62 protein-coding genes, 1 tRNA gene and 1 CRISPR repeat array are annotated in these 56,867 nt (G+C 50.3%); of the genes, 29 read left to right on the top strand and 34 right to left on the bottom strand.

Annotated features, from left to right (window positions below; all coding sequences use genetic code 11):
• Positions 1–312 precede the first annotated feature (312 nt).
• Entirely contained in the window at positions 313–1,356 is a 1,044-nt protein-coding gene (locus IT084_RS04465; protein WP_195711515.1) for a hypothetical protein, read from the bottom strand.
• Between the two features lie 244 nt (positions 1,357–1,600).
• Here IT084_RS04465 and IT084_RS04460 point away from each other — a divergent pair, with 244 nt between their 5' ends.
• A complete protein-coding gene (locus IT084_RS04460) occupies positions 1,601–1,795 on the top strand; it encodes a hypothetical protein (RefSeq protein WP_195711514.1) in 195 nt (64 codons plus the stop codon).
• On the opposite strand, the gene IT084_RS04455 is transcribed toward IT084_RS04460, so the two are convergent.
• The 3 genes from IT084_RS04455 to IT084_RS04445 are packed head-to-tail and all read right to left on the bottom strand — an operon-like array spanning position 1,776 to position 4,653.
• A complete protein-coding gene (locus IT084_RS04455) occupies positions 1,776–2,621 on the bottom strand; it encodes an aminotransferase class IV (RefSeq protein WP_195711513.1) in 846 nt (281 codons plus the stop codon). The genes IT084_RS04460 and IT084_RS04455 overlap by 20 nt on opposite strands.
• Positions 2,622–2,636: 15 nt before the next feature.
• Positions 2,637–4,073, bottom strand: coding sequence for an aminodeoxychorismate synthase component I (gene pabB / locus IT084_RS04450; RefSeq protein ID WP_195711512.1), 1,437 nt, complete (start codon positions 4,071–4,073; stop codon positions 2,637–2,639).
• The gene (locus tag IT084_RS04445; protein ID WP_195711511.1) at positions 4,063–4,653 is read right to left on the bottom strand and encodes an aminodeoxychorismate/anthranilate synthase component II; all 591 of its coding nucleotides are present in this window, start codon (positions 4,651–4,653) and stop codon (positions 4,063–4,065) included. Before IT084_RS04445 ends, pabB begins: the two co-directional genes overlap by 11 nt.
• A gap of 323 nt (positions 4,654–4,976) precedes the next feature.
• Here IT084_RS04445 and IT084_RS04440 point away from each other — a divergent pair, with 323 nt between their 5' ends.
• A complete protein-coding gene (locus IT084_RS04440; RefSeq protein WP_195711510.1) occupies positions 4,977–5,183 on the top strand; it encodes a hypothetical protein in 207 nt (68 codons plus the stop codon).
• Positions 5,184–5,226: 43 nt separating this feature from the next.
• On the opposite strand, the gene IT084_RS04435 is transcribed toward IT084_RS04440, so the two are convergent.
• Both IT084_RS04435 and IT084_RS04430 read right to left on the bottom strand, forming a co-directional pair.
• The gene (locus IT084_RS04435; protein WP_195711509.1) at positions 5,227–5,463 is read right to left on the bottom strand and encodes a hypothetical protein; all 237 of its coding nucleotides are present in this window, start codon (positions 5,461–5,463) and stop codon (positions 5,227–5,229) included.
• Positions 5,464–5,476: 13 nt separating this feature from the next.
• Positions 5,477–5,728 carry a hypothetical protein gene (locus tag IT084_RS04430; RefSeq protein WP_195711507.1) on the bottom strand — a complete coding sequence of 84 codons (252 nt, stop codon included), beginning with the start codon at positions 5,726–5,728 and terminating at the stop codon, positions 5,477–5,479.
• 82 nt (positions 5,729–5,810) lie between these two features.
• Between IT084_RS04430 and IT084_RS04425 the strand changes: the two genes are divergently transcribed.
• The 4 genes from IT084_RS04425 to IT084_RS04410 all read left to right on the top strand — a co-directional run bounded on the left by IT084_RS04425 (position 5,811) and on the right by IT084_RS04410 (position 7,388).
• The gene (locus IT084_RS04425; protein WP_243276770.1) at positions 5,811–6,257 is read left to right on the top strand and encodes an Hsp20/alpha crystallin family protein; all 447 of its coding nucleotides are present in this window, start codon (positions 5,811–5,813) and stop codon (positions 6,255–6,257) included.
• Positions 6,258–6,281: 24 nt separating this feature from the next.
• The gene (locus tag IT084_RS04420) at positions 6,282–6,758 is read left to right on the top strand and encodes a hypothetical protein (RefSeq protein WP_195711504.1); all 477 of its coding nucleotides are present in this window, start codon (positions 6,282–6,284) and stop codon (positions 6,756–6,758) included.
• Between the two features lie 94 nt (positions 6,759–6,852).
• Positions 6,853–7,089, top strand: coding sequence for a hypothetical protein (locus IT084_RS04415; protein WP_195711502.1), 237 nt, complete (start codon positions 6,853–6,855; stop codon positions 7,087–7,089).
• Positions 7,090–7,124: 35 nt separating this feature from the next.
• Positions 7,125–7,388, top strand: a complete 264-nt coding sequence (locus tag IT084_RS04410) for a hypothetical protein (RefSeq protein ID WP_195711499.1) — start codon at positions 7,125–7,127, stop codon at positions 7,386–7,388.
• A gap of 253 nt (positions 7,389–7,641) precedes the next feature.
• Here the strand turns inward: IT084_RS04410 and IT084_RS04405 are convergent, their stop codons facing one another.
• Together IT084_RS04405 and IT084_RS04400 are read right to left on the bottom strand one after the other, a co-directional pair.
• The gene (locus IT084_RS04405) at positions 7,642–7,803 is read right to left on the bottom strand and encodes a hypothetical protein (RefSeq protein ID WP_195711497.1); all 162 of its coding nucleotides are present in this window, start codon (positions 7,801–7,803) and stop codon (positions 7,642–7,644) included.
• A gap of 159 nt (positions 7,804–7,962) precedes the next feature.
• Positions 7,963–8,118 (bottom strand): hypothetical protein, encoded by a 156-nt coding sequence (locus IT084_RS04400; protein WP_195711495.1) that lies wholly within the window; start codon positions 8,116–8,118, stop codon positions 7,963–7,965.
• A 290-nt stretch (positions 8,119–8,408) separates the two neighbouring features.
• Between IT084_RS04400 and IT084_RS04395 the strand changes: the two genes are divergently transcribed.
• The gene (locus IT084_RS04395; RefSeq protein ID WP_195711493.1) at positions 8,409–8,645 is read left to right on the top strand and encodes a hypothetical protein; all 237 of its coding nucleotides are present in this window, start codon (positions 8,409–8,411) and stop codon (positions 8,643–8,645) included.
• Between the two features lie 210 nt (positions 8,646–8,855).
• Here the strand turns inward: IT084_RS04395 and IT084_RS18515 are convergent, their stop codons facing one another.
• From IT084_RS18515 to IT084_RS04380, 5 genes are all read right to left on the bottom strand, one after another.
• A complete protein-coding gene (locus IT084_RS18515) occupies positions 8,856–8,987 on the bottom strand; it encodes a hypothetical protein (protein WP_279327820.1) in 132 nt (43 codons plus the stop codon).
• Positions 8,988–9,156: 169 nt separating this feature from the next.
• Complete coding sequence (locus tag IT084_RS04390) at positions 9,157–9,678, bottom strand: NUDIX domain-containing protein (RefSeq protein WP_195711491.1); 522 nt, start codon at positions 9,676–9,678, stop codon at positions 9,157–9,159.
• Positions 9,679–9,847: 169 nt separating this feature from the next.
• Positions 9,848–10,105, bottom strand: coding sequence for a TM1266 family iron-only hydrogenase system putative regulator (locus IT084_RS04385; protein WP_195711489.1), 258 nt, complete (start codon positions 10,103–10,105; stop codon positions 9,848–9,850).
• A gap of 181 nt (positions 10,106–10,286) precedes the next feature.
• Entirely contained in the window at positions 10,287–10,409 is a 123-nt protein-coding gene (locus tag IT084_RS18510; protein WP_279327819.1) for a hypothetical protein, read from the bottom strand.
• A gap of 209 nt (positions 10,410–10,618) precedes the next feature.
• Positions 10,619–10,951 carry a hypothetical protein gene (locus IT084_RS04380; RefSeq protein WP_195711487.1) on the bottom strand — a complete coding sequence of 111 codons (333 nt, stop codon included), beginning with the start codon at positions 10,949–10,951 and terminating at the stop codon, positions 10,619–10,621.
• A gap of 142 nt (positions 10,952–11,093) precedes the next feature.
• On the opposite strand from IT084_RS04380, the gene IT084_RS18505 reads away from it, so the two are divergent.
• The 3 genes from IT084_RS18505 (at position 11,094) to gap (ending at position 12,641) form a co-directional block, all read left to right on the top strand.
• Positions 11,094–11,216, top strand: coding sequence for a hypothetical protein (locus IT084_RS18505; protein WP_279327818.1), 123 nt, complete (start codon positions 11,094–11,096; stop codon positions 11,214–11,216).
• A 1-nt stretch (position 11,217) separates the two neighbouring features.
• Positions 11,218–11,451, top strand: coding sequence for a TGS domain-containing protein (locus IT084_RS04375; protein ID WP_243276757.1), 234 nt, complete (start codon positions 11,218–11,220; stop codon positions 11,449–11,451).
• A 92-nt stretch (positions 11,452–11,543) separates the two neighbouring features.
• Positions 11,544–12,641, top strand: coding sequence for a type I glyceraldehyde-3-phosphate dehydrogenase (gene gap / locus IT084_RS04370; protein ID WP_195711485.1), 1,098 nt, complete (start codon positions 11,544–11,546; stop codon positions 12,639–12,641).
• Between the two features lie 118 nt (positions 12,642–12,759).
• Here the strand turns inward: gap and IT084_RS04365 are convergent, their stop codons facing one another.
• Positions 12,760–13,545, bottom strand: coding sequence for an isoprenyl transferase (locus IT084_RS04365; RefSeq protein WP_195711483.1), 786 nt, complete (start codon positions 13,543–13,545; stop codon positions 12,760–12,762).
• A 227-nt stretch (positions 13,546–13,772) separates the two neighbouring features.
• Between IT084_RS04365 and IT084_RS04360 the strand changes: the two genes are divergently transcribed.
• Positions 13,773–14,405, top strand: a complete 633-nt coding sequence (locus tag IT084_RS04360) for an HAD-IA family hydrolase (RefSeq protein WP_195711481.1) — start codon at positions 13,773–13,775, stop codon at positions 14,403–14,405.
• A 164-nt stretch (positions 14,406–14,569) separates the two neighbouring features.
• Positions 14,570–15,526 (top strand): TIGR01212 family radical SAM protein, encoded by a 957-nt coding sequence (locus IT084_RS04355; protein ID WP_195711479.1) that lies wholly within the window; start codon positions 14,570–14,572, stop codon positions 15,524–15,526.
• Between the two features lie 18 nt (positions 15,527–15,544).
• Here the strand turns inward: IT084_RS04355 and IT084_RS04350 are convergent, their stop codons facing one another.
• Together IT084_RS04350 and murJ are read right to left on the bottom strand one after the other, a co-directional pair.
• Complete coding sequence (locus IT084_RS04350; protein WP_195711477.1) at positions 15,545–15,838, bottom strand: helix-turn-helix transcriptional regulator; 294 nt, start codon at positions 15,836–15,838, stop codon at positions 15,545–15,547.
• Positions 15,839–15,901: 63 nt separating this feature from the next.
• Positions 15,902–17,428 (bottom strand): murein biosynthesis integral membrane protein MurJ, encoded by a 1,527-nt coding sequence (gene murJ, locus IT084_RS04345; RefSeq protein WP_279327817.1) that lies wholly within the window; start codon positions 17,426–17,428, stop codon positions 15,902–15,904.
• A gap of 28 nt (positions 17,429–17,456) precedes the next feature.
• Here murJ and IT084_RS04340 point away from each other — a divergent pair, with 28 nt between their 5' ends.
• Positions 17,457–18,239, top strand: a complete 783-nt coding sequence (locus tag IT084_RS04340) for a hypothetical protein (RefSeq protein WP_243276756.1) — start codon at positions 17,457–17,459, stop codon at positions 18,237–18,239.
• 7 nt (positions 18,240–18,246) lie between these two features.
• The gene (locus IT084_RS04335) at positions 18,247–19,194 is read left to right on the top strand and encodes a putative PEP-binding protein (protein ID WP_195711472.1); all 948 of its coding nucleotides are present in this window, start codon (positions 18,247–18,249) and stop codon (positions 19,192–19,194) included.
• A 154-nt stretch (positions 19,195–19,348) separates the two neighbouring features.
• On the opposite strand, the gene IT084_RS04330 is transcribed toward IT084_RS04335, so the two are convergent.
• Complete coding sequence (locus IT084_RS04330; protein ID WP_195711471.1) at positions 19,349–19,660, bottom strand: hypothetical protein; 312 nt, start codon at positions 19,658–19,660, stop codon at positions 19,349–19,351.
• Positions 19,661–19,766: 106 nt separating this feature from the next.
• Positions 19,767–20,084 carry a hypothetical protein gene (locus IT084_RS04325; RefSeq protein WP_195711470.1) on the bottom strand — a complete coding sequence of 106 codons (318 nt, stop codon included), beginning with the start codon at positions 20,082–20,084 and terminating at the stop codon, positions 19,767–19,769.
• A 269-nt stretch (positions 20,085–20,353) separates the two neighbouring features.
• Between IT084_RS04325 and IT084_RS04320 the strand changes: the two genes are divergently transcribed.
• Genes IT084_RS04320 through IT084_RS04305 form a run of 4 tightly spaced genes read left to right on the top strand, consistent with a single transcriptional unit; the run spans position 20,354 to position 23,919 of the window.
• Positions 20,354–23,155, top strand: a complete 2,802-nt coding sequence (locus tag IT084_RS04320; RefSeq protein ID WP_195711469.1) for a dynamin family protein — start codon at positions 20,354–20,356, stop codon at positions 23,153–23,155.
• The gene (locus tag IT084_RS04315) at positions 23,130–23,312 is read left to right on the top strand and encodes a hypothetical protein (protein ID WP_195711468.1); all 183 of its coding nucleotides are present in this window, start codon (positions 23,130–23,132) and stop codon (positions 23,310–23,312) included. Before IT084_RS04320 ends, IT084_RS04315 begins: the two co-directional genes overlap by 26 nt.
• Before the next feature lie 15 nt (positions 23,313–23,327).
• The gene (locus IT084_RS04310; protein ID WP_195711467.1) at positions 23,328–23,603 is read left to right on the top strand and encodes a hypothetical protein; all 276 of its coding nucleotides are present in this window, start codon (positions 23,328–23,330) and stop codon (positions 23,601–23,603) included.
• A gap of 4 nt (positions 23,604–23,607) precedes the next feature.
• Positions 23,608–23,919, top strand: a complete 312-nt coding sequence (locus tag IT084_RS04305) for a hypothetical protein (protein ID WP_195711466.1) — start codon at positions 23,608–23,610, stop codon at positions 23,917–23,919.
• 22 nt (positions 23,920–23,941) lie between these two features.
• On the opposite strand, the gene IT084_RS04300 is transcribed toward IT084_RS04305, so the two are convergent.
• Complete coding sequence (locus IT084_RS04300; protein WP_195711465.1) at positions 23,942–24,118, bottom strand: hypothetical protein; 177 nt, start codon at positions 24,116–24,118, stop codon at positions 23,942–23,944.
• Between the two features lie 90 nt (positions 24,119–24,208).
• Between IT084_RS04300 and IT084_RS04295 the strand changes: the two genes are divergently transcribed.
• Together IT084_RS04295 and IT084_RS04290 are read left to right on the top strand one after the other, a co-directional pair.
• Positions 24,209–24,601 (top strand): hypothetical protein, encoded by a 393-nt coding sequence (locus tag IT084_RS04295; RefSeq protein ID WP_195711464.1) that lies wholly within the window; start codon positions 24,209–24,211, stop codon positions 24,599–24,601.
• A 91-nt stretch (positions 24,602–24,692) separates the two neighbouring features.
• Complete coding sequence (locus tag IT084_RS04290) at positions 24,693–26,036, top strand: ATP-binding protein (protein WP_195711463.1); 1,344 nt, start codon at positions 24,693–24,695, stop codon at positions 26,034–26,036.
• On the opposite strand, the gene IT084_RS04285 is transcribed toward IT084_RS04290, so the two are convergent.
• The gene (locus IT084_RS04285; protein ID WP_195711462.1) at positions 26,025–26,768 is read right to left on the bottom strand and encodes an HAD family hydrolase; all 744 of its coding nucleotides are present in this window, start codon (positions 26,766–26,768) and stop codon (positions 26,025–26,027) included. The two genes, IT084_RS04290 and IT084_RS04285, sit on opposite strands and share 12 nt — an antisense overlap.
• Before the next feature lie 185 nt (positions 26,769–26,953).
• Between IT084_RS04285 and IT084_RS04280 the strand changes: the two genes are divergently transcribed.
• A complete protein-coding gene (locus tag IT084_RS04280) occupies positions 26,954–27,193 on the top strand; it encodes a hypothetical protein (RefSeq protein WP_195711461.1) in 240 nt (79 codons plus the stop codon).
• 58 nt (positions 27,194–27,251) lie between these two features.
• Here the strand turns inward: IT084_RS04280 and IT084_RS04275 are convergent, their stop codons facing one another.
• From IT084_RS04275 to hisG, 5 genes are all read right to left on the bottom strand, one after another.
• Complete coding sequence (locus IT084_RS04275; protein ID WP_195711460.1) at positions 27,252–28,310, bottom strand: phosphotransacetylase family protein; 1,059 nt, start codon at positions 28,308–28,310, stop codon at positions 27,252–27,254.
• An 11-nt stretch (positions 28,311–28,321) separates the two neighbouring features.
• On the bottom strand, positions 28,322–30,424 hold the full coding sequence (gene acs, locus IT084_RS04270) for an acetate--CoA ligase alpha subunit (protein WP_195711842.1): 2,103 nt from the start codon (positions 30,422–30,424) through the stop codon (positions 28,322–28,324).
• A 172-nt stretch (positions 30,425–30,596) separates the two neighbouring features.
• Positions 30,597–30,803: a PspC domain-containing protein gene (locus IT084_RS04265; protein WP_195711459.1), complete on the bottom strand. Its 207-nt coding sequence runs from the start codon at positions 30,801–30,803 to the stop codon at positions 30,597–30,599.
• 101 nt (positions 30,804–30,904) lie between these two features.
• Positions 30,905–31,591: a rhomboid family intramembrane serine protease gene (locus IT084_RS04260; RefSeq protein ID WP_195711458.1), complete on the bottom strand. Its 687-nt coding sequence runs from the start codon at positions 31,589–31,591 to the stop codon at positions 30,905–30,907.
• Positions 31,592–31,817: 226 nt separating this feature from the next.
• Entirely contained in the window at positions 31,818–32,696 is an 879-nt protein-coding gene (gene hisG, locus IT084_RS04255) for an ATP phosphoribosyltransferase (protein WP_195711457.1), read from the bottom strand.
• A 211-nt stretch (positions 32,697–32,907) separates the two neighbouring features.
• Here hisG and IT084_RS04250 point away from each other — a divergent pair, with 211 nt between their 5' ends.
• Both IT084_RS04250 and IT084_RS04245 read left to right on the top strand, forming a co-directional pair.
• Positions 32,908–33,135, top strand: coding sequence for a hypothetical protein (locus tag IT084_RS04250; RefSeq protein WP_195711456.1), 228 nt, complete (start codon positions 32,908–32,910; stop codon positions 33,133–33,135).
• Positions 33,136–33,297: 162 nt separating this feature from the next.
• Positions 33,298–34,020 (top strand): hypothetical protein, encoded by a 723-nt coding sequence (locus IT084_RS04245; protein WP_195711455.1) that lies wholly within the window; start codon positions 33,298–33,300, stop codon positions 34,018–34,020.
• 76 nt (positions 34,021–34,096) lie between these two features.
• On the opposite strand, the gene leuS is transcribed toward IT084_RS04245, so the two are convergent.
• The 7 genes from leuS to IT084_RS04210 form a co-directional block, all read right to left on the bottom strand.
• Complete coding sequence (leuS, locus tag IT084_RS04240; RefSeq protein WP_195711454.1) at positions 34,097–36,580, bottom strand: leucine--tRNA ligase; 2,484 nt, start codon at positions 36,578–36,580, stop codon at positions 34,097–34,099.
• A gap of 240 nt (positions 36,581–36,820) precedes the next feature.
• Positions 36,821–38,482, bottom strand: coding sequence for an AMP-binding protein (locus tag IT084_RS04235; RefSeq protein ID WP_243276755.1), 1,662 nt, complete (start codon positions 38,480–38,482; stop codon positions 36,821–36,823).
• A 133-nt stretch (positions 38,483–38,615) separates the two neighbouring features.
• Positions 38,616–38,690 (bottom strand) — tRNA-Ala (locus IT084_RS04230).
• Between the two features lie 228 nt (positions 38,691–38,918).
• Positions 38,919–39,275, bottom strand: coding sequence for a ribosome silencing factor (gene rsfS / locus IT084_RS04225; RefSeq protein ID WP_195711452.1), 357 nt, complete (start codon positions 39,273–39,275; stop codon positions 38,919–38,921).
• A gap of 130 nt (positions 39,276–39,405) precedes the next feature.
• Positions 39,406–39,972 carry a bis(5'-nucleosyl)-tetraphosphatase (symmetrical) YqeK gene (gene yqeK, locus IT084_RS04220; RefSeq protein WP_195711841.1) on the bottom strand — a complete coding sequence of 189 codons (567 nt, stop codon included), beginning with the start codon at positions 39,970–39,972 and terminating at the stop codon, positions 39,406–39,408.
• Between the two features lie 55 nt (positions 39,973–40,027).
• Entirely contained in the window at positions 40,028–40,366 is a 339-nt protein-coding gene (locus IT084_RS04215) for a UPF0175 family protein (RefSeq protein ID WP_195711451.1), read from the bottom strand.
• Positions 40,351–40,575, bottom strand: coding sequence for a hypothetical protein (locus IT084_RS04210; RefSeq protein WP_195711450.1), 225 nt, complete (start codon positions 40,573–40,575; stop codon positions 40,351–40,353). Before IT084_RS04210 ends, IT084_RS04215 begins: the two co-directional genes overlap by 16 nt.
• An 835-nt stretch (positions 40,576–41,410) precedes the next feature.
• Between IT084_RS04210 and IT084_RS04205 the strand changes: the two genes are divergently transcribed.
• Genes IT084_RS04205 through cas6 form a run of 6 tightly spaced genes read left to right on the top strand, consistent with a single transcriptional unit; the run spans position 41,411 to position 47,978 of the window.
• Entirely contained in the window at positions 41,411–42,892 is a 1,482-nt protein-coding gene (locus tag IT084_RS04205; protein WP_195711449.1) for a TM1802 family CRISPR-associated protein, read from the top strand.
• A complete protein-coding gene (locus tag IT084_RS18500; protein WP_195711447.1) occupies positions 42,867–43,280 on the top strand; it encodes a TM1802 family CRISPR-associated protein in 414 nt (137 codons plus the stop codon). Before IT084_RS04205 ends, IT084_RS18500 begins: the two co-directional genes overlap by 26 nt.
• A 14-nt stretch (positions 43,281–43,294) precedes the next feature.
• Positions 43,295–44,212 carry a type I-B CRISPR-associated protein Cas7/Csh2 gene (gene cas7b, locus IT084_RS04195; RefSeq protein ID WP_195711445.1) on the top strand — a complete coding sequence of 306 codons (918 nt, stop codon included), beginning with the start codon at positions 43,295–43,297 and terminating at the stop codon, positions 44,210–44,212.
• Between the two features lie 4 nt (positions 44,213–44,216).
• Positions 44,217–44,948 (top strand): type I-B CRISPR-associated protein Cas5b, encoded by a 732-nt coding sequence (gene cas5b, locus IT084_RS04190; protein ID WP_195711443.1) that lies wholly within the window; start codon positions 44,217–44,219, stop codon positions 44,946–44,948.
• A complete protein-coding gene (gene cas3, locus IT084_RS04185) occupies positions 44,926–47,193 on the top strand; it encodes a CRISPR-associated helicase Cas3' (RefSeq protein WP_195711441.1) in 2,268 nt (755 codons plus the stop codon). Before cas5b ends, cas3 begins: the two co-directional genes overlap by 23 nt.
• 11 nt (positions 47,194–47,204) lie before the next feature.
• On the top strand, positions 47,205–47,978 hold the full coding sequence (gene cas6, locus IT084_RS04180) for a CRISPR-associated endoribonuclease Cas6 (RefSeq protein ID WP_195711840.1): 774 nt from the start codon (positions 47,205–47,207) through the stop codon (positions 47,976–47,978).
• 385 nt (positions 47,979–48,363) lie between these two features.
• Positions 48,364–54,903: direct repeats of the CRISPR family, unit length 30 nt; unit sequence GTTTTTAGCCTGCCTATAAGGAATTGAAAC.
• Between the two features lie 306 nt (positions 54,904–55,209).
• On the opposite strand, the gene IT084_RS04175 is transcribed toward cas6, so the two are convergent.
• Positions 55,210–56,031, bottom strand: a complete 822-nt coding sequence (locus tag IT084_RS04175) for a DUF1670 domain-containing protein (protein WP_195711439.1) — start codon at positions 56,029–56,031, stop codon at positions 55,210–55,212.
• Entirely contained in the window at positions 56,028–56,651 is a 624-nt protein-coding gene (locus IT084_RS04170) for a DUF1670 domain-containing protein (protein ID WP_313885424.1), read from the bottom strand. Before IT084_RS04170 ends, IT084_RS04175 begins: the two co-directional genes overlap by 4 nt.
• Positions 56,652–56,867: the final 216 nt, after the last annotated feature.

Here is a 56,867-nt window from a genome sequence, read left to right as displayed (position 1 = left end):
AAACAAAGGGGGGATTAAAATGGGTTATGGTTTCGGTCCCGCGCCCGCTCACGGGCCGGCTAAAAAAGGTTTCACACCCAAAAAGGACGCCGCACCCGGTTCCGGGTCGCCAAAAAAAGGCGCCTCACCTAAAAAGGGAGTCGCACCCGGCAAAAGTGGCAAGAAAGGGGCTTAACATTTAACAAAACAACTCGCTTGTAACATCCACCGGCGTTGACAACAAAACTGTAAATACCCCGTGCACTAAATCCACGGGGTATTTATATATAAAGATACCCGGGGAAAAACCCTGGTATCTTTATAGAATCCGTTTTAAGTAAGGTCACGCCGGTACACCCGGTAGATTTTTGTAACATCGCCACCAAATATGGGTTTTATGATCACCCTTTTGACAGTGTCATTGCTTTCGGCGACCTGGGAAGCCTCTCCCTCAGTGTAGCCCAGTCTCCGGCATATTTTATAAAATACTCCCAACCCTTGCCTGTGCAAGCCTTTTTTTCTGAATTCGGGCACAATTCCGGCGACAGCCAGCCTAACTTTTCCACCAGTGCCATCTTTCTTGGGCTTTTTATAAGGAATAGATAAAAACATGGCTGCCGGTTTTCGGTCAACTTCAATAATAAGAAATAAACTGCGCGGAATATGCTGCCCCGCTCCCATCATTAATCCCTGGACATCACCAAGGGACATGGGGATAAAACCCCACATTTCCGAAAAAGCCTTATTATAAATTTCCTGGATTAACCTGGCGTCCCTCAACCCGGGATTCACCGGCCGTATAACTACATTTTCCAACCGTCCTTTTTTTTCAAACGCATGGGGAATTGTTTCAGGCAGCTTCCAGCTAAAACATTCCAGATCCTGTATTTTAACCAACCCCGCTTCTTCCAACAAGTTTTGATAATAGGGGGGGTTATAAGGAAGCTCATTTTGCATTTCCTTGTCAAAACCTTCAATTAATATTCCCACTTGCTGGTTGGTATTTAAAGTTGCGGGACCCACCATGACGGTTTTATTTTGCTTTTTCAGCCACCCGGCCGCCGCGTCTAGAAGAGATCCCGCCACCTCCGGGCTGTCAACACATTCGAAAGAGCCGAAAAAACCTTCTTCCGGCCGCGGGTTCAAACTATCAATAGATGCGGTTATTCTTCCTACCGGCTGCCCCTCCTTGATCGCTACAAAATTGGCGAACCGTATATGTTCCAATCCCGGGTTGAACAAGGGCGAAAACCGGGCACTGGTCATAAAACTGGCGGCTGAAGGCGGGACAGCCTTCTCACCGTAAACTTTGTATGGCACTGCCAAAAATGCCTGCATGCCGGCGCTATTGCCAACCCTTTTAATCTCGATATTCATGATTTTCCCCCATCATATTAATTTTCCCACCCATTGCCTCATCTCCGCATCTGATCTTTAAAACTATATTTCATGCTATTCACAAACTTTTATTGATGATACACTTTAAACTTGTAACACATTTCATCCGTAGCTATATTATGGGTAAAAAAGAAAACAAACCGGGTTATGACAGTAACTTAAGGTAAAAAAATACCCGGGTAATTAATGCCCGGGTACACTTTTGTAAAGGAGGTCGCGTAAATTGGATTTTTCCATTAACGCCAATCCTTATGTATTATTCTTAATCCTGATCCTGCTGATCCTTAGCACAGAAAATCAAGCGAAGGCAGAATTGATAAAAAAGGCAAACCAAACGCATTGTGTCGCACGGCCCACGTCTTATGGCCGGCAAGCGCCCGCAAGGCTATGGCAATCAACTAACAACCCTGTGATTTAAACGCAGCTGCCAGATATATCCCGGCCATTTTCAGGGTGACCGGGCCGGGTTTCCCGTTGCCCACAGGCAAATCATCCAGCCTGGTAACCGGCATTATCCCCATTAAGGAATTGGTAATGAAACACTCCTCCGCCCGTTGCAGTTCCAAGCGGGTAAAATTTACTTCTTTGCACACCAGACCGGCTGTTGCCGCGCCTTCAATTACCAGGCGACGGACGATGCCCGGCAGCAACCCCGCTTCCACCGGGGGCGTCAGCAGTTCGCCATTTCGCACCATAAATATATTACTCACCGTACCTTCCGCCACCCGGCCGCTGGTGTTCAGGAAAACCCCCTCGTCATATCCCCGGCGGCGCGCCTCGAGACGTCCCAACAGGTTTTCCAGGTAATTGGCCGTTTTGTGTTTAACCAGTGGAGACCTTTCGTTGCGGGGAAAATGCAGGGTCATTAATGAAACCCCTTTCTCATACTGGTCTTTCCTGTAAGGTATGGCTTCCCGCACCGATATTATACTGCAACCATCCTCTTTTACGCCGGAGCCGGCGGTGACAGTCAGGCGCAACACACCTTCAATTACGCCTGAGCGGCCGACTGCGTCACAGCACAAAGCCGCCAAGGCGGCACGCCCACCGGGTAACCTTATGCCAAGCTCGGATGCCGAACGGTCTATTCTCTCCAGGTGGTGGAAAAGCAGCATGGGTTTGCCGTTTTTCACCAGCATGGTTTCGAACAGGCTATAACCGTAAAGCAACCCCCTATCCTTTATACTTACCCCCGCCGTTACAGCAGAGGCGGGTTTGCCGTTAACCAGGTAAAATTCGCGCAAAAAACCACCCTCTTTTTAAACTTGTTGCTCCAACGCGGCTTCCAAACCAAGCGCTCTAGCCAGGGCCCTGGCTTTGTCCAGGGTTTCTACGTATTCCTTGTGCGGGTCCGAGTCGGCGGTAATGCCTCCGCCAACCTGGAAGTAAAGTTTGCCACCGCGGGCCAGGATGGTTCTGATTACAATATTCAGATCCGCTCGCCCGTCGAAACCGATGTACCCGATGGAACCCGTATAGATGCCACGGCGTACCGGCTCCATCTCCTCGATGATTTCTATAGCCCTTATTTTAGGCGCGCCGGTAATGGAACCTCCCGGAAATGAGGCGGCCAGCAGGTCGGTGATGTCCTTGCCGGGTAGCAGACGGCCCTCAACTGTGGAAACCAGATGAAAAACCGTGGCATATTCCTCCAGGCGATAAAGCTCCGGCACCCTGACCGAGCCAATCTCACAAACCCGGCCCAGGTCATTGCGTTCCAGATCCACTATCATCATCAACTCCGCCCGGTCCTTCTCACTGTGCCACAGTTCCCGGCGCAAACAATCATCCTCTTCGGGTGTCCGTCCCCGGGGCCTGGTACCTTTTATGGGCCGCGTTTCCACTTTATTCCCTTCCAACTTTAAAAAACGTTCAGGTGATGCGGATAGTACCTCGATCTCACCACAGGACAAAAAGGCGGCAAACGGGGCGGGATTGATGTCCCTTAACCTGCGGTATAATTCCCAGGCATCAACGGTTTGCGGCGCGGAAAAACGCTGGGTCAAGTTCACTTGGAAAATGTCTCCGGCAAAAATGTATTCAATAGCCCGCCTCACCATTTCACAATAGCGCCCGGGAGTAAAATTGGAAACAAGCAATGAAGGATCTTTCCGGGTGTTATCCTGTTCCCGGCGCAAGCGCGGCCCGGGAGTTCCACGTAAATATTCCTCCAGATTGTTCAGCCGCAGCAATGCCCGGTCCACAGCAGCGGCTCCCCGCTCCGGCAGCCCGGTGGATATGATAAATACCTCGCTGGTCCGCACATCCACCGCCACCAAGACGTCATAAAACCCGAGAAAAAGATCGGGGGTTTGCAGATCATCAGCAGCCAGCACCGGGATTTTTTCAAACTGCCTGCCCAGGTCATAACTAAAAAAACCGACCGCCCCGCCATTAAAGGGAAACAAACCGCATTCCGGCGGCATGGCAAACCGTGCCAGCAGGTTTTTCAGCACTGCCATTGGCGAACCGTAAAAAGTGGAAACCCTGTTTCTCTCTTTCAGGGTAATTTGCCGTCCCTTGCTAATCATTACCATAAAGGGGTCCGCCCCCACAAAAGAATGATGCCCCAGGCCGTTGACCAGCATGCCGGTATCCAGTAAAAACGGGTAGGGTAACTCTTTAATCCTCTCGAATATTTCCGGCGCACCCGGCTGCACGGACAGTTTCTTATATACAGGCAATTTATCCGGCATAAAGCATGTCCCCTTTAATGGTTTGCAGGTAATTGGCCAGAAGTTTTTTACCGTAAGTAGTTAAAATCGATTCCGGGTGAAATTGAACCCCTTCCACCGGCAAGCGGCGGTGCCGCACCCCCATGATTTCCCCTTGTACAGTGCGTGCGGTAATCTCCAGGCAACCGGGCAGGCTGCCGTTTTCCAACACCAGCGAGTGATAGCGACCCACTTGCATGGGATTGGGCAGGCCGGAATAAATACCCCTCCCGGTGTGCGTAATCCATGAAGTTTTACCATGCACCGGCCTTGGCGCCCGCACCACCTTCCCCCCCAGTGCCTGTCCGATCACCTGGTGTCCCAGGCACACGCCAAAGATGGGGATTTTTCCGGACAAGCGGCTGACCAGCTCCAGGCATACACCCGCCTCGTCCGGCGTGCACGGCCCCGGTGAGAGAATAATGCATTCCGGAGCCATTTCCTCCACATCTTCCGCAGTTATCTCATCATTTCGATAAACGTTTACCTCTTTGCCCAACTCGGACAAATACTGGTACAGGTTGTAGACAAACGAATCATAATTATCAATGAGTAAAATCATGTTTACCCCCCCCTTTTGGGAAATAAAAAAAACCAGCACAAAACGCTGGTTCTCACCCCGTGTCTCCGAGTCGTCTAATCTCTTCCACCTCAACCAACTCCACTCAGCTCAGCTTTCAGTTGTCGGGAATATGTTAATACAACATTGCTTAATCTGTCAATACCCTGCTAAAAATCGCTGGTCCGGCCGGAGACCATTACCGGTACGCCACATTCCAAGCCTGAACGAACTGGAGAAAAACTCCTCCCAAGTGGCACTTGCTTGCGGTGATGAATATCATATAATTATAATTCTTAATACGCGTTAATACGAGGTGTTTATAGGTGGAGTCCAATCAAAAACGTGAAAACATTAAATACCCGTATTATACCTGTGATTCCAGCGAAAATAACCCGAATCTCCATTACCAAGCCATGGAACTGAGCCCCGAAGTATTGCAGCTCATTACCCGGATTTTTTTCGCCGTCACCAGGGAGTTTATAAATTACTTGGAAAGCAAGTCCATTGGATATTTTAATAAACCCAAATAAAATAACCCCTATCGTTGGTGAAGGGGTTACTTTACTTTGCTGCTTAAACAACACTTCCTTTGGCCGAGTTTGAATCACTTACATCTTGGTCGTTAGCTATGTTCAAGGGCGCTATAGTGGTTGTTAGGTCCCCGTTTTGCTCGCCAAAGCCCTGGTTGCGTTTAGTTGAAAGATAAATATCAACTTCCTGAACAGGACCAAAGCTAAGTATGGAATTACGCTCAAGCAGGTTTACCTTAAAACCAAGCAAGTTGACCACCACAGGTGAAAATATGACCAAATTATCAGTCCTCCTAAAAATCAAGTAACGGCAACCCCGGGGGTAAGGATTTTTTCTGGGAAGGCGAGTCGATCAGGTCTTTATCATCAACGATACTTTGGGTGCCGATAAACCCGCTTTTATCTCCATAATTTTGACCGAATCCCTGGTTTCTCTTATCAGAATTAGTCCAATCCACGAGATAATTTTGTCCCACGTTGAAAGCTGATGCATTTTCAATGGAATTAATTTTTATAAAAAAAATATTAATTGTAACAGGTGACATTTTGACCCCCCCGGTATATTTTAATATATGCAACTGCTGAACAAAAAAATCACCTGCCTCGGGAGGCGAGGATTAATTGGATATGGATAAATTATTGCGCTGGCGGGATTTGGCCCAAAAAATGCACGGTCGGGATTTCTGGTCCGCAGTGTTTGACAGCCCGCAAACAAAAGATTTCATGTCCAGTTTTTTAAAGACTTTTGACGCGGAGTCCAACTATCCGCGCGCGGATGTTTATCAAAAAGAAACCGAGATTGTAGTATTAATTGAAATACCGGGTATACGTAAAGAGGACGTACAACTAACCGTTACGGGAGATCGCTTGCAAATAAAAGGAACTGTGCATCCTCCCTATCCCAAACATACCAATGTAACTACGGAAAGGTTTTACGGCCCTTTCGAACGGACAATTCAGCTTCCGGAAATCGTTCAAAAGGAAGGGGTTTCGGCAAAGTTTGTCAACGGCCTGTTGGAAGTGCGTTTGCCGCGTGATTTAAAAGCAACCGCAACAAGCATAAATATAGAATAAAATTTTCCAAATGTAGGGGTCAGCATGTCATGTAAAATTATAGAAAAAATTAAGGGTTTTGCGGATTGCTTGTGGCAATTAATTTTTGGTGATGACCGGGATATTATTGAGAAAAGAGTCTGTGAACTGGAAAAAAAGGTTCAAGATTTGGAACAGCGCTGCAACCAGGAACATGCAAAAATTCACCCCCCCATTGTGATAGAGCAGTTTTACGTCGAAAGAATAGTGGTTGATAAAGTTGAACATACAAATAATTTTGGTTCGCTGGGGATCAAAGAATTAAGCGGAATGCTCAACATCGGCGCCAACTACGGCATTGGAACCGCACCTAAGGGTAAGGAAAAGAAAGATCTGGACACCCAGCCCCCGGTAAAAGAAGGCAAAGAGGAAAAAAAGAAAAAACAATCCCACCAGGGCACAGGCCCCAAATTAACCATAAATTACAAGGAAACACCGGGTGGAAAGCAGGCGGATAAAAACGGTAAAACAATAGTGAAATAAAAGAGAAATACCAATGATAATGCCCGGGAACTTTTAACTATTCCCCTCCATCAATCATACTATGGTTATAAATTCGATCAGAGGAGGAATTATTTTGGCTCTGCCGTTTCCAATTATAAATTTCGGGCCGTTCAAAATTAACGTGGTGCAAACCGGTGCTTTGATAAATATGTCACCCGTCAACATACCGGTAGGGGTTAACAGCCATAACAAGACTAACAGAATGGGAGATAATTTCGGGGATGTTTCTTGCACTTCGACACTTGCTCCCATCCTGGTGGATCAGGATATATTTGATTTTCTGTCGAGTGACAGTGATTTAATCGTATAATTATAATTATAATATAATGCTTTGGAATGGTAATTATGAGAAATTTTCTTCCGTGTCCGGTGATTAATATTGGTATTATAAAGATAAATGTTGTTCAGACCGCATCCATGATTAATATTGGAATAAACCTGCCCATGGAAACCAGTAGCTATAACAAGATAAACCGTGGTGTCGGGGATAATTTTGGGGATTATGCCGTGGTACCCGCCAGCAAAGTGTACTTTTCCGACAACGACCGGGAGGATTTCCAGGTGCATGACGGCAACATTGCCAATGTTTTGGGCTATAAAGCTAAATAGGGCTGCCAATATTATCACCCTTCAGCCAAACTTAGGAAAAGCCGAGGATGGTCTTCTTAACCTATCCCCGGCTTTTCTTTTATAAGATTTCTTTTAAACGCAGCATGGGAAACAAACGTATAAAAACAGCAATAACGATAGTGGAATTATAAGGAAACATCATTATTGCAAAAATGTAAATACATAAAATGAAATACCGTCACATGGCAAAATAATTGGCGCCCCTCCATGGGGCGCCTGTTAGTTGTACAGATTACTTGGGGCTACTTCCTGCTTCAAAACCAACGCCGCCAAAGCCGAAGAAACCTGCGCCGAACACAAGTAACACCAGAACCAGGAAGAGAATAAATGGAGGGAAGAAATCAACAAAACCCGGTACTGGTGCCGGTGGTACCGGAAATCCCGGAAACGCCATGAACACATTCCTCCTTAACAAGTTGTATTTTGGGGCCCCTAGCTAAATAATATGCTCACCTGGTAGAAAGTGTTAATACATGAACCAACAATGTCACACTCGAAAATATAATTGGCACCCCTCCTCGGGGTGCCCGCTGATTGTGCAGAATACTTGCCACTACTTCTCAGCCTCATAACCGATGCCGCCAAAACCAAAGAAACCTGCGCCGAACACAAGCAGTACCAGAACCAGGAAGAGAATAAAAGCAGGGAAGAAATCAACAAAACCCGGAATTGGTGCCGATACTGCCGGGGGAACTGCGGGAAACGCCATTAACAATCCCTCCTTAAATATATAAGTTTTTGCAGTAGCCTGGTTTATAGTATGTTATCCTGGTGAAAGGTGTTACTAAGACATGGGAAAACAGTATAAAAAACAGTCTACAGGGATTTAATTGATTTAAACTGGCACCAATTCCAACACCATAAAATAGACTGGAAGAGGGGCATACCGGAAGGGCAGAAATAACCCCCGGCTGAATGCTTATGTAAAGAATGGTATACCGGCGCAGAAAAAGATTTATCAACACAAGGCAAAGCTTGCATCTTACAAGGGGGATTTAAATGGATAGTAAAAATGAATTATCCCAGGTTAAATCAAATATGACCCGGGCAATGGCTTTAATTAAAGAGGCAGTGGATACCAGTTTGCCGCTTTTAAAAAACGAACAAAAAAGAGCAGTAATCCATCTCTGGGAGAAATTTTTAGGTGAGTTTTTCTTTCATGTCAAAAAGAAAGGCCGGGAAAGCGGTTCCAACCTGTTCTCACATATTTCTTTGTGGCGCATCCGGGCTAAATAGAATTCTTCGCAAGCTTAATTGCCCTTTTTTCTTGTTTGACCACATGAAAAATGCCTCGCCGGGGCGAGCGGGGCTTTGCGCCATAATTATTCATCAATGGTTGCTGGAAGAACTAAAAGTAGCAACTTTCAACCTGGCGCTTTAGCGAAGTGATAATTAAAAAAAATACCCCGCGAGGGGGGTGCTTTACATTCCCTTTTCTTATTTGACTTAGTTAATAAAGCCAAAGAAGAAGGGGAATAAGAAAAAGAAAAACAAGAATGGGAAAAAGAATAACAATGGGAAAAAGAATGGAATCCCCGTAGTTTTAGCCTTGCCGCCAGGAGTAGCTCCGTAGCCCATAAATACATACCTCCCGTTTCAAAGGTTTTTTTAGATACTTCATAGTATTCAAATATAATGGGAGGTGTTACCAAGACTCGCGAAAAAAACCAAAAAGCGGCAGATTCCCACCGCCAAAATTATACCCCGCCTCAGCTGCAAGGGGTATTTGCATGACACTCCGGGCGGGTTAAAACCGCCGCAGTTCGCTGCGCAGGAGGTTGATCACAACCTGATCGGTGGGAAAGGCCAGCGGCGGTATATCGGATAGTTCAAAGTAAGCCACCCTGTCAAGGTCGTCCCCGGCTACAGGCTCACCCCCGGTCACCCGGGCCCAAAACCAGATGCCGACGGTGTGGTTTTCGGGATCATGGAAGTTGGACTGTACAGTAAATACCCGCACTATATCAATATCCAAATTGGTTTCTTCTTTAAACTCCCTTTTGACGGCATTGTACACATCTTCTTCATATTCCACATAACCGCAGGGAATACACCACAGCCCGCCGTACCTGCCCCCTTTCCGGCGGCCCAGTAAAATCTGGTTCTGATCATTGACGACGACGGCAGCCACGCCCACTACCGGGTTTTCATATAAAACATATGCACACAAAACGCAGGTCAACCGGGGTCGTCCCCGGTGATCAAGGTAATCCAGCTTTCCCCCGCACTTGGGGCAGTAAAAAAACCTCTGCTTTCTTTTGGATGACAAAAGATCACTCCCGCCTCCCAACAGCGACACCCCAAAAGGCGCCGAGAATATATTCTCTCATATCACATCACCCGTAATATAAATTCCACAACCATTTTCATTTGCCTGCCGAAAAGTAAAAAAACCAACCTTTCGATGCGGGCTGGTTTTGTTATAAAAACTGCTTTTTTCACTGCAGTGCATTAGCCAGGCACATCCACTTGGCCGAAACACCGTTTAACCGCTGCAGGTCATTAACCAGCAATTGCGCTTCATCAGCCTGTGTCTCCATAGTTAAAGTAATTATCCCACGATCCTTGGTCGGGTCGGGTATACCGGACCTGCTGATGATCTGCGAACCATATCTGGTTATTACCTGTTGCACTTCCGGAGCCTGGCTGGCCCTGTTTTCCACAAGAATCCCCACTATGCAAATATCCCTTGGCATAAGATTCCTCCAGAAAAGATTGGTTAAAATTATTATGTATTGGGCCGGTTAAAAATATTCAAATCCGTACCAGCCATTGTTGAAGTTGCGAATATTCGTAAAGCAAATTGGCAACGATTGAGAGGAGAATCCTCCCGGTGCGGGCAAAAAATCAACCCCTACCATTATTGTAGGGGTTGATTTATGTCAGCATGTTTTTACATTTTTCTATGCTGAACTGGCTTAGCCCCGGGCACCCGCCGGACCACCGGTAAATGCATTTGCTGCATTTATCACATATTTTGACTCTTTTCTTCGCCGCCATATTTCCACCTCCTTACAGTAAATATCTTACTTTATTTTTATACCCTCTTGGTTAACATGTTATAAAAAATATGTTACGTTTTTGTTAAAATCTAAAGTTATTGTTGTGCAATAATTTTTTCCATGGATAACACATCTCTCATTTTAGGCCGCTGTAAAAGAAAAAACTCCCGTTAAATCAAGGAGTTTACCAGTATACCTTCTACTGTGCTACGAAAATTTAAAATTATTCTCATCCAGTTTCAAAATATGGGCTGCGGCAACCATTTTGGCGTACAACACATCCGGCGTCTGTGTTTTGGCCAGCTCGGCCTGTCCCTTTACGGAAGCGTTGCCCCTGACGCAGTTATAAAGTTCATCACTCAGCGTATTACGTGATTCCTCAAACTTCGCGAAACTAATGGCGGCCGAGAAAACGTCGCGCAGTAAATTCCTCTCCATTTCGGGATCAAACTCGGGCAAATAAACCATATTACCCCTATAAATCTCAATCAACGCGGCAAGCAAATACCGGGAGTCATTATTTTTCCGGGTGTTTTCCATCGGTTCAGCTCCTTACTCAGTTACTTTATTTATTAACACTGCATCAATATTATATATTCCTTTAGGCATTAAGGTAAATATGCCATCCTAAACACGCTACCCTGTTAAATTACCTGCAACATAATTATGTTAGAGTTGGGGGATGATGCCTTACGAAGATATAAGCTTTCAACTAATCGACACCCCGCCGGTTACCGCCGGCATGATGCCGGCCGGGTTGGCGGGGGTTTTGCAATTTAAATCAACTGAGAAGATTGATCTTTGAGATGGCCCAAGTCATTAGAGTGTATACCAAGGTGCCCGGCAAGGAACCGGATATGACCAGGCCGTTTGTATTACCCCGGGGCAGCACGGTGCTGGACCTGGCCGTTTCCATTCACAAGGATTTCAGCAAAACTTTGAAAAACGCGCGCATCTGGGGTTCCGCCCGCTTTGACGGGCAGAGCGTACCCAGGGAATATATTTTGCAAGATAAGGATATTGTGGAACTGCATGTTTAAGTAAGAGCACATTTGGCATTCATACCTTTCCAGAGAGCGGTCAAACTATATTTACAATAGTTTGTTGCAGACTGGAAAGGGGTTGTCGTTTAATGACCATAAAAATCGGTATCAACGGTTTCGGTCGCATCGGGCGCAACGTTTTCCGGGCGGCTTTAAACAACCCGGAAGTGGAAGTGGTGGCGGTCAACGACCTCACCGATGCCAGAACGCTGGCCCACCTGTTAAAGTATGATTCAGTGCACGGCGTTCTTAATGCCGATGTCAGGGCGGAGGAAGGCAGTTTTTCTGTAAACGGGAAAAAGGTACGGGTTTTGGCCGAAAGGGACCCGGGAGCATTGCCATGGGGCGAACTTGGCGTAAGCATGGTTGTGGAATCCACCGGGCGCTTCACCAAGGGGGAAGAAGCCGCAGCACACCTGCGGGCCGGGGCCAGGAAAGTGGTGATCAGTGCTCCGGGTAAAAACGTGGATACCACCATAGTAATGGGCGTGAACCACAACCAGTATAACCCGGAAAAGCATAATATCGTGTCAAATGCCTCGTGTACCACCAACTGCCTGGCTCCCGTCGTCAAGGTGCTCCACCAGCGGTTTACCATTAAACACGGGATGATGACCACGGTACATTCCTATACCAACGACCAGCAAATCCTGGACCTGCCGCATAAAGATTTGAGGCGGGCCAGGGCCGCCGGGGTTTCCATCATCCCCACCACCACGGGCGCGGCCAAGGCCGTCGGGCTGGTTATTCCCGAACTACAGGGCAAGCTTAACGGCCTGGCCATGCGGGTGCCCACACCCAACGTTTCGGTGGTGGACTTTGTCGCCGTGGTGGAACGGCCCACATCGGTCGAGGAGGTCAACGATGCGCTACTCGCAGCAACAAGAGGTGAACTGAAAGGGATAATGGCTTTCAGTGACGCTCCGCTTGTTTCCAAGGATTATTACGGTGACTCCCACTCATCCATTGTTGACGGACCCTCAACCATGGTACTGGATGGTAACCTGGTCAAGGTGCTGGCCTGGTACGACAACGAATGGGGCTATTCCTGCCGGGTGCTGGACCTTGTGCTGTACATGGCCAAACGGGAAGCGGGCAGCGTGCCCAAGATCACCTGGACCGGCATTACCCGGGAAAACATGTACCGCAGCGTCACCGCGGCGTACGTGCCGCATAGTACCGGGTAACATTTTTCCGGACAGAACCGGTAAACTATTTGGGCCAATTGACAAAGGGGTTGGAAGCGAAAAATTCCAACCCCTTTTTTAAAAAACTTTCCTTCAAGCTTCATAAGATACAAAGTTTTCACTGGTTTTTTAAGCCGCCGAAGCGGCGCTCCCGCCTCTGGTAATCAACCAGAGCACTTAATAAATGCCGGCGCCGGAAATCGGGCCAGAATTCATTGGTAAGCCAAATTTCAGTGTATGCCAATTGCCAGAGCAAAAAGTTGCTGATCCTGAAATCACCTGACGTCCGGATCAATAAGTCCGGGTCGGGCTGCCCGGCGGTATACAAGTGATCCGCCACCGTCTGAAGATCAATACGGCTGGCCTTTAATCGCCCCTCTTCCACGGCGGAGACGATGGCCCGAACAGCCTCGGTTATTTCCAAGCGCCCCCCGTAATTCAAGGCCAGGTTTAATATTAACCCGCAATTGTCCCGGCTGCGCTGAGCAGCCATGGCGAGAGTTTCCCGGGCTAATTGAGGCAATTCCTCCCATATGCCGATCGGGTTGACCCGGACACCTTTTTTACATAACTCTTCAATTTCTACGTTTAAAAATTCAACCAGCAAATTCATTAGATTCTCTACCTCTACCCGGGGCCTGTTCCAGTTCTCGGTGGAAAACCCGTAAACCGTGAGCACCTCAATTTTTAACTCGCAACAGATGTTTACTATCTCTTTGAGCGATTCCACACCGGCCCGGTGGCCGAAAGAACGTGGCAGTCCCCGCTTTTGGGCCCACCTGCCGTTGCCATCCATTATAATGGCTATATGCCTGGGCAGCTTTTGCCTGTCGATAATTTTTAACAAGTCTTGCTCTTGCGGCTGTGCTTCAGCTTGCTCATAACAGGCAGCATGATTTTCCATTATCATTTAGCCCCCCTGCTTAACAATTAAATTTCCGAAATTTTACCGGCGCCTGAAAAAGTTCCTGTTATCAGTGCCAATAATTAGTAATGGTGGATAACATATAATATGTAATATCGCGGTGGAATGCTTAACCAAAGTAAAACAAAATTAATATCTGGCATATTATGTTATTATCATCCAAACCGGGCATTTTGGGAAAAATATGAAAGGAAGAGCAAATAGAGATGATTAAACACGTCATTTGGGATTTTGATGGAACGATAGTTGATTCAAGATATCTGGCCGTAAAATTGCTTAACGAACTAGCCGAAAAATATAAGTTTCACAAAATAAAAGAATCGGAATACGAGTACATGCGATCCTTATCTATCCTGGAAAGATGCAAGGTTATAGGAGTACCTTTGTATATGATCCCCATACTTGCAGTCGAGCTAAAAAGAAATTATCAAAAATCAATAGGTTCGTTAAATACCTTTAAAGGGGTTAAGGATACCATTAGAAAACTTAAAGAAAAGGGGTTTGGGCTCAGCATTATATCCTCAAACTCAACCGGTAATATTAGTGATTTTTTAAAGAAAAACAATATCGATATTTTCGACGGCATTTATTCTTCAAGCAATTTTTTGGGCAAAGAGAAGGCCATTCAAATGTTTTTGCGCAAAAACAACCTAAAACGGGAAGAGGTTGTTTACATCGGAGATGAATGCAGGGATATTGTTGCATGCCAAAAAAATAACGTTAGGATTATAGCCGTGCCCTGGGGTTACGATTCCAAAAATTTATTAATCAAGGCAAAACCTGATTTTATCGTTAGTAACCCCCAGGAAATCGTCAATTTAATTACCTTTCAGGGATAAAACAGTTTCGTCACGCATGTCTAGCCATCACGCTCCATAACATGCAACTTCCCGGGGGATGCCGGCACGCGCGGTGGTAAATAAAAAAGACCGGGAACATCTCACGGCCTTCAGGTTTGAGTTAAAATGTGATAAAATTTGCATAAAGTAGTTTGGGTGAACAAATGAAAAAGAGTCGCTATAACATTTATTCCGAACACTTAATTAAAAAATTCGGCGGGAAAGTATATAAGCTACCGGTTAACCTGCCCGGCACATGTCCCAACCGGGACGGCACCCTGGGGTTTGGCGGCTGCATTTTCTGTGACGAGCAGGGATCCGGGTTTGACGCCCTGCCCAACACGCTGACGGTGTGGGAACAGTTGCGCCGGAACAAGGATTTTTTTCGCCGGCGGTTCAACGCCGAAAAGTTTATTGCTTATTTCCAGGCTTTCACCAATACTTACCTGCCGCTGGAACAGTTCGCCGCCAACATCGGGGCGGCCGCGGCGGAAGAAGACATTGTGGGCATATCCGTATCCACCCGCCCCGATTGCATCAACGAAGATTACCTGAATGTATTAACCCGGGTTCGGGATGAAAAAAACCTGGACATCAATATTGAGCTGGGCCTGCAAACGGTCAACTACCACACGTTGCGTAAAATAAACCGGGGCCATACCCTGGCGGAATTCCTGGACGCGGTGCTCCGCATCCACCGGAGGCAATTTGAAATTTGCGCCCACCTCATTTTAAACCTTCCGTGGGACGATATGCAGGACGTGATTGAAAACGCCAAAATCATTTCGGCCCTGGGCGTGCGGTATGTCAAACTGCACTCGCTGTACATCGTCCGGGGCACCAAACTGGGCGACATGTATGAACGCGGTGAAATCCGGCTGATCTCACTGGAGGAATATGTGCGGCGGGTGATCACCTTTTTGGAATATCTCGACCCGGAAATAGTTATCCAGCGGCTGGTGGGTAAAGGCCCCAAAAATGAAGTGCTATTTTGCAACTGGGATGCCAGCTGGTGGAAAATAAAAACCGAACTGGAACGGTTACTGGAAGAGGAAGACACCTGGCAGGGCAAGAAATTCAATTACCTGAACGGGTGCCGGGCCTTGCGCCGTTGGGATTAACGGCAGCCTGCCCGTGCTTTATTTAAAAACTTCGGGATTGTCGCCCAAAAGCACTTTAACCAGTTCTTTCACTTTTTCATTGGTCACCTTGTAATAAACCTCGGTGCCGTTGCGCACCCCGTCCACAATGCCCTGCGCCCGCAGAATAGCCAGTTGCTGGGAGACGGTGGATTGAGGCAGGGCCAGGCAATCCTTCATTTTGTTCACGTTGCAGGTATCGTTCAACAGACCGGCAACAATGCAGAGGCGGGTGGGGTGGGCGAGCGCCTTGAGCAGCCTGGCCGGTTCTTCATAATTTGTTAGATTCTTCAATTGCCAACACTCCCGAGCATCTTTTGTAAACTAATATATTATAATATTATGTTTAAAACAATACTATTTTATAAATCTTTGCCTGATGGCATCAACTTCTTCAACTTTTAACAACACCAGCACCAGCAAATAAACAATTCCCGCCGCCCCCACCGCCAGCGTCATGCCCAGCAGCTGCCCGGCCAGGGAAAGCCCCGGGGCGAAAAGCCCGGCATACCCGCCCGCCAGCCGCAAGACGAGGGCGAAAACCAGGGTGGCAACGATTATTTTCAACTGGTCCGTTGCCTGTCGCCGCCAGTCAAACCCCGGAAGACGGCCGGGCAGGAAAACCAGGAAAAATACCACGGTGACGAAAAACCCGGCAGTGTTGCCCAGGGCCAGGCCGGCATGCTGCATCCGCCCGACCAGCAGGTAATCCAGACCAATATTGACCGCCAACCCGGCCAAACCCGCCCACAGCGGCAGCATGGCGTCGCGCAGGCTCAAAAAAGTGTAGGTTAGTACGGAATTGGCCGACATGGCCGCCACGGACAGGGCGTAAAACCACAGGGCGGTCGCGGTGGCGGTGGTGGCCGAGGCGTCAAAAGCCCCGCGCTCGAACAACAGGCGTACCACCGGTACGGCCAGTACCATTAACAGCACCGAACCGGGGTAGGTCACCAGCGCCACCAGCCGCAGGCCCATGGCGGTCCTGTCCCGCAGCGACTGCATGTCCCGCCGGCCCGCGGCGGCGGCCAGTGCCGGAAATAAAACCGATGAGACAGCCGCCGTAAACATACCGTAGGGCAGTTCGCGCACCCGGTTGGCAAAATTAAGGGCGGCGATGCTGCCCTCCGCCAGATGGGAACCGAACCAGCGGTCCACGAACACGAATCCCCTGGCGGCCAGGGTGGTAAGAATCACCGGAACCGCCAGCTGTAGTACCCGGCGGGCATCCGGGTCCTTAAGATCCACAAGCGGGCGCAGGGGGATGCCGAAGCGCCTCATCGCCGGCAAATTATACACGTAAAATACCAGCGCCCCCGCCAGTGTGCACCAGGCCAGCCCCGGCCCCATGTACTTGGCCAGTGGAATGATCATCACTAAAAAAATTACGTTTTGCCACACCGGCGCCAGCGCGGGAACGGTAAATTCCCGGTGGGCGTTAAGCGCCGCCTTGGCCAGAAAGCCAATGGTTAAAAATATTGTGGACGGCAGCATGATCCGGGTGCATAAAAGAGCCAGCCGGCGGGCTTCCCCGGTGAAACCCGGGGCCAGTAAATCCACCACCCGGGGGGTGAAGATCAAACCCAGCAGCGTTAAAACGCTAACCAGGGCGCCGGTAAAATAAAAAACCGTGGAGGCCATGCGGGCCCTGTTTTGATCTTGAAGCCTTCCCGTATAAATAGGCAGAAAGGCGTTTCCCGCCGAAACACCGAGAATATAGGAAAAAGTAAACGGGATGGTGGCCGCAACCACGAAGGCATCCGACTGCGCCGATGTGCCCAGCAGCGCAGCGATCACCTGCTCCCGCACAAACCCCAGCACCCTGCTGGCCACAAATAAAATTAACAATATTGAAGAAGCCTTGATGAACGTTTGCTTTGACATATACTTAGAATAATCATATTCATCTTTCTTGGCAAGGGGGGAGATCGCCATATATCCGCAAACACACGTTTACTTTGCCGAGATGGTGCTGGGCCGCACCTCGGACGCCATCACGCTGGGAAGTCTTTTCCCTGATATGGTGATCAGCTCGAAACTGAACCACGCCCGGGCCCACAGTATGGGACAGGAATTGTTTTACCTCCTGAGGGATAACCAGGAGTTGGCCGATTTTGCCCGGGGCGCCATATCACACGGTATCTCCCCCTGCGGCCTGGACTACTTCGGAGATGAAAAATACCCGGGCTACGAGCGCGGCTACTGCTTTGAAAAGGGCCGCGCGCTGGTGGCGGAAACGATTGAGGCGTGCAATATCCCTCCCCAAATGGGCTGGTGGAAAGCGCACAATATCGTGGAAATGGGTATCGAACTGCGGGTCAGCGCCCTTGATACATACGGGCGGACAATTCGCCGGGCCTTTAACAATCAAGAACTGATTGATAAGCTGGGCGACATCCTGGCGGGGCTGACGGGAAACGACGCCCGGCACCTAAAATCACGCATTTCGGGGTTCTCCGGGTATATCGAGGTTTTCCGCGCCACACCCCAGTCCCTGGCCAACAAATACCGGATCCAGATGTTTGCCCGGCATCGCATCAATATCAATACCGCCAAAGTGGCCCGGCTGATTGAAGCCGCCGCCGAGCGGGTTGAGGACGATCTCGAGCACTTTTTCCTGTTTGCCAACAACAAGGTGCTGCTGGAACTAACAAACCTTGAACGCCAGATTATAAATAACTCATTTAGAAGGTGAAAAACAATTGAACGAACCTGGAACCCAAACAGTGGACGGTCATACTATTTTGGTGAACACATTTGCTTATTCCATGGAAGAGGTGGAAAAAGCGGCCGGGTCCGATGCCGACGGGATCGGCCTCTTGAGCACCGATTTCATGTATTTGAACCGCAACGACCTGCCGGGGGAAGAGGAACAGCTGGAAACGCTGTTGCAAATCAACAGGAAGATGAACAATCGGACGGTTACGGTGCGCACCCTGCAGTTGCCCGCCCGTTGCATACCCGCCTTGCGGGACGCCGGGTTGCCGGATGAATGCCGGGGCGTGCGCCTGGGACTGGCCCACCCGGAAATACTGGAAACCCAGCTCAGGGCCTTGATCAGGGCCGGCGCGGAAGGCAGTTTTCGCCTTATGCTGCCCATGGTATCCGACGTTTCGGAAATCCTCCGGGTCAAGGAAATGATCAATAAAATCCACAGCGAATTCACGGAACAAAATATAAGTTTTGACTCTTTTATCGAGCTGGGGGTGGAGGTGGAAACCCCGGCGGCGGTGGTGATGGCTCCGGTGCTGTCCTTTGAAATATCCTTTTTTATCGTCAGCGAAAAACTAAAAGGCCATACCCTGGCGACGGGCGACAACGGCGCCTCTAATTGCAACGAGCTGCTGCACGACTATACCCCTTCCTTCCTGTTTCAACTTGAAAGCCTGGCGGCAGAAGTGCGTAAACGGCGCAAGCCGGTGGGCGTCGCGGCTCCCCTGGCCGGGCAGCCGGCGGCAATACCCCTGCTGGTGGCGCTGGGGGTGAATGAACTGGTGGTGGCACCGGAGCAAATCGAACAGGCCCGGCGGATTATCGCCCGCCTCACTATACCCCGGGCCAAACTTGTGGCCTCCAAAGCCATGTCCTTCTGGCATCCCGGTGAAATCCGGCGCTATGCCGAAGAATGCCTGCCCCGCCTATTGAAGTAAGCTTCGGACACCTGGCGCCGGAACACCGGTTCATCAAGCAACCCTACCAAAAAAACAAACCCTTAAAGGAATCAGGATGCATTCCCTTAAGGGTTTTAAGTTATTAATTTACGACCTGGTTCCGTTCGTGATCCCATTCCGCCCTTGCCGGGCGCTATAATAGTTCACCTTTCAACTTAATCTTTTCCGCCTTTGGATCATTAATCGCTTCATAAGCGCCCATTGCCGCCAGAGCAACCAGGATACCGTTTAGCCCGGCCAGCCCCGCGGATTTTGCAGTGAAATCATGCCGCGCATACAGTAAATAAGCTTGCAGCAACCAGGCCCAGCCCAGACAATATAAGCGAACAACCCAGTCCGAAAATTTGTTTTTAATAAATCCCTTGGTAAATTGCACCACAAAGAGGACTAAGCACATCATACCGAAGAATATTGCCGGGTAGCCCATCGTGAAATTGTGTGACATACCGTATCACCCCTTCCAGCCCTGGCCTCTGTCAGTATTTTCCTGTCAATATAACCTATGCATCCCATTATTACTTGGTCATTAACCGGATAAAAAAATTCGAGTGTTACTCGTTAGGTACATTATCTTTAATATCTAACGTAGCTACTACTTTTTCGATATGCTTCCCTTCCTCTTCAATATTTTTTAATATTTGGATCAACATTTTCATTTGATTTGCCCCTACTACGGCATTAGCCGCCAATAACAATAGTTGCAAGTCATTTTCAAAATTTAAAAGGAGTTCGCTCACTGATGGAGGGTGTGAAAAACGTAAAATTAAAATAAAAACTAGAGATGCCCAAAAAAACCACATATTTCCGGTTAACCTGCTGACAATTTCCGCTATTCGTTCATTGAAATCGTCAACCCGGCGAAAGTTCATAACTATACCCTCCCCCAAAACATTTACGGTATTGGAAGACCACAAACGCTTAGCCCCCGGCTTTAAACAAGCCCGCATGAGTTATGCATTATATACTACTGCCAGCCTTTTGATTTTGTTCCTATTTTTCCCTGAAGAAGGCATCAGGACGCTGCATCAAATAATTCCGGACCCCCGGCCCCCAAAAATGGGTCATACCGGCCTTGAATGTTTAATATATTCCAACAAGGGGACTTGGACATCCTTATGTTTTACGGGGGTTTTATTTTATGCAAAACCTGGATAAATACTTCGCGCGCGTTGACGAGCTGAGGGAAACTTTCACCACGCCCCGGGACGTGCCGGCCGTCGCGTTTACGGGGCCCTACAACACGGGCAAGTCCACTTTGATCAACAACATGCTGGGGCAGCAAATCTCGCCGGTCGACATCATCCCCACCACTTCTTCGTTAATCCGCTTCAGTTACGGCGAGCGTTTCCTGGCCCGGGTACATTACACCGGCCGCCAGGTTACCGCGCTGACGGTTTCCGAACTGGCCGGGCTCCTGGCCAAAAAGCAGGCGCCGGGCCGGGAGATTCAGAAGGTGGACGTGCAGTTCAAGCATGCTCTTTTACAAAGACTGCACCTGATTGACTCTCCCGGCACCGACGCCGTCAACGGCCCGCCGTCCCTGCCCGGCGGGCTGAAGGAAGCCGACCACATTGTTTACTTGCTGCACCAGCGCGGCCCGGGTGAAGCGGACCGGATCGCCATCCGGGAACTGGTGGAGCACCGGGGCGCGGCCCGGATCTCCTTTTGGATCAACTGCAACCTGGGCCGGTGCGACGGCAGTTCCCTGGAAGAATCCCGCCGGGTGCTGCGGGAAATATGCGGCGGCGAAATCACGGTTTACTTGATCAACACCATGGACCCCGGTGACGTGGAAAAATTCCGCTATTTCATCGAGGACAGGGCCGCGACAACAACTTTACAGCGTGTAAACGGAAAATTAAAGGAACTGGACAGCCGGATACCCGGTCTGGTCGCCGGTTCCTTGCGTGAATCCGGTGATTCCGCGTTCCTGGTCAAGTTTTGGGAGGCCCGGGAGTGCGCCCGCCGGGTTATCCACGGCCAAAACCTGGTCAAATCCATCCCACCCGTTTCGCAGCAAATTAGAACCATGCTGGAGAAACCAACAGCCACGGCAAAACCCCCGGGCGGAGTTCAGGTTGTATACGCGACAGCCGGCCGGGCTCCCGATCCGGGAGAGGTAAGGTCCAAAATCAAGTCCCTGCTGGAAGGAATCATGGCCGACCGGGCACTGTCCTCCTGCCCCGGTGCCCTTGACGAGCTTAAAGCCCTTGCCGCCAGGTTGGACCGGGAGCAGTACCTGGTTGCGGCCGCCGGAGGTTTTTCCAGCGGCAAGTCCACCTTTTTCAACGCCATTATGGGCGAAAATCTGTTGCCCGCAGAAAACCGCCCCACCACTTTTGCCATCACCCTGCTCAAGCACGGGGCGGTAAAAAAAGCCACCGTCACCTACGCCCGGCGTGTGGTGATCCCCACCCATTACAGGGACGGCGATCACGTCATCATTTGCCGCCATGAATTGGCCACTTTGGAGCGCTGGTTGACCGATCCCGGGTTGTCCGGCCCAATCACCGCTCTGGAGCAGAGCAAAAACGGTGTTTTATCCGGGATTACCGCCGCCGGGGTGTTGCGGGAGCTGGAACAGTTGAAGACGGCCTTCGCCAGGGTAAAGCGAAGCTTTCATAACGGCAAACGTCCCTGGAAATCGCTGTTTAAAAAAATCCCCGTCCAAAAGTTCACTGGTAGCAACCTGGCGGATGCATTCATTGTTCATTTCCAGAATGCCGAAAAAACCGAGTTAAACCTGGAAACCGAGGCGGGCCGCCTGGCTCTGGCGGAAATCGCCGGGTCGCACCTGGCGCTGCGGGTGAAAAATATTGAAATCAGTCACCCCGCGGAACTGTTACGGGCGGCCACGTTTGTGGACACGCCGGGGCTTGATTCCGTCTATCACCGGCACCGGGAACTCACCGCCCGCTACCTGCCGGCCTCGGATTGTTTTCTCCTGTTTCTCAACGGCAAGCATATTTTAACCAAACCGGACCTGGGGATTGTGCGGATGATTATAAACGCTTTTTCCGGCGACAAGGCTTCGGCCCGCAAGTTATTTGTCGCGGTCAATTTCGCCGATGCCCTGACCTCCCGGGAGCAGGAAAAAGTGCGCAATTTCCTGCACGAGAACATGGTTAAACCTTCGGCCGGCACGGTGCGCCCCGACCGGATTCATTTCATCTCCGCCCTGGATGCCCTGACCGGGCGCGACAGAGAGAATTTCTCCCGGTTGATAAACCAGTTGAAGAACCAGATCTGGGAATCGCGCTGCGAGGATAATTACCGGCAATACCTCCGCGCGGCCACAGGTATCTTGGATTCAATAATATCCCGCACCGCACCGGAAACAGACACAAACAATTCACAATGGGAACAGTTCGAACCGGCGGTGGAGAAACTGCTGGACGAAATCGGACAAAATCTGGCGGCGTGGCGGGCAAAAATCGCTGCTTTCAACAGCCCGGAGGATTTTCGGGGCTTGCGGGAAGGCAGGCAGGTGGTGCGCAAAGGTCTCCTGGGCTTGTCCCGCAAGGTGAATCCGGTTCCCTCCTGCCGGGATCTGGCCGGTGACGTCAATTCAAGGCTGGCCCGTTTTCACCGGGAGTGGTTTGGGGAAACCGGTATAAACATTCCCGGTTTTAACGCCGGGGACATGGAAAGGGCCATCGACCAGCTGCTGGAAAGTAAATTCCACCTGCCGGAAGCCCGGAATGCGCTTTGCGAAATACTGACCCGGGAAGAATCCCGCATCCGCAACGCTTTTCACCGGGCGAGGGAGCAATGGGAAAACCGGTTTAAACAACCGGCCCGGGTATTGCGCCCCAATAAACAGCAGTCCCCCGAGCTTTCCTCCGCCGTCGAACGCCACACCGCCGCCATTAAAGAGCTGGAACGATACATTTCTTCCTTGGGAGGGATCAGTCATGGAGAACGCCAGAGCGCTGGATGACAGGCTGCGGAAAATCATCAGGGAAGTCAGCGACAGCACCGGACAGGAAATTAAGCGCGATCTGGTTCAGGAATTGGCCCGCCTGGTAAACGAAAATCATACCAGGGAAATATATGATTTGTTAAATTCCCTCAACCGGGCACTGAAAAAAATATAAAGGGGAGGAATTTACATGGCTTCCACAGGCATTTTCAAGGGGCAGAACGACGATGTGCAGCAAATTTTAACCGAAATTTTAACCGGCCTGAAGACCAAGTTTATTCAGCCCGTGCTGAACGAAAACAGCAGGCTGCTTAATACCATGGAGGAACTGAAAATCCAGGACCGGGCCGGAATTGAAGAACTCAAGGATCGCGTATCCCGGTTGGAACAGAAAGTGGAGGAAATCCCCCTGCTGGTCCTGACCGCCATCCGGGACGCCGTAAACCAGGCTTCCGAGGGGGTGTAACCGCGTGGCCAGGCTATACGACATGCCTCGGGAAACAGCCGGCCCCGAATTGACCACCTCGCTGGCCCAGTCGCTGAAAAAAGGCCTGCTCCTGCCCACGGAACAGAAATTCAACCTGCTGGAGCAAGACATCACCGCCCTGCGGCAAGAAATCGAAACCGGCACGGCCAAGTTGACCGTGGAAGTGGGTGATAAATTTGCCCGGCTTGAAGCCAGGCTGGCCGTGCTGCACAAGCTGCTCCGGGCCGGGGCGTCGCTTTCCCTGGTCACCCTGGCGTGCGTGATCGCCGTGCTGGTTATTCTCGCCGGCCGGTAGGCCCCGCGATAAAGCACAGCGGTTAAGGGGCGATCCGGCGGATCAGCCGCCTCATATCCCCGGGCAAAGGGGCGCGCAGTTTCACCGGGACACCGGTGCGGGGATGCCTGAAATCCACGGCAGCGGCGTGCAGGGCCTGCCTGCCGAAGGCGGTGGCATCCCCTTCATGTATACAATAAACTAAATCTTTATTGTTCACTCGATTCCCTCCGTTTAGTATAATATATCTTAAGTTGATGATTTTAAAGCAAACAACGGGTCTTTTAAAAGGAATTAAAGGGGATTGGAAATGATTCAGGTTGGCAACGTCTGGACCTATATCTTTGCGCCCGATGTGGACAATAAAGTGGCAGGCAAGTGGATTTACGAGGGCAGCGCCGATTTTTTCAGAGCCCTGGCGCCGCGGCTGGACGAACTGGCCAACAGCGGCGCGATCAATATGGCCAAATTTGCCAATAAATACCCCAAGTGCGATCCCTGTCCCTATATCAAGCACTCGGTGCTGTGTGTTTACACACACCGGCCCCGCGACGAAAAAATCAGGCAATTAATTAAAGAAAAACTGAACCTCTGGACGGAGACATACAAAACGGAGGAGCAAACCAGGATGGAATGGCGTCCGGGGGGCAAATTATACGAAGAATATATCCGCTACTGGAAGAATAAAAGAGGTTTTCTATGAAATACCTATTTAATCCGCGGTGCGGAGTAAAAACGCCCGTTGACCCAGGTCGGCGGGCTTAAATATGTTAAACCATGAAAAGAGGTAGCCCATGAACATGCAAACAATTGTCAACGCTTTAAACAGCCTCACCCTTTACCGCAACATTTTGCATGATCCCGTGGTACGCGCCTACATGGACCATCTTGCGGCGCTGGCGAACCCCGGCGGGCCGGCACATCCCGCCCACACTTACGGCAAGCTGTACCACCTGCTGGCCCAAACGGCCAACCCCACGACCGGCGCCGACGCCTGGCAAAACCATTTGCTGGACCTGATCCTGGATGACGTCAACCCCTTCAGCCTGGCGGCCTACAGTTCCAATATCGACTATACCGTTTTCATGCCGGCGGTGGAAAGGGACCTGGCTATTTTGCGCCTGGTTTTTGAAAACGGCGCCGAAGCGGTGCTGGAAGCAACCACACGGGAATTGCCCCGCCATCCCCCGCTGCCCGGGCACCTGGCGAGGCTGCCCCTCCCGGCGGCACCCCCGCCCGCCGGAGAACAATCCGCCGCCTGGCTGGAAGTGCGGGTGCGGTTCAAGGAAGAAATGGCCGCCGCGCCGCGGTGGGACAAGCTGGCCGGTCCGCTGGCCGCCCATTACGCCGAATTTGGCTGCGGCCTGTTCGGGCGCCATATCGCTTTCAAGTGGCAAAACGGCTCCCTGTGCGGCGTCAGCCGGCCCGACCCGGTCACCCTGGACGAGCTCATCGGGTACCAGGATGTCAGGCGGGAAATTATCCATAATACCCTGCAGTTTTTGCACGGCCTCCCCGCCAACAACATCCTGCTGTACGGCGACCGCGGCACCGGCAAATCCTCAACGGTCAAGGCGCTGCTCAACGAGTACTGGCCCCGGGGCCTGCGCCTGCTGGAAGTCCCCAAGCAGCAACTGGTTGAATTTCCTCACATTATCAAGGAACTGCGCCACCGCAGGCACCGGTTTATCCTGTTCGTGGACGACCTGTCCTTTGAAGAAAACGAAACGGGTTACAAGGACCTGAAAGCGCTGCTGGAGGGAGGACTGGAAGCACGGCCCACCAACGTGCTCATTTACGCCACCTCCAACCGGCGTCACCTGATCCGGGAAAATTTCACCGACCGCGAACCGGGCGCAACCGGCGGGGAAGTGCATGGCATGGATTCGGTGCAGGAAAAATTATCGCTGTCCGATCGCTTCGGCATCACCATCATCTTCCCCACCCCGGACCAGGAACTGTTCCTGAACATTGTCGCCGGGCTGGCCGGGCGGAGAAACCTGTCCATATCCTCCGAAGACCTGCGCCGGCGTGCGCTGCAGTGGTCCGCCTGGCACAACGGGCGCTCACCGCGTTCGGCCCGGCAGTTCATCGACCACCTGGAAGGGGAACTGGCCCTGGAAAAACTAAACCCTTAGCTCGGATACCGACTGGACCACGGCATCGGCAACGGACAGCTGTTCCCGGGTGCAAACCCCGGAAAGAACACCGATGCTCCCCGAGCCCACGCTTTTGGCCATGAATACATCCCTGGGGGTGTCCCCGACGACCACCGCCCGCTCGGGCTTCACCCCCAACCGGGAACAGGCCAGCAGGGCCATATCCGGGGCGGGCTTGGTTTCCTTGACCAGGTCGGCGCCAATTACGGCATCAAAGTAATCGATTAGTTGTAATGACGCCAGCGAAAGCCTGGATCTTTCGGTAACGTCGGCGGTGACCACCGCCAGCTTGAATTTACCGCGCCGCAAGTTGGCCAGCTGTTCCTCGAGCCCCGGCACCGGCCTGGTTAAAAAACCCCAGTCCATGGCCGTCTCGGAGCGCCGGGCCACGTCCGTTACCAGCCCGTGCGCCGCTTTCCCGCTCATCCCGGCCTGTTCCAGCACATGCACCAGGGCGTCCCGTAACCCGGTCATGGTGCCGCCCGCCAGCGGGCCCTCCGGGTCCACGTGCCAGCCCGCCAGGTCGACCCCCATGGCATCCTCCAGCGTTTTTCGCGAAACCGCTTCCCATTTTAAGGCGGCCATAATCTCATCGATAATATACCTCGACCACTCCAGCCACATCACCTTGAAATCAAGCAGGGTACCATCCTTATCCAACAGAATGGCATCACAGTCAAATACCCTGCCGTCCGCGTGCAGCAAAGGCAATTGGCCTCCTCCTTTTCTTACCATTTCTCAAATTCAAGCCGGCGAATGTAGTTTATTATATGCGCCCGGCCGAATCCTATTGCTAATGGTACCACGGAGGCGGCGCGCAGTCCACCCAAAACCGGTTTTATAAACTTGCTGGCGGTGAAATAATAAACAATAATAAATTACCAGGGGGTATTCAATTGGCGTACCGGATTGCAGTAAGGGTTGACCCGGACCATTCCGTCGACCCCAGTTATATTGTGCACTACCGGGTAACGGACGACGGGCGCATGGTGGGCGATGGCATCGTCCAGTATCACAGGCTGGCCGGATACAACGACATTCCCGTCAACGAAAACATTCCCCCGGAGGCCCGGGAACAAGTCAAACGGCACATCATCAATTCCGTAACGGATTATATCAATTATAAGCGCGGATAATCCGGGCCACCTTAGAACAAAAAGCCCCTGCACGGGGCCTTTCAATAATCGACAAAGTCTATAGTTCCAGCGCCTTGACCAGTTGCTGCCAGTCACAGTACCGGTTGACGTTGTCCCGGGCGACGTCTATGCCGGCCTGGTCGTTGGGTTTGAGGTGCCTCGACACCTGGCCGAGCATTTCAATGACAGTGTAGGTGTCCTGGTGTGTCAGCAGCACGGGCACTCCCTTTTCGCCCGCCCGGGCCAGCACTTTCACGTTTGGATACAGCCCACCGGTAAGGATCAACACCGAGGTGTGGGTTTCCAGCGCCGCCAGGGCCAGGTCCGACCGGTCCCCGCCCAGCACCACCGCTTTGTTGGCCGCCCGGCGCAAATAAGTCAGCGCGCTCTCCATGGTCATGGCGCCCACCACGACGTCCTCCACCAGCCGGTCCATGTTTTCCTGGCCCACCAGGACATCGGCGCCCAACCTTTCCTGGTATTCACTGACGGTGGGAGCGGAAATTTCGGGGCGGCTGGGGATAACGCCCAGCGTTTTAAATCCCGCCTCTTCCAGGATGGGCTTGAAAACCCCCTCGGTCTTGGCGAGCAGCGGCCTGGGCACGTTGTTGAACACCGTACCGGCCAGGGTTTGCCGCTGGGCCATGTAACGGTTGTAAAATATCGCCTGGTCCAGGCTGAAATCGTTTTCCACCTTCATTACCGTAATGATTTGTGAGCCAAACTCCCGGGCCAGGGTTAAGGGATCCAGGCCAACCGAAGACATGGCGTAAGGATATATCGCCCCTTCCACCAACACCACGTCACAGTCGCGGGAAATTTCATCAAAGGCCGACCTGATCTCCCGCAGCGAAGTCATGTTGGCGCCGGGCCTGCTTAAATAGGAAGGCCCCGCTTTAGCCGGGCTGATCAATCCCACCGGCGCTTCCATTTCCAGCACATGCTTCATCAACACGGCATCTCCGCCGGGAATTTTGCCGGAAGCCGATTTTCTCCCGGTATCCACCGGTTTGAAATAGCCCACCCGGTAACCAAGCTCCTTGAACTTTAAAGCCAAACCCAGGGCTACCGCCGTTTTACCGCTATCGGGGTTACCGATAATATAAAGATTTTTCATCAGCGAACACCTCACGATATGGTGATTTTGATATCCAGGGCGGAAATTCCATCTTCATAAGCAAAAACAGGGTTTATATCCATCTCGGTAATTTCCGGGAAATCATTAACCAGTGCGGCCACCCGCCGTATCACGTCCACCAGCGCGGCAATGTCCCGGGGTTTTTCACCCCGGTAGCCCCGCAGGAGGGTATAAGCCTTGGTTTCCCGCAGCATGTTTTCAATCTCCCGCTCCGTCAGTCCTTTAGCCAGCCTGAAGCTGACGTCCTTGAGCAGGTTGACGTAAATGCCGCCCAGGCCAAAGGCGATCAGGGGGCCGAACTGGACGTCCCGGGTCATGCCGATGATCAGTTCCGTTCCCTTCGGCATCATTTTCTGCACCTCGATGCCGTAAATAACAGCCTGGGGCATGTAACCATGCACGTTATCCATGATTTCCATGAACGCCTGGCGCACTTCGCCGGCGGAGCCCAGGCCTATTTTTACGCCGCCCACGTCGGTTTTGTGCAGAATCTTTGGCGAGGCTACTTTCAACACCACCGGGTAGCCCATCTTTTCGGCCTCATCCACGGCTTCCTCCGGGGAAGTAGCCAGCGCCACGGGCGCCGCGGAGATGCCGTAACACCGGGCAACTTCAGCCGCTTCGCTACCCAGCAATACCAGGCGATTATCCTTGATTACATCATAAAATATAGCCTTGACTCCCTTGCGGTCAATACCCTGCAAACCGGCTGCGGCTTCCTCCACCGGGCTATTCACTATTTCATTGTACTTCACCAACCCGCTGATTGCGGCAATGGCAGGTTCCGGGAAAGTAAAGCAGGGCACCCCCGCCCGGGCCAGCATGGCAGCGCCTTCAGCCAGGCTTTCACCTCCCATATATGCCGCAAAAATGGGCTTATCGGGAAATTCTTTCCGGGCCTCCAGAATCGCCTCGGTGGTTTCAACCGGTTGCGTAACCCCCACGGAGCACATTAACACAACCACGCTGTCCACGTTGGGGTCGGCGCAGACTTTTTGCAGGGCGAACCTGTACCGGTCGGCCTTGGCGTCGCCCAGCACGTCCACGGGGTTGTAAATATTTGCCTCTGCGGGTAGGTTTTCTCGTAATTCTTCCAGGGTCTCCTTGGTAAAGCGGGCCATTTGCAATCCCCTGTTTTCCACGTTGTCCGTGGCGATGATCCCCGGCCCGCCGGAATTGGTGACAATGGCCACCCGGTTACCCCCGGGTACGGGGGACTTGGCGAAAGCCACGGCCAGTTCGAAAAGCTCGGTCATGGTGCGGGCCCTGATGATGCCGCACTGGCGGAAGGCCACATCGTATGCCAGGTCGCTGCCCGCCAGGGCGCCGGTATGGGAGGAAGCTGCCTGCGCTCCGGCCTGGCTGGTGCCCGATTTAATCACGATGATCGGTTTTTGCCGCGCCGCCCGCGACGCTACTTCCACGAACCGGGGCCCGTCCACGATGTCTTCGATGTAGCACATGATGACCCTGGTATTGGGGTCGGCGGCGGCTTCTTCAATAAAGTCAATTTCGGACAGGTCGGCCTTGTTGCCGAGGCTGACCACCTTGCTGAAACCCAGCCCCACCGAGGCGCTCCAGTCCAGAAGGGCCACCAGCATGGCGCCGCTCTGCGACAGGAAGGCGATTTCTCCCTGTTTGGGAAACTGCGCCGCAAAGGAGGCGTTAATGGGAGTATGCGTATCAATAAGTCCCACCACGTTGGGACCCAGCATGCGCATACCGTAATCGCGGCAGGTCTGCAGGAGCTTTTTCTCCAATTCCAGCCCTTCAGCCCCAACTTCTTTGAAACCGGCAGTGATCACCACCAGGTTTTTGACCCCGGCCCGGCCGCACTCTTCGGCCACGCCCTGCACCCGGGCAGCGGGCACGGCAATTATGGCCAGATCCACTTGTTCCGGAATGTCGGCCACCGACGGGAACGCGGCCAGGCCGCAAATTTCCTTCTCCCTGGGGTTGACCGGAAAAATTCTGCCCTTGTAACCGCAATTGATCATATTGTTTATTATAGTATAGCCAATTTTTCCAGGTTTTGGGGAAGCGCCCACCACGGCAACCGTCTCCGGCTTGATCAAGCTTGTGAGTTCGTTCACCATCCTCACCTCGACAATGCTTCAATGTAATTTTAAACCAGTTGTCAAAAAATAAATCTAAATTTTGTTAATTAGCTTGTTAACATTATATCCAGCGAGGTTTAAATAGTAAACGGACAGCCGGAAAGTTCATCTTTTAAAATTATTGTTAATTGAGAGAATATGCAAAATACTAACAAGTAAAATCCCTGGGTATCACCAGCCAGGCAATCAGGTAAACCAGAATGCCGGGAAATGCGGCGGAAACTACGGAAACCAGTACATAAACCAGCCTGACCAGGGTCGGGTCTACGCCAAGGTATTCCGCCAGCCCGCCGCAAACACCACCGATCATGTAATTGCGGCTGGAACGGTATAACCTTTTTATTTGTCTGGCCATGAACACGTTCTCCTCTGATCATTTACTTCAACGGCAGGTCAAACCCTGTCCGGTTTAAAGCCGGGGAAATTACCCCCGGCTTTTTACACTTTTGTTGCTTGTTACGGCCGGTAATAACCCCTGACCACCCGCGGCGCCATCATCTTGATTAACAGCATGCCCATTAAAAACCCGCCCACATGGGCCCACCAGGCCACCGGGTTGGCGGCGCCGCCCAGGGAGGCCACCCCGTTGAACAGCTGGATGAAAAACCACAGAGCAATAAAAATTACCGCGGGGATCTCCATCAAGGTAAAAATAATTATAATGGGCACCAGGGCCAAAATGCGGGAGCGGGGAAAGGCGATGATGTAAGCCCCCAGCACTCCGGCCACGGCGCCGCTGGCGCCCACAACCGGAATGGTCGACGCCGGGTTGGTGATAACATGAACCACCCCGCCCGCAATCCCCGCCAGCAGGTAGAACAACAGGTACTTGAAATGTCCCAGCCTGTCCTCAACATTATCCCCGAACACCCAGAGAAAGAGCATGTTGCCGATAACGTGGACCCAACCGCCGTGTATGAACGTGGCGGTGATGAAATTTATCAACACCGGTGTCAGCGGCGCCCCCGTGAAAATCGTGTTCAATACATCGGCCGGGATTAAACCGTATGTATAAAAAATCTGGTTGAGGCGATACGGCTCAACTGTTACTTCCTTAAAGTAAATCACCAGGTTTAAAATAATGATGGCCAGGTTGACAACGGGAAAGGTTCTCGACCTGGCGCTGTCCCTTAACGGAATCAACAGGCTTTCTCCTCCCGGTGGGTAGTTCCCTTTAATAATACTACAATATACAACAAAACGTTACCATTTTTTAATGCCTTATTCCTTTTCTTATTCTGTGCAGTTGAGTTAAAAAATAAAAACGGGAAAGTTTTTTTCACCTGCCTCCCCGTTTTTTTATAACCGCCCCGGTGGTTCAACACACTCCGAAATAACGCCGGATCGCCTCCGCAACCGACCATTATGATTAGGGAATCACCTTATTAAGGGGGTATTCGATAATATCCTGGGCGCCGGCCCGCTTTAAGGCGGGGATCAGGTCACGAACCTGTTTTTCCAGCAGCACAGCCTCGATGGCCAACCAGTCGCTATTGATCAACTGGGATACCGTGGGGTGCTTCATCGCCGGCAATATGGCCAGCACATCGTCCAGCTTGTCTTTGGGCACATTCATCTTCAGCCCCACTTTGGAATCGGCCAGCAGCGCGCCCAGCAACAACACCGCAAGGTTCTGCAGTTTTTCTCTTTTGAAGGGGTCCTCCCAGGCCTGCTTGTTGGCATGCAATTTAGTGGTGGATTCCAAAATGGTGTCGATGACCCGCAGCTTGTTGGCGCGCAGGGAGCTGCCCGTTTCCGTGATGTCAACGATGGCGTCAACCAGGTCGGGCACCTTGACCTCGGTTGCGCCGTAACTGAACTCCACTGTGGCGCTTACGCCGTTTTTAGCCAGGTAATTACGGGTCAACCGCACCAGTTCGGTGGCAATGCGCTTACCCTGCAGGTCCTGAACCGAGTTGATGTTGCTGTTTTCCGCCACCGCGATCACCACCCGGATGGGATTGGTGGTTTGCTTGGAATAGACCAAATCGGCCACTTCCACCACATCGGCCTCGTTTTCCAGGATCCAGTCCAGCCCGCTGAGACCGGCGTCCAGCACCCCTTCGTTCACGTAACGGGGAATTTCCTGGGCGCGCATGAGCACCACTTCAATTTCCGGGTCGTCTATGGAAGGATAGTACGAACGGCTGCGTACCGAAATATTGAATCCAGCTCGTTTAAACAGCTGAAACGTTGATTCCTGCAGGCTGCCCTTGGGCAGGCCCAGTCTCAGTTTCTTCAAGCTCATAACTTCAAGTCCTCCTTACTTTACCTCGTTATCTATTTAGCATGTTAAAGCATACTTTAAACAGTATATACCCCTGCGCTCTTGCTGTCAATATAAAATATTGCCCCGGTCCGAATCCGGAGAGATTTTTAACTTCCCGGACGAGAAGTCCCTGCCCGCCAGGGCTATTTCACCTGTTGTTTTGCTTTGGATCTTCTGATACGATGTATCTATGAAGACGTTATCGCCAACCAATGAATACCATCTTTCCATTACCAAAATAACCAGGTGCCATGTTTTTTTCAACCTGTTCGTAAACGGTTATCTCGCCAATACCGACGGTTATATCTGCCTTTCCCGGGAAGATTTCGACCGCCTGTACAGGGACCTTTTCCGTTCCTCCCACGGCCGCTGCATCAAAAGCTATAGCACCAACCCGCCAACCGAATTTTATTATTAGCCCTTTCCCTTAAATACTTTTACTTTGATTTTGCTGCAAAAACCGGCCTGCATCTTGCGCTCCGGCGGTTTCTTATGGCAAGCCTGTATTATCCCGGTTTATACCGGAAAAAATGACATATAGTTGCACAAACAGCTTGCTATGGTGAAGGGAGAATGGATCGTGCGAGTGGTTGCAGCGGCAACGGCGCTGGCCATAATACTCAATCTTGCATTCCTTGCGACAGCCGGCGCAGAATTAAATCAGGATCTAAACGACACCCCGGAAAGCGTTATTATCCTGTGGACCGACGGGCCAACACTTAAAGCGATCAACCTGACTTTTTTCCCCGAAAAAAACGGTCCCGTCGGAATTGTATCCGTGCCAAAGCATACACTGATTGACAGCGAACGGGGATCATTAACCGCGGAGGACTTTTACTACCGGTATGGCCGGGAAAATCTTGTCCGGCAGCTGGAAAAGTTGTTCAAGACTTCCATCGGGGCTTTTATCAGCGTAGATCAGCGGACGCTGGTGAATATCAGCGGCATAATCGGCCGGATTGACATGAACGGTAAAAAAACCACTCTTGTGGACGTTTTTGAAGGCAATTATATCAACGGCCCGGTGAACCTGCAGGTTGAAATAAGGCAGCTGGCGGGCGCCATGATCACGCCGGCCTTGCTGCTAAAGATTCCCAAGGTGGTCTGGATTTTCAGTTCCCAGGTGGACAGTGACATCGGCCCGAGGCATTTAATGGCCTTTTACCGGGTGATTCGCTACCGCGGACCGGAAGTGCTGCAAAAAAAGGCGGTGCCGGGCCAAATTCTTGTAAACGGCAGCCGTAAATATCACCGGGTCAACCCCGACGCCTGGACGCGGACTTTAAAGGAGGTAACTTCGTAATTTGTGGCTTGGTCTGCTAATGTATTTCAGAGATTAAAAGTGGGCAGATGCTTCAACCTGCCCACTTTTTTGATATTTACTTGACCACGATATTCACCAGCTTGCCCGGTACCGGGATTATTTTGACCACCTTTTTATCGCCGATGAGTTCCTTGACCCGCTCCTGCTGCATCACCAGTTCCTGCATGGCGTCGGGTTTGATGCCGGCCGGCACCAGCATCCGGTCGCGCACCCTGCCGTTGATCTGCACCACGATGGTAATTTCATCCTCCACGATGGCCTCGGGATCGTATGCCGGCCAGGGCTGGGCGTGAATGCTGCCCTCGTGCCCGGTGATCTCCCACAGTTCTTCAGTGATGTGCGGGGCAAAGGGCGCGAGCAGCAGCAGCAGCGCGTCCACCGCCTCCCGCATTACCCCGGGGTCGCGGTCGGACTCGGGCACCTCCCGGAACTGGTACATGGCGTTGACCAGCTCCATGATGGCGCTGACCGCCGTGTTGAAATTAAACCGGTTGCCCACGTCCTCGGTTACCTTCTTTATGGCCAGGTGGGTCATCCGGCGCATATCCCTGTTAACCCCCACCAGCCCGGAGGGGTTTGCCAACCCGGCACCGGCCAGGGAGTCGCCCAGGGGCGCCACCAGGCGCCAGACCCGGTTCAGGAAGCGGTAGCACCCTTCCACTCCCTGGTCGCTCCATTCAAGGTCGCGCTCGGGCGGCGAGGCGAACAGGATGAACAGCCGGGCGGTGTCGGCCCCGTAAGCGGCCACGATGTCTTCCGGGCTCACCACGTTGCCCTTGGATTTGCTCATCTTGGCCCCATCCTTGAGCACCATGCCCTGGGTGAGCAAATTGGTAAAAGGTTCCTCGTTGTCTACAAGCCCCATGTCGTACAGCACCTTGGTGAAGAACCTGCTGTACAAGAGGTGCAAAATGGCATGCTCCACACCGCCGATGTACTGGTCGACGGGCAGCCAAGCCCTGACCTTTTCGGGGTCCCAGGCGTTGTTTTCGTCCCGGGGGCTGGTGTAACGGTAATAATACCATGATGAGCACATGAAAGTGTCCATGGTATCGGTTTCCCGGCGGGCGGGGCCCCCGCAGGCCGGGCAGGTTGTGTGCACGAAGGCGGGATGATCCTCCAACGGCGACCGCCCCGTGGGTTTAAAGGCCACGTCCATGGGCAGCAGCACGGGCAGATCCTCCTCGGGCACCGGCACCACGCCGCACTTATCGCAGTAAACGATTGGGATGGGCGCCCCCCAGTAACGCTGCCTGGAAATCAGCCAGTCGCGCAACCGGTAATTGACCGTACCACGCCCCACTCCCTTTTCCTCCAGAAAGCGGATAACGGCGCCGATACCCTCCTTGTTCGGGGTGCCGTCAAACGGCCCGGAGTTGACCATCGCCCCCTCGCCGGTATAAGCTCCGGTCATGGTATCGGGGTCGAGGGCTTCGCCCCGGGGTTGAATCACCACCCGGATAGGCAGGCCATATTTGCGGGCGAATTCAAAGTCCCGCTGGTCGTGGGCCGGCACGCCCATCACCGCGCCGGTGCCGTATTCCATCAGCACGTAGTTACCCACCAGGATGGGCACCTTCTCCCCGTTCACCGGGTTGACGCAATAAGCGCCGGTAAACAGCCCGATTTTTTCCGCTTCCGTGGAGGTGCGGGCCAGTTCGCTCAGGTTGCGCACCCCGGCTATAAAATCCCTGATTTCTTGGGCCTGCGGTTTTCCTTCGATTAATTTCTCCACCAGCGGGTGCTCCGGGGCCAAAACCATGTAGGTGACGCCGTAGATGGTATCCGGCCGGGTGGTAAAAACGGTGATGGTTTCATCTTGCCCCTCGATGTCGAAGGTGATTTCCGCGCCCTCGCTGCGGCCGATCCAGTTTTCCTGCATAATTTTAACCTTTTCCGGCCATCCTTCCAACTTGTCGAGATCGGCCAGCAGCCGGTCGGCGTAATCGGTAATTTTAAAGAACCACTGTTCCAGCTCGCGTTTTTCCACGTCGCTCTTGCAGCGCTCGCAGGCGCCCTCCTTGACCTGTTCGTTGGCCAGCACGGTGGCGCAGGAAGGGCACCAGTTCACGGCCGCTTTTTTCTTGTAAGCCAACCCCCGGTGGTACAACTGCAGGAACAGCCACTGGGTCCACTTGTAATAGCCGGGGTGGCAGGTGGCCACCTCCCGGTTCCAGTCGTAGCTGATGCCCAACTGCTTTAGCTGGGCCCGCATGGCATCGATGTTGTCCATGGTCCACCGGGCCGGGTGCAACGCGCCGTGCTTGATGGCGGCGTTTTCCGCCGGCAGCCCGAAAGCGTCCCAACCCATTGGGTGCAGCACGTTGAAACCCTGCATTGTTTTAAAGCGAGCCACCACGTCTCCGATGGAGTAATTGCGCACGTGGCCCATGTGCAGCTTGCCCGAAGGATAAGGGAACATCTCCAGGCAGTAGTAGTTGGGCCGGTCGCTGAAATCCGGCACCGCGTACATATCTTGTTCCGCCCATTTTTTTTGCCATTTGGCTTCGATTTGTTTAAAGTCGTAACGGTCTATCATGGCTTCCTCCCGTTTCACCTTGAACTGAAAAAATTACCAAAATTAAAACCGGCTTCCTGTTTTAACTACCGGTCGAAAACAGGCCTGCCGGCTCGGATCCAAGAAGCGATATGGCTTAACGGCTTAGCTACATTTTCATCTCTGTATATTATCATATTTTGTCACAATAAACAAATTCTACGGCCATACTCCGGGTTCACCCGGTCAGGCCGGTATAAACGAAAACCGGGCCGGTTCCGCTCAGGCGGTGCCCAGCATATCTTCATCCAGCCGGGCCAACTTGATGCCCATTTCCCGCAGTTTGAACTTCTGTACCTTGCCGTTGGCGGTGGTGGGAAAAGCGGTTACAAAATGAATATACGAGGGTATTTTATACCGGGCTATCTTACCTTCACAAAATTCTTTAATCTCATCCTCGCTGACCATGGCCCCCTCCTTCAACTGGATAAAAGCCATCACTTCCTCGCCGTACTTAGCGCTGGGCACGCCGACAACCTGAACATCCTTCACCTGGGGATGGGTATACAAAAATTCCTCCACTTCCCTGGGATAGATATTCTCCCCGCCCCGGATGATCATATCCTTGATCCTGCCGGTAATGCGCAGGTAACCGTTTTCGTCCATAATGCCCAGGTCGCCGGTGTGCAGCCAGCCGTCCTCGTCAATGGCGGCGGCTGTGGCCTCCGGCATTTTGTAGTAGCCCTTCATCACGTTGTAACCCCGGGCGCAGATTTCCCCCTGGCAGCCCGCGGGCAACTCCCGGCCGGTTGCCGGGTCGACCACCTTCACCTCCACGCCTTCCAGCGCCTTGCCCACCGTGGATACCCTTATTTCCAGGGGATCGTCCACCCTGGTCATGGTGATGCCCGGTGCGGCTTCGGTCTGACCGTAGGTAATCACTATTTCCCGCATGCCCATTTTTTCCACCACGGCCCGCATCACTTCAATGGGGCAGGGCGCCCCGGCCATGATGCCGGTGCGTAGCGATGAAGTGTCGTAGCGCCGGTTTTCCAATACCTCCAGTTCCGTGATAAACATGGTGGGAACCCCGTGCAGCGCGGTGCACCTTTCCCTTTCCACCGCCTCCAGCACCGTTACGGGGTTGAATGATTCAATCATTACCATGGTGGCCGAAGCCGTCACGCAGGTCAGGGTGCCCAGCACGCACCCAAAGCAGTGAAACAGCGGCACCGGTATGCACAGCCGGTCATCCGGTCCGAAATTCATGCATTTCCCTATGCTCACGGCATTGCCCACCAGGTTTTTATGCGAAAGCATGACTCCCTTGGGGAAACCCGTGGTTCCAGAAGTGTATTGCATGTTGATGACATCATCCGGATCGAGGGAATCCTGCCGGGCCGCCAGCTCTTCATCGGAAATCCCCTCACCCATTTCAAGCATTTCATCCCAGGTGAAAATCCCGGGCGCCGGGTTCTCACCGATAAACACAACATTTCTCAACATGGGCAGTTTTTTACTGTTCAACCTGCCGGGCATGCTGTTTTCCAGCTCCGGGCACAATTCACAAACCATTTCCAGGTAATTGGAGTCCTTGATCCCGGCGGAAAATATCAATGTCGTGGCGTCGGAGTGGCGCAGCAGGTATTCCAGCTCGAATACCTTGTAATTGGTATTGACCGTAACCAGCACGGCGCCCATCTTGGCGCTGGCAAACTGAGCCAGCACCCACTGGGGCAGGTTGGGCGCCATGATGGCGATATGCTCGCCCCGCTTGATGCCGAGAGCCATCAATCCCTTGGCCACCCTGTTGCACTCGTGCTGAAATTGGCGGTATGTATATCTCAAGTTTCTACCGGGGTAGACCAGCGCTTCATTATGCGGGTACCTGCCCGCCGAGCGGTCCAACAAATCCCCGATGGTGATTTGTATGTTTTCTCCCAAAGTTGTCATCCCCCATTCTCAGCAGAAAAGTTATCCTGAAATCCGGTTTATCCCATAAAAGCAAGTAAACCCCTCATCCTGTTTAGGGACGAGAGGTTTACCCGTGGTACCACCCTAATTGATAAAGTCAAACTGGTGGAGCTGGCGGGACTCGAACCCGCGTCCTCTTCCATGCCAAGGAAGCGCGCTCCCTCTGCGCCACAGCCCCGTGACTTTAACCACTTAACGTAAATAACGGCATACACCGGCCCGGAATACTAAATTCATCCGGGCAACTCCGGGGCGAGTTCATCCGCTTGACCCACCGCCTCGCACCAACCGGCGGCTCTCTGCGAGCGCCGCGAACTAATACTCCCCTTCACTGTTTTTCCCATATTTCAACTGTGGTTTATTATAAAATAATCAATAAATAAAGTCAACGTCGAATAAATTGATTTTACAAACTCAGCGGGGTTTCCACCACCGGGGCGTCCCCCCACAGGCGTTCCAGGTTATAAAAAGCACGCTCCTCCTCATGGAAAATATGGATTACCACCGCGCCGTAATCCAGCAAAATCCAGCGGCCCGCCCGGAACCCTTCCACGTGGTGCTTGTTATAGCCGTGCTGTTGCAGGCGTTCCTCGACGGCATCGGCAATGGCCCGGGCATGTACGGGCGACCTGCTGCTGCAGATAATAAAATAATCAGCTACTATGGAAACACGCCCGATATTCAGCACAGTGATGTCCATGGCCTTTTTGGACTCGGCCGCCTCGACGGCAAGCTGCGCTATAACCTGAGAATCATTGATCAAAAAGCAATCCCCCCGTAATTTTGTATATATTTTTATTCGACCGCGGTCAGAAAGTTCCTGCCGGCGGGAAAATTCTTATTATAACAGCTATGCCAACCATACTGGCGGCTTGCAGGTCCCACGTTGATCGTTAATCCTTGTTCAACGCAAGCAGCAACCTGTTGCGGGCATTAACCGTAACGGGGTGAACCGGCTCCCCCGCCCGCAGGGACAGGCCGATGGCCATATCGAAACAGCCCAATAGCGCCCGGCCCAGGTCACGCCGCGCCGCTTCCCTGATGTTCTCCACGCCGGGGTAACGCCGTCCCGGCTCGATTTTATCGGCAACAAATACAATCTTGTCCAGCAGGGTCATGCTTTCCCCGCCCAGCGTGTGCAAGGCGATGGAACGGAGCACGGGAATATTGTCCACGCCGAATTCCCGCCGGGCCAGCTCGGCGCCCACCGGGGCGTGCAGCAACACAGGCAGCGCCCGTTCCACCCCGTTGACGGGCAGGTCAAATTGCCGCGCCAGCGCCAGCAACTCGTCGCCCGGCATATCCCTGGCGCAGTCATGCAATAGGCCCGCCACCGCCGCCTTGTCCCGGTCGGCGCCGTACAATTCCGCCAGCCGCACCGCGGTGTCCATGACCCCCAGGGAGTGCTCGAACCTTTTTGTATCCAGCATTCCCCGCAATCGCTCCAAATAAAACTTCATACGCAAAAAATCTTCCCTCCGAAGAATATCCAAGAACAGCTATATATTTTTTAAATCACTTCGGCTCAAAACCTTTGGCCAAGGAATCTTTCAGCGTGCTAAGCAATGTTTCATTATCTTCAGTTAAATCGGGAACAATGGGTACGCCTTCCGCATTAAGAATCTCGTTCATCTCGAAATAATCAACGCCCAGCATATCAGCACACTGCCTGATAGTCATCCTGCCATCGCGATAGGCCTGAATGGCTTCCTTTTTATTGATTTCACGTAAGGCGATAGAAACCAGTTGCTGAATAGCGGTTGACCGGTCCGCATATCTTTTGGCAGCATAGGCATCGACTCTTTTTAAAAGTGCCGGGTCAAAATGGGTAATTATTTTCATCCCTTTTTCCATCGCTTTTTGATCTCCAGATACATTTTAGCAGCGTTTTCGCTAAGTCGCTTATGCTTAACCAGCCCATTTAGGACAGCGGCAAATTCGTCGTAATTAAGAAAATATATCAACAGTTCCGGGGTGGTAAAGGTTTTAAGTTTTATATCATAGGCCTTTTTCCTTAATCTTATATCATCAGTTAATAACACGGCTTCTCTTTGCGCTGCCAATGATAATACACTATCATCAACGGGTGATATACCTCTGGTTCCCAGGCGGTTGTTTACACTAATAGTTTTTACTAAATTAATCCAAAACCTCTTTATATATCATTTAGTTGGTGTAAGATGACGGGGAATTGCCGACCCTTTTACCCAACGGGCCAGTTGGAATATTTGAGTGGGCGAAAGGAATTTGTGGCAACGCGTAGAAATATGTGGTGTCACCGGGTGCCGACATAAGCAAATCCGGTGATTTTGTTTTTAATGCGTGACTAGGCTAGACTACGGGTTTTATTAAATTGGTATTTAGAAAACACAAATAAACAGCTTGCCAATAAAGATATCACGTGCCTCGTGACATTTTAAGCTGGTCCGTTAGGCGTATGTTTTAACAAACAATCCTTTTAGGAAGACTAAGCTATTTAACTTTTTTTCACAAAAATATGTTTAAATTCCTGCTAGGTAATACTAGGGATGTGCTTGACAGCCCAGTAAATTTTTGGTATCTTGAAAACATCAGTTTATATTAACTTTATTTATAATAATATTAAGGATTAGAGGAGGGTAGAAAAAAATGCACAGGATATCAATCACTGAAATATGCCTCGCGGCCATAGTTTTTACATCATTGATATCCATCGTTCGTACTGTCTTTTAGGTTCTTCGCGGGTATTGAGGTGCCCCCCTCAGTGCCCACACTTTATACATTCTATATTATAACTCAATTTCAGATTTTTTAATAGATATTGCTAAAATTTCTGTTTAAAAAATAGCCAGTGACATGATATTGTCCGTGACCCAAATTAAAATTTGTAGTAAAGACAATTCACAAGGTGGTGATAGCGTGGGATTTTTAAGTGCCGTACGTGATATAGGCACCCTTGCCGCCGGTACCGGCTGGGAGGCTTACTTGAAGTTTCCGCTGGAGGAGAGTAATGCCCGGGAGCCGGGCGAGGGAAACAAAGTTATCCGTGTTTGGCTGGTTGTGCAGAACCCCGGTGCGGATCAACTGGATGTGCGTGGCGTGGAAAAAATGGATCTGGTTGATTACATGACCGGTCCGGAAATGAAACAAAAGTACTTGTACCGCGATCCTGTGGGCAAAAACACTTTTTGGGGCTTTACACCTTTATTTAAAATGGGTAAACCCAAAAAAGATGTGAATGCACGCAAAAAAGCCCTGGTGGGCGAAGACGGGAATTGGGAAAACAATACCAAATCAATTTATAATAAATTGAAGTACAGGCTGTTGAACGCCTATGAAGCTTGTGAAGTTTTTTCACCAGGGTCGGTGGACAGGATTATGGCTTTTTTAAGCGGGCACGTGGATGATTTGGCCAGCCTGCACCAGGGAAAGGGTTCGTTTTTGCTTGTTTTCGGGGTGGCAAAAGACGGTTTGTTTTGCTACCCGGGGGAAATACCGGCTTTTGTAAAATACTTCAGGCGAAAGCTGGATGAACACGTGCAAAGGAAAGGGGGACAAGACGGGGTAGAAACCGAGTGCTCCTGCTGTGGCGCGCGGACCGGCGACCCGGCGACTGTGGACAAGGTTTTCAAGTTTGCCACTTTTGATAAGGTGAACGTCCTGCCGGGCCTGAATAAGCAAAATCTACTCAAGGTGCTGCCGGTTTGCCAGGCTTGCCTGGAAAAGCTCACCGCGGGCAGGGAAATAATTGAACGTGAACTGACCGACAGCACCACCATTTGGGGTATCAATATCTGGCTGGTGCCCGAGCTGGTGGGATTTGGCGGCGACAGCGGGCTGCTAATGAATGTCATCGATAAACTTAACGTGGATAAAAAAGGCGCCAGGGGAATGGGCCAAGAAGGTGAACGCAGGTTTTTCCGCCAAATGGCCAAGGCGGACCGGGGCGTAGTGTTCCACTTTTTGTTCTGGGAGAGCGTGCAGGCCCAGGAACGGGTCCACCTGATGGTGGAGGATGTGCCCCCGTCCCGCCTGGCCAAACTGGCGGAGGCGTGGCAAAAAGCGCTGGAGATTTGCAACTTGGAATGGGAAGACGATCTTGATACGGGATTGAAGACCTTTTATGCCGCTTGTATGGCGCTTTCGGGAAAAAGCAACGAGGACAAGAATGTGATGCGCGACTACGTGATTAAGCTCATCGGGCGCATGCTGAGGGGGGAGCGTATCCCGGCGGGTTCCTTCAAGACGATGTTTGTACGGCGTATTCCCAAACTGGTCTTCGACAGTGACAGCTGGGGTAGTGTCGGAAAAGCGAGCAAAAGGGGACAACTGGTGGTGGAGTTTATGGAACAAATAAACAGGGAGGTGGTCCAAGATGAAGCCGAACTTGGAGTTTCTTGATGTTTTCGAGGACAAGTATTTAAAAACGCAGTACGGCAAAGGGGTTTTTTTGGCGGGAGTGTTGCTCGGCTACATGGCGAGGTTGCAAGTGGCTAAAAATGATGATATTCATAACGCGCCATTGTTCAAACAATTGAATTTTGGCAAGGTGACCGCGCGGGACCTAAAAAAGCACCTATCCCGGGTGCCGGAACTAATCAAAGCCTACCGCTTTAAGTATTCCTGGCATTTGCAACAGCTGGCCAACGTTGCCGGTGCCCTGCTGCTCCAGGGCGGCGGCAAGGAATTGGGGGTGGATGGCAACTTTGCCTTTACCGTAGGCTTTGCCAACGCTTCCGACTACTTCTGGAACTATATATTTGAGAAGGAAAAAGATAACCAAGATTAAAAGGGGGATGCCTCATGTCTTTTGCCAATAGAAGGGAAATTTTATTTGTATATTCGGTTAAAGACGCCAACCCGAACGGCGATCCTTTAAACGCCAACCACCCCAGGTTTGACGAGGATACGGAACAGGTGTTGGTTTCGGACGTGCGGATCAAAAGAACCATCCGGGACCAGTGGCTGCGCGAGGGGAAACCGGTGTTTGTCGACGGCGAACCAAAGACACTAAAAGGGCGTTTTGAGGAGCTGAAAAAGGAAACCGGCCTGGCAACCGGGCGTGAAATCATGGCTTCCTGCCTTGATACCAGGCTGTTCGGGGTTACCTTCGCGCTGGGCAAGGAGTCCTTTTCCTGGACCGGGCCGGTTCAATTCAAATGGGGACGCTCGCTGCACGCAGTGACGGTGGACTTTGTGCAGGGCACTTCCGCCTTTACCACAGAGGGCAGGGAAGGCCAGGAAAAACAACAGCGTTCGTTCCGTAACGAGTACAAAGTACCGTTCGCCTTAATCGCCGTCTACGGAATCGCCAACCAGCATGCTTCGGAAAGAACGGGTGCTTCCGGCGAAGACCTGGAGTTGCTGCGGGAGGCCCTTTGGACGGGTACCGAAAACCTCATTACCCGCAGTAAAAACGAGCACATGCCCCGTTTTTACCTGGAAATTGTTTACCGCCCAGGTTTTGCGGGAAAAATCGGGTCCCTGGATGAGAAGGTCGTTTTAATAAACGAAGCCGGTGAACCGCTGTCCAAGGATGAAGGGCGGGCTCTGCGTAATCTGAAGGGATGCCGGTTGGATATGACTGAACTGGTGCGGGTGGTTGATAACTTCAAGGAACATATAGAGTCAATAGTTGTTCGCAGGGACAGGGATCTGGAAGTACAGGGGCTTAGCGATTTAAAGGGCCTGGGATTGAAAACAAACGAACTGCAGGGGTGATGGCATGACCCTGGTGTTTGAAGTAACCTCGGAACTGGCCATGTTCAGAAAAGGGTATACAACCACATCCATGGTTTCCTACCCCTTTATGCCGCCCATCGCTTTGGCCGGTCTGATCGGGGCCATTACGGGTCTTGACAACGGGGCGGGTGAAACCGCAGAAGGGGCGCAGTTTTGGACAAAACTCCAAGGCACACAAGTGGCGGTGGCGATCAGGTCTCCCATCAACTGGTTTATTACCGCTGTGAACTTGCTAAAGTATAAAAGCGGCAGCGGCGAGATGGGCGAACACATTCAGCCCAAACATCAATTTTTGAAGCGCCCGCGCTACCGGGTGTATGTGCGGGGAGGCGATATTTACCAGACCTTGAAAACCCAACTGAGTCAAGGTGAATGCGTGTTCACTCCCTATTTGGGAGTGGCGTATGCCCTGGCGGATATTAAATTCCTTGGAGAATTTCAGGAAGAAGAGGTAGATGCCCTTTCCGTTGACGTGCATAGCGTGGTGCCTGTGCCCGTAAACTGGGGCAGCCTGGATATTGACATTTTAAAAAGCAGGGCTGTTTACAAAGAAATAGTACCGGTCAAACTGGACGAAAGCAGGGCTCTTTTAACATCCAGCCCGGTTTTGTACAGCGACATAGGAAAAGCGGGCGTGATTTGTTTGCGCAATAAAGGAGATTTACAGATAAGCAAGGTGGGAGATGATGTAATTGCCTGGTTTGCCCCCTGGTAAAACTGAAAGCCATCCCGGCCGCGCTCTGGAAGATCACCTGTTACATACCGCCCGCCTGGCGGAAGGAATCGCCCGGGCAAGTCTTGGTTGGACGCCCGGCAATTTGTTGGCAACTTGTCTTCTGCATGATGTTGCCAAAGCCCACCCGCGTTTTCAGTCCCGCCTGGGAACGGGCAAAGGACGTTATGCGCACGCCGAGCCTTCCGCCTACATTACTCTTCTCGTCACCCGGGATATTATTGCCGCCGAGGCAGTACACCGCCATCATAGCAGAGCCAGGAACAGTTTTACCAGCTACTGGTATGACCTTGGCCACAAGGAACTTTGTGATGTGGTAAAGGATATGCCCCTGTGGCCGGGATGCGTAAAGGTATTCGAAAAGCTGGGGATGAACAATATCACCGGGTGGGGGGATTTGCTTCCGTCTGCGGACGAGCTGGATGACTTGCTGGAGGAAGCATACGAGCTATCTTTAAATGAACAGAACTGGCTTAATTTCAGGCTTATATATTCCCTTTTAATCGCAGCGGACCGCATGGACGCCGTGAGCGGCGGGACAAAGGAATTGCTTCCCCCCACTTTGCAGGTTCCCGGCGATAAAGTTGATCATTATTTAAGGTCTTTAAAGAGCACACAACTAACAAGCTGGCGCCACAGGGTGAGGGAAAAAGTATTGCAACATGCTGAAAACTTGCTTTTAGGCCCCAGGGTGTATACCCTCACCCTGCCCACCGGGGCGGGAAAGACTTTACTGGGCCTGGAACTGGCAATGAACATCGCAAGACGGGAAAACAAGCAAGCGATATTTTACGTGTTGCCTTTTATATCCATTGTGGAACAAAATAGCAAAGTCGCCAAGTCCTTGTTGCCGCAAGTTCAAGAGGACCATTACCTGGCTTACGGAAATGAAGAAAAAAACAAGGATGATGAAGAGGGTGACACGCATAAAAAATTCATGGCTTTGTTTAGATACTGGTACGAACCAGTGGTGGTAACCACCTTTGTGAAGCTATGGGAGGTATTGTATTCACCCCGGGGCAACGACGCCATGTCTTTTCACCGCCTGGCCAACTCGGTGGTTATCCTGGACGAGCCCCAGAGCGTTCCGGCCCGGCTTTGGAAAGGGTTCGGCGAAACTCTGAACTTTCTTTCCCACAACCTGAATACCACTTTTATTCTGATGACGGCGACGCAGCCAAATATTGCCAGCGGTGTGGAACTGGCCCCCGCCGCAATAGAACTTCCCCGGTCGCGTTACAAAATTCATTTTTATCGTGACAAAGGTGACTTGCAACGGATAATTACATTACTGGACGAACACGGCTTTCCTTCCCGCAGCACCCTTGTGGTGGCCAACACGCATCGTGCCGCGCTGGAAATTTATTTTTTACTTAAAAACATTATTCCGGACGGCGAGGAAATATTTTTTCTCTCCAGCTGGGTAACCCCGCACGACAGAAAAAAAATCATGGACAGGGTGAAGGAAAAGGAAGAAAACAAACAATTAAGGTACTTGGTATCCACGCAAGTGGTGGAAGCCGGCGTGGATCTTGACTTTGAATTGGTGATCAGGGATTTCGCTCCCCTGGACAGCTTGATTCAGGTGGCCGGCAGGTGCAACCGCCACTCGGACATAAACGAGGGACAAGTTCTGGTGTATGAAATGTGCGACGATAACGGCAGAAGCCTTTCCATGCTGGCTTACCGGGACCCGGTGTTGTTAAATGCAACCGCGGAGGTTTTCAAAGAGTTGAATGATAGTAATCCTGTATCTGTTAAAGAAGCCGGCATGCCCGGCGTTTTGGAAAAGTACTATGATAAGTTGACCACATCACTGGAAAAGGACGGTCCCTGGTACAAAATTCAACAAGGTCAATGGGAGTACTGGAAAGGTTTAATTGAAGAACATGCCGATGAGCAAACGGTTTTTATTGACCGGAATGGGAAAATCAGGGGCAAGTTGGATAAGTTATCCCAAATGGACAAAGGAATAGACAACAGGCATAAAATCAAGGAACAATGGAATCAGATTAAGCAACATGCCATCAGCGTGCGAAAAAAAGAATTAGATGACTGGTTGGAAGCAGAAAAGGGTTTCATCGTGGACGAAGAAATAAGAGCCATTGAAGAATACAAAGATGGTATGTGGATAATAAATCCACGGGGTTTGCAGCGTATTTACCTGTCCGAATTGGGGTTTATCCCGCGAGACATATATCAAAAGTATTTAGTTAATGAGGGGTAAAAAAATTGCACATGTACCTTGTATTTAAACCGGTGAGTGAAAATTTTCCCGTTCCTATCAACTACAACTACCTAGTCCAATCGGCCATTTATTCCAGCTTGGGTAATGAGTTGGCGGAACAGCTGCACGACGAAGGATATATGGTAGGCAAAAGAAAATTAAAGCTTTTTGCCTTTTCCCGGCTGATGGGCCGGTATGAATTGGACCGGGAAAGAAAAACAATTAATTTTCCGGATGGCTTTAAACTGGTTATTTCCTCGCCGGACCATCGTTTTCTGGAGTCGCTGGCCCAAAACCTGTTGCATTCCGGTTTGCTGCGCCTGGGGTTGTCAATCTTCGAGTTACAAGGAATTGAAACGCTGGACTATCAAGTTGATAGCGACCACATAAAGGTGAGAACTATATCCCCCATTGTGGTTTACAGTACTTTATTGAAACCCGAAGGCGGTAAATACACCTGTTATTACCAGCCAGGAGAGCGTGAATTTGCCAATCTTTTAGCTAAAAACTTGCGTAAAAAATACGAAGCTTATTATAATCAAAAAGCTCCGGAAGGAGAAGTTTCACTTAAGCCGCTAAGTAGGCCCAGGTTACATGTAACCAGTTATAAGAACACGGTAATTAAGGGATATTCCTGCCGTCTAATAATAAACGGGCCAAAAAAATTATTAAAAATAGGTGTGGATGCCGGGCTGGGCGCCAAATGCAGCCAGGGATACGGGTGTATTGAAATTTTTAAAACAATGAAAGGTATCACGGATTTTAGTAAATATTGTGATTATTAAACAAAGGTAATATAATTTAATTATAGATAACGAAAGCTTAAAACGAGTAGTAAACTATATTAAAGTTACCATTTTTAGTAAATATCAACGGGCTATGATTATGGTAATTTTTTTTGGGGTGCTCGAAAAACCAACGCCAGCAGCACCATATTATGTACACCGGAGAATTATGATCTGTATTTGAGCAGCCAGGGACCATGATAATAATTGAAAACAAAGTTTATCAAATCTGTCGTCGATTACCGGTAGCGTAAAAAAACCGGGACAACGACGACAACTAAAAAAACCTGTAGGCCTTGTGATATAAGGAAAATGTTAAAATATAATGTTGATAAACTGTCCCGGTCTCTTATACAAAGAGCTTATTTTTTGAGACTTATAACGGGTTTTTAGCCTGCCTATAAGGAATTGAAACCCAGTCGGTCAAAAATTCTTTAAAAAGCTCCTTCAAAGTTTTTAGCCTGCCTATAAGGAATTGAAACCTCCGGGTACGCTTCGGTCACGTACCCGCTGCCGGCGGTTTTTAGCCTGCCTATAAGGAATTGAAACAATAACGTGGAATACCCACAGCAGCGCTAAAATAACCGTTTTTAGCCTGCCTATAAGGAATTGAAACAAGCATGCGCGGATTGGGGAGTGGCTACGAAGGAAGGTTTTTAGCCTGCCTATAAGGAATTGAAACCAAATTACGGCGGGGCGCGTGATTATATTGATACTGGTTTTTAGCCTGCCTATAAGGAATTGAAACGTGTAATCAGCGTACATTCTCTGAATGGTGTCAATGGTTTTTAGCCTGCCTATAAGGAATTGAAACATAGAAATATCACAGAAGAAAGGTTTTTTGGGTAGGGGTTTTTAGCCTGCCTATAAGGAATTGAAACTTCCGTTCTCGTTCCGTTCAATATCGTCACTTCTACCGTTTTTAGCCTGCCTATAAGGAATTGAAACATCTTTCCAGGTTTTTAATCCGCTCTTCCAGCTTCGTTTTTAGCCTGCCTATAAGGAATTGAAACCCTTGCAGCCAGCTTTCATATCCAGGCAGAAAAGTTGTTTTTAGCCTGCCTATAAGGAATTGAAACAGAGCTTCCTCACGGCTATATACTATTTCATAGTCTGCGTTTTTAGCCTGCCTATAAGGAATTGAAACAGAGCTTCCTCACGGCTATATACTATTTCATAGTCTGCGTTTTTAGCCTGCCTATAAGGAATTGAAACTGGGTGTGATGGTAGACAGTGTAGCGATGTACGTCGCGGTTTTTAGCCTGCCTATAAGGAATTGAAACTTTCTGTTCTCTGCCAGGTATTGCCTAATAATCCGTGTTTTTAGCCTGCCTATAAGGAATTGAAACCCAGGTTAGGCGGCAGGTCATGGGTCTCACCGGTAACAGTTTTTAGCCTGCCTATAAGGAATTGAAACCCCAGATCATAGTCGAGATTAGCGCCGCCATCCGCCGTTTTTAGCCTGCCTATAAGGAATTGAAACACATATCGTAGGTCTTTTCGATGATGAGCAGGCGTTCGTTTTTAGCCTGCCTATAAGGAATTGAAACCCGGTCTCTGGAAGTGCTCCATGACGAAGGAGATGTGTTTTTAGCCTGCCTATAAGGAATTGAAACACATATCGTAGGTCTTTTCGATGATGAGCAGGCGTTCGTTTTTAGCCTGCCTATAAGGAATTGAAACACTGCATTTGGTGCAGGGCCAGGTTGTGGTATGGGTTTTTAGCCTGCCTATAAGGAATTGAAACTGGTAGGGCAGTTCACCATACGAAGTAGAGATCCGGGTTTTTAGCCTGCCTATAAGGAATTGAAACCTGACTACCTCGCCGATTCGGCCTTCGTTCTCACCGTTTTTAGCCTGCCTATAAGGAATTGAAACTTCTATATAGTCATCGTATATCTGAACGAGTACAAACGTTTTTAGCCTGCCTATAAGGAATTGAAACCCAGGAGCAACAGGAGCAGATAGATGTTGCGGACGGTGTTTTTAGCCTGCCTATAAGGAATTGAAACGATAATTGACATCATGGGTGCACCTATGATATTCTTCTGTTTTTAGCCTGCCTATAAGGAATTGAAACACTTCTCGTTCCTGTTCCTTTTTCCGGGCCTTTTTAGTTTTTAGCCTGCCTATAAGGAATTGAAACTTGCACTTTTGCCAAATGGGCCGGTAAAGAACACGGAGTTTTTAGCCTGCCTATAAGGAATTGAAACGTGGCGGCCGGGGTGACTGTAGGGACTGTAGAGGGGTTTTTAGCCTGCCTATAAGGAATTGAAACGTGCTAAATACCGGCCCCAATGCCTCTGGTATACCAGTTTTTAGCCTGCCTATAAGGAATTGAAACTTGGGGATAATGCGCCTCCTGAAACAGCGTTCTTCGTTTTTAGCCTGCCTATAAGGAATTGAAACAATATCCCTGCACCATTGCCTATATCGTATGTAGGTGGTTTTTAGCCTGCCTATAAGGAATTGAAACCCTCATATTCCGCTAAATCCCTTATTTGTCTGTCGTTTTTAGCCTGCCTATAAGGAATTGAAACTGGGTGAGGATCAGGTATCTGCGTATGTTCCCGAAGGTTTTTAGCCTGCCTATAAGGAATTGAAACACATGGAAAAAGCGGGACGGCGTTGGGTGCATGGTGTTTTTAGCCTGCCTATAAGGAATTGAAACCAAATAAGTTTCCCTTTTCTCTGCCATGGGATTTAGCGCGTTTTTAGCCTGCCTATAAGGAATTGAAACTCCAGACGTGGCCTACTCCTTCACTGAAAAACGCCGCCGGTTTTTAGCCTGCCTATAAGGAATTGAAACGTTATATTTTTTCTGGTAAAGTGTTGCAAATGTGAGTTTTTAGCCTGCCTATAAGGAATTGAAACAACGTCTGGACGCAACAGGCTACCCGGTGGATTAAGTGTTTTTAGCCTGCCTATAAGGAATTGAAACTTCAACTCGCCTATGACCTGCTGGCCATTTTTATTGTTTTTAGCCTGCCTATAAGGAATTGAAACCTGGCGCAAAAAAGGCGGCTGGTTGAGCTGCTTGAGTTTTTAGCCTGCCTATAAGGAATTGAAACGACTGGACCACAAGCAGATAACGGGATTGGAAGCGGGTTTTTAGCCTGCCTATAAGGAATTGAAACTGCCTAACAAAATGCACTGAAATCCAGTATTTAGTTTTTAGCCTGCCTATAAGGAATTGAAACAAAATTATTAACAAATAACTCAGCCGAAACGCCGCCGTTTTTAGCCTGCCTATAAGGAATTGAAACGAGATGCAAAAATCAGCGGGCAAATCGGAACACATAGTTTTTAGCCTGCCTATAAGGAATTGAAACAAAAGGCAACATTCACCACCCTAGAAGCGGCAATAGTTTTTAGCCTGCCTATAAGGAATTGAAACCTATTGCCGGTATATCCCATTCCAATGCCAGCGCTGCGTTTTTAGCCTGCCTATAAGGAATTGAAACATGGTTTTGTCGTTTTTATTTAGTATTGCGGCATACGTTTTTAGCCTGCCTATAAGGAATTGAAACAATGGTCTGGAACCGGTTACGTATGCAATAGCAGTGCGTTTTTAGCCTGCCTATAAGGAATTGAAACAACGGTATCTCCTGCCCGCTTAACGCCGTTTCCTGGTTTTTAGCCTGCCTATAAGGAATTGAAACAACACCATATATAACTATATATATCACACATAATAAGTTTTTAGCCTGCCTATAAGGAATTGAAACTGTAGCGAATTACCTCTTTTGCTTTTGTAGTATTTAGTTTTTAGCCTGCCTATAAGGAATTGAAACGAGACCACCCGCCTTTATGCGGCACTCTCTGGCCCGTTTTTAGCCTGCCTATAAGGAATTGAAACGGAACTAGATCAAGTTGTTTATAATGCCCTTTACAGTTTTTAGCCTGCCTATAAGGAATTGAAACCCCCCCCGTTGGCAAAATCGACGGTTTACGGGCTGTTAGGTTTTTAGCCTGCCTATAAGGAATTGAAACATTGGGGCAATGGCGTATACACCACAGTTGCCGCATTTGTTTTTAGCCTGCCTATAAGGAATTGAAACAAAGAGATCGAAGCGCGGAAAGGCCGGAAGGGAATCGTTTTTAGCCTGCCTATAAGGAATTGAAACGATCAGTACAATGACGGTACAATGACTAATTACCGGTTTTTAGCCTGCCTATAAGGAATTGAAACCTAAAACCGGCTTCATCCAAGGCCAGCGCGTCCAGTTTTTAGCCTGCCTATAAGGAATTGAAACAAGCGTCGCTGAAGGGTATAAGCCTCTCTGAGGCTAGTTTTTAGCCTGCCTATAAGGAATTGAAACTGGGTTAATCCTGCTGCAAGCCTTGCTTCTCTTAGCCGTTTTTAGCCTGCCTATAAGGAATTGAAACCTCTAATTCTACCACAAGTACGCGTGCTTGCAATAGGACGTTTTTAGCCTGCCTATAAGGAATTGAAACCCTGATATACCCGCAATAACTAATAAATTCCCCTTTTCTGTTTTTAGCCTGCCTATAAGGAATTGAAACATGGAATTATGTTTATGTAAAAATTCGCGCGTCCCTTCGTTTTTAGCCTGCCTATAAGGAATTGAAACTTAGCTCTGTCACACTGTACACCCCCTTTGCAAAAGTTTTTAGCCTGCCTATAAGGAATTGAAACGTGGACTGGACCAGCTTCAAAATGCTGATGTCCGGGGTTTTTAGCCTGCCTATAAGGAATTGAAACCATATTTTTCAATCCTATCCCCCCGCACAGCGCCGGGTTTTTAGCCTGCCTATAAGGAATTGAAACATACTTTACCCGAGCAGGACCGGGGAAGGCTGGGCATAGTTTTTAGCCTGCCTATAAGGAATTGAAACTAAAAATCCCCGGGTAATTTTTTTCATTCCCTCATCCGTTTTTAGCCTGCCTATAAGGAATTGAAACGAAAGGGTAATTAATAAAGGAAGTCATGTAATGGGGTTTTTAGCCTGCCTATAAGGAATTGAAACAGAGACTGTTCTAGCCCTTTACCGGTGCCGCCGAAGGTTTTTAGCCTGCCTATAAGGAATTGAAACAGCGCCAGTATGCGTTCAGTAACCTTTTGGGCATCGTTTTTAGCCTGCCTATAAGGAATTGAAACCCTCTCCGGGTGCAACCCCCCTCAGTCGCTTATCAGTTTTTAGCCTGCCTATAAGGAATTGAAACACTGCCCAGCGAACGGCGTCCTTTTGGTGGGGCTTTAGGTTTTTAGCCTGCCTATAAGGAATTGAAACTCGCCGACCTGGCGACTAGACGCAGAATCATCGAGGCGTTTTTAGCCTGCCTATAAGGAATTGAAACAACGGCGTCTATTAACTCGTAAAATTAGGCACGGGGGGTTTTTAGCCTGCCTATAAGGAATTGAAACAATAGTTCAATCGCTTTTGTTCTGCTGAATTTTTGTTTTTAGCCTGCCTATAAGGAATTGAAACATGCTTTGGCTATGTGGCACAAGGTAACGATGTTTGGGGTTTTTAGCCTGCCTATAAGGAATTGAAACCATCATGCGAGCCATAACAAAATTGATACCCACTACGTTTTTAGCCTGCCTATAAGGAATTGAAACAATTTCATCAGCACCAACTGGCCGTTTTCATAGGTTTTTAGCCTGCCTATAAGGAATTGAAACCAACCTGGGGAAGTGACACTTGGAAATAGGCAATTGGCGGGTTTTTAGCCTGCCTATAAGGAATTGAAACCCGGGCTAACGAAGCTGAAATGCTCCGCGGCACTAAGGGTTTTTAGCCTGCCTATAAGGAATTGAAACACCTTGATAGGATCTTTCTCTAATAGCAGGTTTTTAGCCGTTTTTAGCCTGCCTATAAGGAATTGAAACTGTATTAACCCAGGGGCCCTGTGCCGGCTGTCGGCCCGTTTTTAGCCTGCCTATAAGGAATTGAAACATTTTGGTTACATATAATGTTTTCATTTTATACTCCGTTTTTAGCCTGCCTATAAGGAATTGAAACCTTTCATCTCGGTAACATATAACTCACGGTAAACATACGTTTTTAGCCTGCCTATAAGGAATTGAAACTAAAATCATCCGGCCCCTTTTCTATGGCCGTTGGCGCCGTTTTTAGCCTGCCTATAAGGAATTGAAACCGAAGGGTAATGGAAGTACAGACAAACAGAATAGATGAGTTTTTAGCCTGCCTATAAGGAATTGAAACTGGTCAAACCTTCCCGCCGTATCAGCGGCGGCAACCCGTTTTTAGCCTGCCTATAAGGAATTGAAACTTTCTGTATTTCCGGTCAAGTATTGATAGGCATCATCGTTTTTAGCCTGCCTATAAGGAATTGAAACAAATCAGCTTGAGAGCCAGCTGCGCCCCCTGCCGGGTTTTTAGCCTGCCTATAAGGAATTGAAACGAATGTGAAAAAGGAGGTAGAATATGACGTCGTTAAGTTTTTAGCCTGCCTATAAGGAATTGAAACTCTTTCTGACGCCATGCCCGGAATTAAAAATGCCGTGGTTTTTAGCCTGCCTATAAGGAATTGAAACGGGCCGGCCTATATTTCGCCTGCGTGCGCAAATAAAGGTTTTTAGCCTGCCTATAAGGAATTGAAACTGTAAGGAGGGATAACATGTCCGATGTCTACATGCGTTTTTAGCCTGCCTATAAGGAATTGAAACTCTATGGCTTCCGTGATTTCATTAACCGTGTAACCTTCGTTTTTAGCCTGCCTATAAGGAATTGAAACTATCAGCGACCTGTCAGTTTCAATTCCTCATAGGCGTTTTTAGCCTGCCTATAAGGAATTGAAACCAGTGCTGGCATACTCATTACGTAGCGGATCTTCGAAGTTTTTAGCCTGCCTATAAGGAATTGAAACCGCCAAACACGGGAGAAGTTGTACAGCTCAGGACAGGTTTTTAGCCTGCCTATAAGGAATTGAAACTCGCAACGAGTTTTGACCCTCTGCCGGGCGAGTTTTATGTTTTTACATTTAGGACATTTGTCCGGCTAAAAAACTCTTAGTATCACAGAATATCTTGATTTTTCGGCATCCCCACCTTTCATCCACACTAACATTTCGTGATGGGGACTTGCCGGTGTAGGCGGGATGTAAGGAGCCCGTAGGGCGACTGAAATCCCGCCTACACCGCGCGGCGCACGGCCGGGGGCCGTCGTCTCCCCTCGACGGATACAGCGTTTTTTAGGAATACAACCGTGCGGACATTTGTCCGGTTAAAAAACCTTGCTATTACTCGGTTTTTGGGGAGCCCCCGGCGCCGGTGTCCGGACATTTGTCCGGCGCTTGCCCGGTTTCAAAGAGTTCCGGGTGATGTTGCCTGATAATCTCCAGGTGCTGTTTTACCACTTTTTTGCCCCGTCCGGTAAGGTGGCTGATTTCGACGAGACCCATCCCCCGGCGCACCAGGAACTTGATCCGCTCGTAGTCTTTGATGTACCGGTCTACGGCTTCCTGGCTGTGGTTGACCTGCCGGGCAATATCCGGCGGAGCGACTTTCTTTTCGTACAGTTCAAGGATAATCCGCTTGTGGGTGATCCCGGGCCCCATGTCCAGCTTGTTCCCTTTGATCGGCAGCACGACCTGGTGCTCTTCCTGGTATTCTTTGATCCGCTTGGACACGGATGTGGGTGTCCTGTTTACCATCAGGGCCAGTTCTTCAATGGTTAGCAGGCCCCCCTGCTCATAGGCGGAGTTGATCAGCCGGACGATCTTTGCTTTGTCCCGCTCTGTGGACGGCAGGTTCTCCATCATCCGGAGGTCTTCTTCAGCTATAAGCGGTAGCGATATGCGGGTGTTTTTGTAGTCTTCGACCCGCTGGCCCAGTTTTGGCTTCTTGTTGTCACTGGAGGTGGTGATCCAGGTAAGATTACCATAGGCTTCTTGACCGGCTCGCGGGTAAAATTCGTCTCTTAACTGGCAGATATCGTCGGCAATGAGCTCAATGACTTTGTGACTGCCGATAAGCTTGTATTCCCGTTCGAGCATTTCAATGAGGGCGCTTCGAAACGTGCGTTTTCTTATGGCATTTTCTTTATTGTTAACCATTTTCATGAAACTGCAAGGCCCCCTTTTTGCTCTTCACTTGCTACGTTGCGGCTTGCTTTGGTGATCAGATCTTGTAGTCTTTCGGCATGTTCGGGGGTGTTGTGGCGCAGGTAAAGTCCTGCGTATTCCCTGGCCAGACGCTCTGATATGCCGGCGATATGGGCGGTTTCCGCCAGGTTCAAACCTTTTTGGATACACAGGACCACCCGGGCAAAGTCCATGATGTATCTTTTAATGGAAGTGGTTGTGTGCCGGGTTGTCCGGGCGATCTCGGAATAGGTCTTGTAGTCGAGATACAGGCTGACAATCCACGCTTTATGGGATATGCTCGGGCCTATGTCGTGATATAGGCCGCGGGTTTGCACTCGAATGCCGCGTTCTTGCAACTGCTTGATGGTACGCCTGATGGTCCGGACGTCTACCTGGAGTATGTCGGCGATGTCTTCCTGGGTAAGTACGCCGCCCTGTTCAAGGGCTTCTTCGGTCATCCGGCAGATCTGCACTTCGCGCAGTCCGGACGCGCCATGTTTGCGAAATACCTCCTGATCTTCGGCGCCGGCGTCAACGGTTAGCTTTACGGTTACTTTGGGCAGTTCGCGCAATCTGGGCCCATGCTTTGCTTTTATGGAAACAACCTCCGGATTACCCGACCGGTTTCACACATCCGGTCGGGGTCATAGCGGTCGAGTTCGTAGATCTCTTTGACTGTATTGATCTTGGATCCGGCAAGTAGCCGGCTCAAAAAACCGCAAACCCTTGAAAACAAACAACTTTTTTCTCCATAAACCTGCAAAAAAATTGACAAAAAAAGAGGAACACCTTTCCTCAAAGAGAAATTGGTA

The organism is Desulfallas sp. Bu1-1 (assembly GCF_015594625.1).
Taxonomy (GTDB): Bacteria; Bacillota; Desulfotomaculia; order Desulfotomaculales; family Desulfallaceae; genus JADNRQ01.
This window is presented reverse-complemented; position numbering and strand designations above follow the sequence as displayed.

Coding starts and splice junctions, on each gene's coding strand:
- IT084_RS04215 (WP_195711451.1), bottom strand. CDS start 40,366: ATGGAAAAAGGGATGAAAATAATTACCCATTTTGACCCGGCACTTTTA.
- IT084_RS04355 (WP_195711479.1), top strand. CDS start 14,570: ATGAAAAAGAGTCGCTATAACATTTATTCCGAACACTTAATTAAAAAA.
- IT084_RS04325 (WP_195711470.1), bottom strand. CDS start 20,084: ATGAACTTTCGCCGGGTTGACGATTTCAATGAACGAATAGCGGAAATT.
- cas7b (WP_195711445.1), top strand. CDS start 43,295: ATGTCTTTTGCCAATAGAAGGGAAATTTTATTTGTATATTCGGTTAAA.
- IT084_RS04400 (WP_195711495.1), bottom strand. CDS start 8,118: ATGGCGTTTCCCGCAGTTCCCCCGGCAGTATCGGCACCAATTCCGGGT.
- IT084_RS04430 (WP_195711507.1), bottom strand. CDS start 5,728: ATGTCACCTGTTACAATTAATATTTTTTTTATAAAAATTAATTCCATT.
- IT084_RS04175 (WP_195711439.1), bottom strand. CDS start 56,031: ATGAAAATGGTTAACAATAAAGAAAATGCCATAAGAAAACGCACGTTT.
- IT084_RS04380 (WP_195711487.1), bottom strand. CDS start 10,951: ATGGAAAACACCCGGAAAAATAATGACTCCCGGTATTTGCTTGCCGCG.
- murJ (WP_279327817.1), bottom strand. CDS start 17,428: ATGTCAAAGCAAACGTTCATCAAGGCTTCTTCAATATTGTTAATTTTA.
- IT084_RS04375 (WP_243276757.1), top strand. CDS start 11,218: ATGGCCCAAGTCATTAGAGTGTATACCAAGGTGCCCGGCAAGGAACCG.
- leuS (WP_195711454.1), bottom strand. CDS start 36,580: ATGATAGACCGTTACGACTTTAAACAAATCGAAGCCAAATGGCAAAAA.
- IT084_RS18510 (WP_279327819.1), bottom strand. CDS start 10,409: ATGGCGGCGAAGAAAAGAGTCAAAATATGTGATAAATGCAGCAAATGC.
- IT084_RS04295 (WP_195711464.1), top strand. CDS start 24,209: ATGATTCAGGTTGGCAACGTCTGGACCTATATCTTTGCGCCCGATGTG.
- IT084_RS04365 (WP_195711483.1), bottom strand. CDS start 13,545: ATGGAAAATCATGCTGCCTGTTATGAGCAAGCTGAAGCACAGCCGCAA.
- hisG (WP_195711457.1), bottom strand. CDS start 32,696: ATGAGCTTGAAGAAACTGAGACTGGGCCTGCCCAAGGGCAGCCTGCAG.
- cas6 (WP_195711840.1), top strand. CDS start 47,205: ATGTACCTTGTATTTAAACCGGTGAGTGAAAATTTTCCCGTTCCTATC.
- IT084_RS04405 (WP_195711497.1), bottom strand. CDS start 7,803: ATGGCGTTTCCGGGATTTCCGGTACCACCGGCACCAGTACCGGGTTTT.
- IT084_RS04465 (WP_195711515.1), bottom strand. CDS start 1,356: ATGAATATCGAGATTAAAAGGGTTGGCAATAGCGCCGGCATGCAGGCA.
- IT084_RS18500 (WP_195711447.1), top strand. CDS start 42,867: ATGAAGCCGAACTTGGAGTTTCTTGATGTTTTCGAGGACAAGTATTTA.
- yqeK (WP_195711841.1), bottom strand. CDS start 39,972: ATGAAGTTTTATTTGGAGCGATTGCGGGGAATGCTGGATACAAAAAGG.
- IT084_RS04310 (WP_195711467.1), top strand. CDS start 23,328: ATGGCTTCCACAGGCATTTTCAAGGGGCAGAACGACGATGTGCAGCAA.
- IT084_RS04385 (WP_195711489.1), bottom strand. CDS start 10,105: ATGCCAAGGGATATTTGCATAGTGGGGATTCTTGTGGAAAACAGGGCC.
- IT084_RS04250 (WP_195711456.1), top strand. CDS start 32,908: ATGAAGACGTTATCGCCAACCAATGAATACCATCTTTCCATTACCAAA.
- IT084_RS04275 (WP_195711460.1), bottom strand. CDS start 28,310: ATGAAAAATCTTTATATTATCGGTAACCCCGATAGCGGTAAAACGGCG.
- gap (WP_195711485.1), top strand. CDS start 11,544: ATGACCATAAAAATCGGTATCAACGGTTTCGGTCGCATCGGGCGCAAC.
- IT084_RS04315 (WP_195711468.1), top strand. CDS start 23,130: ATGGAGAACGCCAGAGCGCTGGATGACAGGCTGCGGAAAATCATCAGG.
- IT084_RS04290 (WP_195711463.1), top strand. CDS start 24,693: ATGAACATGCAAACAATTGTCAACGCTTTAAACAGCCTCACCCTTTAC.
- IT084_RS18515 (WP_279327820.1), bottom strand. CDS start 8,987: ATGGGCTACGGAGCTACTCCTGGCGGCAAGGCTAAAACTACGGGGATT.
- IT084_RS18505 (WP_279327818.1), top strand. CDS start 11,094: ATGATGCCTTACGAAGATATAAGCTTTCAACTAATCGACACCCCGCCG.
- IT084_RS04395 (WP_195711493.1), top strand. CDS start 8,409: ATGGATAGTAAAAATGAATTATCCCAGGTTAAATCAAATATGACCCGG.
- IT084_RS04425 (WP_243276770.1), top strand. CDS start 5,811: ATGGATAAATTATTGCGCTGGCGGGATTTGGCCCAAAAAATGCACGGT.
- IT084_RS04445 (WP_195711511.1), bottom strand. CDS start 4,653: ATGATTTTACTCATTGATAATTATGATTCGTTTGTCTACAACCTGTAC.
- IT084_RS04420 (WP_195711504.1), top strand. CDS start 6,282: ATGTCATGTAAAATTATAGAAAAAATTAAGGGTTTTGCGGATTGCTTG.
- cas5b (WP_195711443.1), top strand. CDS start 44,217: ATGACCCTGGTGTTTGAAGTAACCTCGGAACTGGCCATGTTCAGAAAA.
- IT084_RS04410 (WP_195711499.1), top strand. CDS start 7,125: ATGAGAAATTTTCTTCCGTGTCCGGTGATTAATATTGGTATTATAAAG.
- IT084_RS04265 (WP_195711459.1), bottom strand. CDS start 30,803: ATGGCCAGACAAATAAAAAGGTTATACCGTTCCAGCCGCAATTACATG.
- IT084_RS04320 (WP_195711469.1), top strand. CDS start 20,354: ATGCAAAACCTGGATAAATACTTCGCGCGCGTTGACGAGCTGAGGGAA.
- IT084_RS04330 (WP_195711471.1), bottom strand. CDS start 19,660: ATGTCACACAATTTCACGATGGGCTACCCGGCAATATTCTTCGGTATG.
- pabB (WP_195711512.1), bottom strand. CDS start 4,073: ATGCCGGATAAATTGCCTGTATATAAGAAACTGTCCGTGCAGCCGGGT.
- IT084_RS04360 (WP_195711481.1), top strand. CDS start 13,773: ATGATTAAACACGTCATTTGGGATTTTGATGGAACGATAGTTGATTCA.